This window comes from Streptomyces sp. NPDC005281, from assembly GCF_040607495.1.
Lineage (GTDB): Bacteria > Actinomycetota > Actinomycetes > Streptomycetales > Streptomycetaceae > Streptomyces.
The window spans coordinates 1-56,049 of the sequence record NZ_JBEXGX010000028.1 but is presented as its reverse complement, the minus strand read 5'-3'; the positions used below and the strand labels follow the sequence as shown (position 1 = coordinate 56,049).

Below are 56,049 nucleotides of genomic sequence, written 5' to 3'. Positions count from 1 at the left end.
CGAAGGCCAATTCATGACCATGACTGATCCCATCGCAGACATGCTTACTCGTCTGCGTAACGCGAACTCGGCGTACCACGACGATGTCGCGATGCCGCACAGCAAGATCAAGTCGCACATCGCAGAGATCCTCCAGCAGGAGGGCTTCATCACCGGCTGGAAGGTCGAGGACGCCGAGGTCGGCAAGAAGCTCGTCCTCGAGCTGAAGTTCGGCCCGAACCGTGAGCGCTCCATCGCGGGCATCAAGCGGATCTCGAAGCCTGGTCTGCGTGTGTACGCGAAGTCCACCTCCCTGCCCAGGGTGCTCGGTGGCCTCGGCGTGGCGATCATCTCCACGTCTCACGGTCTCCTCACCGACAAGCAGGCCGGCAAGAAGGGCGTAGGCGGAGAAGTCCTCGCCTACGTCTGGTAGAAGGGAACGGAGGAAACAGCTATGTCGCGTATTGGCAAGCTCCCCATCACGGTTCCCGCCGGCGTGGACGTCACCATCGATGGCCGTACGGTCCAGGTGAAGGGTCCCAAGGGCGCCCTCTCCCACACCGTCGCGGCGCCGATCGAGGTCGCCAAGGGCGAGGACGGCATTCTCAATGTCACCCGCCCGAACGACGAGCGTCAGAACAAGGCCCTCCACGGCCTGTCCCGCACGCTGGTGGCGAACATGATCACCGGCGTGACCGCGGGTTACGTGAAGAAGCTCGAAATCAGCGGTGTCGGTTACCGCGTCCTGGCGAAGGGCTCCAACCTGGAGTTCTCGCTCGGCTACAGCCACTCGATCACGGTCGAGGCGCCCGAGGGCATCTCGTTCAAGGTCGAGAACCCGACGCACTTCTCGGTCGAGGGAATCGACAAGCAGAAGGTCGGCGAGGTTGCGGCCAACATCCGCAAGCTGCGCAAGCCCGACCCGTACAAGGCCAAGGGCGTCAAGTACGAGGGCGAAGTAGTCCGGCGCAAGGTCGGAAAGGCGGGTAAGTAAGCCATGGCATACGGTGTCAAGATTGCTAAGGGCGACGCTTACAAGCGTGCTGCCATCAAGCGTCGTCACATCCGGATCCGTAAGCACATCTCGGGTACGGCTGAGCGTCCGCGCCTGGTCGTGACGCGCTCCAACCGCCACATCGTGGCCCAGGTCATCGACGACGTTAAGGGTCACACCCTCGCGTCGGCGTCGACCCTGGACACCACGGTCCGCGGTGCCGAGGGCGACAAGTCCGCGCAGGCCAAGTCGGTCGGCGCCCTGGTCGCCGAGCGCGCCAAGGCCGCCGGTGTCGAGGCTGTCGTATTCGACCGTGGTGGAAACCAGTACGCCGGGCGCATCGCCGCCCTGGCGGACGCCGCCCGCGAAGCCGGACTCAAGTTCTGAGTCGCCCGTCGCGCAGTGACTTCATTGACGCTGCGTAGCTAGCGGAAAAAGAGAGAGGTAATCCAATGGCTGGACCCCAGCGCCGCGGAAGCGGTGCCGGTGGCGGCGAGCGGCGGGACCGGAAGGGCCGTGACGGCGGCGCAGCTGCTGCCGAGAAGACCGCGTACGTTGAGCGCGTCGTCGCGATCAACCGCGTCGCCAAGGTTGTGAAGGGTGGTCGTCGCTTCAGCTTCACCGCGCTGGTCGTGGTAGGCGATGGCGATGGCACCGTCGGTGTCGGTTACGGCAAGGCCAAGGAGGTGCCGGCCGCGATCGCCAAGGGTGTTGAAGAGGCCAAGAAGCACTTCTTCAAGGTCCCCCGTATCCAGGGCACCATCCCGCACCCGATCACGGGCGAGAAGGCCGCGGGCGTCGTCCTGCTCAAGCCTGCTTCCCCCGGTACCGGCGTTATCGCCGGTGGCCCGGTGCGTGCAGTGCTCGAGTGCGCCGGCGTTCACGACATCCTGTCGAAGTCGCTCGGTTCTTCGAACGCGATCAACATCGTGCACGCGACCGTGGCGGCCCTCAAGGGTCTGCAGCGTCCCGAGGAGATCGCGGCTCGCCGTGGTCTGCCCCTCGAGGACGTCGCCCCCGCGGCTCTCCTTCGTGCACGTGCCGGGGCGGGTGCGTAATGGCTCGCCTCAAGGTCACGCAGACGAAGTCCTACATCGGCAGCAAGCAGAACCACCGTGACACCCTGCGTTCCCTTGGTCTCAAGGGCATCAACACGCAGGTCGTCAAGGAGGACCGCCCCGAGTTCCGCGGAATGGTTCACACCGTCCGCCACCTCGTGACGGTCGAGGAGGTCGACTGATCATGGCGGAAAACAACCCGCTCAAGATCCACAACCTCCGTCCCGCCCCGGGCGCCAAGACCGCCAAGACCCGTGTTGGTCGTGGTGAGGCGTCGAAGGGTAAGACGGCTGGTCGTGGTACCAAGGGCACGAAGGCCCGCTACCAGGTTCCGGCGCGCTTCGAGGGTGGCCAAATGCCCCTCCACATGCGTCTTCCGAAGCTGAAGGGCTTCCGGAACCCGTTCAAGACCGAGTTCCAGGTCGTGAACCTCGACAAGCTGGGCGCGCTGTACCCGGAGGGTGGCGAGGTCACCGTAGAGGGTCTCGTCGCCAAGGGTGCCGTTCGCAAGAACAGCCTCGTCAAGGTCCTCGGCCAGGGCGAGATCTCCGTGGCGCTGCAGGTGACGGTGGATGCCGTCTCCGGCTCCGCCAAGGAGAAGATCACCGCCGCCGGCGGTACTGTCACCGAGCTCGTCTGATTTCAGCAGGCGTCTCGATGACCTGAACGATCCCGACCGGGGGTGCCCACAAAAGGGGCATCCCCGGTTGGTCGTTTTCAAGGGGACTCGGCGGCGGTGCGGGATGGAGCGGGTGCATTCGGGCAAAAGGAACATTAATTTTGTCATGGGCATGACTTTTAAGTGGAATTAGTGCGGGCTCTTTGGGTGTGTATTGAGGAAACGGGTGCGTGAGAGGTTGCCGCGAATCTTCCTTGACAACATGATCGATTTAATACTAGTTTCATCATATCGTCGGTTTGGCCGGACCAGCCATGGACCGATGGTGAAATTTCAGGGGGAGGGTATGTCGTCATGCCCATTGACCAAGTATGACGGCATCCAATTTTGCCTTCTTCCCTGTTCAACTGATCCAGGCAGCTTGCTGCCTCTATCGGAAGGAAGGGAATCCGAATGCGAAAGACTCGATTCTTCGGTGCGACCGCAGTGGCAGTTGCCGCGGGAGTCGTCGCGGTTCTTGGTACTGCGACGTCCGCGAGTGCGGCGGGTTCAGGGGATGGCACATGTGTCAGCACCGAGCTGTGTGTGTACCGTCTTTACGACCGGCATGCCAGCGACGGATACTTCGACCTCGGATCGCCGGACAAAGATTTCAGCAACGGCAACAATAATTGGTTCAACCACAGCGGAAACATCAACGACGCCATTTCTTCTTACACGGCGGGCACTGGTACATCCTGCGACGGGTACAGCCTCTTCTGGAACAAGGACATGAGCGGGATCCAGATGGACATCCCGAAGGGCTGGGGCGGTAATCTCGCGGGCGCTTACGCCAACTTCAACGACGAGTTCTCGTCGTACTCGAAGTTCGGCTGCCCCTGAGTAACCCATCGAGCGGCCGGCCCCCCAAGGGCTGGCCGCTCCGGCGTATGTGGAAGTAGAAAATGCGCAAGCATATTGTGATCCTCCTTTCGCTCGTTGCCGCTGCAGGCTGCTCGAGCGGCCCCGGGGCTCGGTCTGGCACTGACGCTGACGCCCCGAGCCCGCGCGTCGCCGCCCTTGATGCCGGCTCCGTGTCCACGCCGCTGGATTCCTATGCTCCCCCGCCGGGGCTCACTCTGACCCTGCGTCGTGCAGAAGTGATACTCACCAATCAGTGCCTCGAGCGGTTCGGGTACACGGAACATCCGATGCCGACTCCCGAAGAGACGTCAAGCACGCGTAAGCATTCTGAGTTTCTCGTGTTTTCGATAGCTCAAGCAAGTGAACTCGGGTACAACTCCCCCAAGGGAACCACTGCTGCGAGTGACTCCGATTGGGACAGGAAGTCGTCCCGAGTGCAGCGGGGATTGCTCGATGGGACCCTCAGGAAGTACAAGGGCGAATCGGTGCCCAAGGGTGGGTGTGTCGGTGTTGCGGCTGACGGTCTGACAAAAAACTCAAGGGTTCCCAAAAGGCTTGAAGGGGGAGGGGTTCAGCTCAGACAGCTCCAAAAGGCCAGCCCCACTTCCTTGGGTGACGCGGAGGTAGGGATCATTCGACTTGATGCCATTTCCGCGACAAGGAGGGATCATCGCTATATCGAGCTGATAAGGTCCTGGTCCTCCTGCATGCGGCAAAAGGGGTATGAATATGAATCTCCTGAGCGCGCCCTGGATGATGGCCGCTGGAACGGAAGCGTGCCCAGTGAGAGCGAAAAGAAGACCGCAGTTGCGGATATGACCTGCAAGAAGGCAGTGAACTATCTTGAAGTCGCTTCCGAGGTTCAGTCCACCTACGAGAAGAAGGTGATCGGCAAGAGAATAGGGGAGCTTGCTCAGCTGCGCCGTAATTTGAAAGCATGGAAAATGAACGCAGACAAGGCGATCAAGGATGCGGTCTGAAGCAACTCTGTCTGGAGAGGTGCGAGGCAACCGCCGGGTCGCAAGTCGCCCTATTGTGGAATTAGCCCGGATCGTTCCGGTTGGAACGGCGGTCCGGATCGACTCTGTCTCGCTTCGGGGAAGCGGAGGCTCTCGCCGCCGATGTGGGCTCGCCCGTGACTGCGGCAGGTGATGGGAGGGGGTGTGGACCGGGTCAGCGAAGGATTCCCCCCTTGTCCGCCCAGGACCCTCGCCCGCTCTTCGTGCGGGTGACGAGGCGCTCACATAAGAGCCGTGGTCTCGAACCGAGGTGCCCGGGTACAGTCCAGCCCGCTGTCGTGTGCTCGGCTGCCACCGCATCGGCGATGCCTGATCGGAGAGTCGGGCTGTGATCCAGTGGGGGATGGACGGGGCATAACGCCCACACAGGGTGACGTAAACACGATCGGTCGATCCCCGGGAGGTGTCTGTCTCCGGTCGGTCGTTCCAAGGGGGGCGGTGTCGCCGGTAAGGTGGCCTGCACTGTTGATTTTCGTCCGGCGTGCCTCACGGGAACTCCGGGCGGTCTTTGACTGTTGGTTAGCTGTCAGTCATCCGTCGAACCTCAAGACTCACCCTCGGACGCGGTAGCGCGGGGGTCGCAGGAGGCACCGTGCTCACCGCGTTCGCCCGGGCGTTCAGGACGCCCGACCTGCGCAAGAAACTGCTGTTCACCCTGGGCATCATCGTGGTCTATCGGGTCGGTACCCACATCCCGATCCCCGGCATCGACTACAAGAACGTCCAGACGTGCATGAACGCGGCCGACACGAACCGTGGGCTGTTCAGCCTGATCAACATGTTCAGTGGCGGCGCGCTGCTCCAGATCACGATCTTCGCGCTCGGGATCATGCCGTACATCACGGCGAGCATCATTCTCCAGCTGCTCACCGTGGTGATCCCGCGACTGGAAGCCCTCAAGAAGGAGGGCTCGGCCGGTACCGCGAAGATCACGCAGTACACCCGCTACCTGACAGTCGCTCTGGCCATTCTCCAGGGCACCGGGTTGGTCGCGACTGCTCGTAGCGGTGCGCTGTTCGGTACCTGCCCGGTCGGTAACCAGATCGTCCCGGACCAGTCGATCTTCACGACCATCACGATGGTCATCACGATGGTCGCCGGTACGTGTGTCGTCATGTGGCTGGGTGAGCTCATCACCGACCGCGGCATCGGCAACGGCATGTCGATCCTCATGTTCATCTCGATCGCCGCGACCTTCCCGAGCGCCCTGTGGACCGTCAAGATCCAGGGCAAGCTGGCCGGTGGCTGGATCGAGTTCGGCACGGTCATCGCGGTGGGTCTGTGCATGGTCGGCCTGGTGGTCTTCGTCGAGCAGGCGCAGCGCCGGATTCCGGTCCAGTACGCGAAGCGCATGATCGGCCGCCGTTCCTACGGCGGTACCTCGACCTACATTCCGCTGAAGGTCAACCAGGCGGGTGTGATTCCTGTCATCTTCGCCTCGTCGCTGCTCTACATTCCGAGCCTGATCGCCCAGTTCTCGAAGGGCGACTCCGGGTGGAAAACGTGGGTCACGCAGAACCTGACCAAGGGTGACCACCCGATTTACATCGCTCTGTACTTCCTTCTGATCGTTTTCTTCGCGTTCTTCTACGTGGCGATCTCGTTCAACCCCGAGGAAGTCGCCGACAACATGAAGAAGTATGGTGGCTTCATCCCGGGCATCCGGGCTGGCCGGCCGACCGCTGAGTACCTCAGCTACGTACTCAACCGGATCACCTGGCCGGGTTCGCTGTATCTGGGGCTGATCGCTCTCGTGCCGACGGTGGCGTTGGTTGGTTTCAATGCAAACCAGAACTTCCCGTTCGGTGGCACCAGCATCCTGATCATCGTGGGTGTCGGACTCGAGACGGTGAAGCAGATCGAGAGCCAGCTTCAGCAGCGCAATTACGAAGGGTTCCTCCGCTGATGCGAATCGTCCTCGTCGGGCCGCCCGGTGCCGGGAAGGGAACGCAGGCCGCGTTTCTCGCCAAGAACCTGGCGATCCCGCACATCTCAACGGGCGACCTGTTCCGCGCCAACATCTCTCAGCAGACGGGGCTCGGCAAGCTGGCGAAGTCCTACATGGACAAGGGCGAACTGGTACCGGACGAGGTCACCATCGCCATGGCCAAGGACCGCATGGAGCAGCCCGACGCGGAGAACGGTTTCCTGCTCGACGGCTTCCCGCGCAACGTCTCGCAGGCCGAGGCGCTCGACGAGATGCTGAGCACCGAGGGCATGAAGCTGGACGCGGTGTTGGACCTGGAGGTCCCCGAGGACGAGGTGGTCCGCCGTATCGCGGGCCGTCGCATCTGTCGCAACGACTCGGCGCACGTCTTCCACGTGTCGTACAAGGCGCCGAAGCAGGAAGGCGTCTGTGACGTCTGCGGCGGCGAGCTGTACCAGCGTGACGACGACTCCGAGGACACCGTGCGCACGCGGCTGGAGGTCTACCACACCCAGACCGAGCCGATCATCGACTACTACAAGGCCCAGGGCCTGGTCGTCACGATCCCGGCGCTCGGCAAGGTGGAGGACGTCACGGCGCGCTCGATGGAGGCGCTCGCCCGCGAGGACGCCTAGTCCGCGCGGGGTCCGCTCCGCGGTACACGTACCGCGAAGGGGCGTGAAGCAGTACGTCGCATCGGCCGCGGCACCCTCACCGGGTGCCGCGGCCGACGTGCGAGACGGGCAGGGCGAAGGCCCTGTGCGAGACGGGGTCCCATGATCCCGGGCGGGGTGCGAGCAGTCCCCCGTATCGTTGGAGTAGTCCGCAGTTCCGGTCCAGAAAGGCCGCAGCCACCATGGTGCAGATCAAGACCCCCGAGCAGATCGCCAAGATGCGTGAGGCGGGGCTGGTCGTCGCGGCGATCCACGCGGCCACGAGGGAAGCCGCGGTGCCGGGTGCGACGACCCGGGATCTGGACGAGGTCGCGCGCAAGGTGCTCGAAGAGCACGGCGCCAAGTCGAACTTCCTCGGGTACGGCGGTTTCCCCGCGACGATCTGCACCTCGGTCAACGAGGTCGTCGTCCACGGCATCCCGGACGACAAGACCGTCCTGAAGGACGGCGACATCATCTCCATCGACTGCGGCGCGATCGTGGACGGCTGGCACGGCGACGCCGCGTACACCGCGTTCGTGGGCTCCGGACACGCTCCGGAACTGGTCGAGCTCTCCCGGGTGACCGAGGAGTCGATGTGGGCGGGCATCGCGGCCATGAAGCCGGGCAACCGGCTCGTGGACATCTCGCGGGCCATCGAGACCTACATCCGCCGGCAGCCCAAGCCGGGCGGCGGCAAGTACGGCATCGTCGAGGACTACGGCGGCCACGGCATCGGCACCGAGATGCACATGGACCCGCACCTGCTGAACTACGTCGAGCGCAAGCGGGGGAAGGGACCGAAGCTGGTTCCCGGCTTCTGCCTGGCGATCGAGCCGATGGTGTCGCTCGGCACACCGCGGACCGAGGTCCTCGAGGACGACTGGACCGTGATCACCACGGACGGGACCTGGTCCTCGCACTGGGAGCACTCCGTGGCGCTGACGGCGGAGGGGCCGCTGGTCCTCACCGCTCCCGACTGCGGCCGCGCGAAGCTCGCCGAGTACGGGGTCACGGCGGCGCCTGATCCCCTCGCGAGCTGAAGCTCACGCGCTGAAGGCGCGCGGGAGTACCGTCCGCGAGGATGTTCGCGAGATCTCTCGATATCGATCTTGCGTTCGATATTTTTCCTCGCCTTTTCCCGCTCTCTTTCTCCGCCGACCGTGCGATCGGTCAGCCCCGCCCCTCGCGCATACCGCGCCGACGGGTGGGGCATCGTCATGAGTGGCGGAGGAAGCCGGGGACGAATTCGTCTTTCCGGGAGCCCTGACGTAGACTGACTCGTCGGCTCTCGTGCACCCGCATGTCTGCATGCGCTCGCGCGAAGTCGATCAAGGTAGTCGATTCGAAGGGCGAAGCGTGGCCAAGAAGCAAGGTGCCATCGAGATCGAGGGCACTGTCGTCGAGTCTCTTCCGAACGCCATGTTCAAGGTTGAGCTCCAGAACGGCCACCAGGTCCTGGCACATATCAGCGGCAAGATGCGTATGCACTACATCCGCATCCTCCCTGACGACCGGGTCGTGGTGGAGTTGTCTCCGTACGACCTGACGCGTGGCCGGATCGTCTACCGCTACAAGTAGATCTTGCCTTGCTCCGTGTTCCCGGTTCCGGGGGCGCGGGGGGTGGCACTGACCCGGAGAACCTCACCTAATGAAGGTCAAGCCGAGCGTCAAGAAGATCTGCGACAAGTGCAGGGTGATCCGCCGTCACGGTCGGGTCATGGTCATCTGCGAAAACCCGCGCCACAAGCAGCGCCAGGGCTGACGCACGACCGCACCTTCTGCACCCGCAGATCTCGCGCGACGCAAGCAGTACATGTTCATACGCAGAGTCCAGGGCTGATCACGGTCAGGCCTGACACCCCCGGTCGGAGGCCGGGGACCCGGTTCGTACCGAATGCTCGATCCACTGGATCAGAGGACGACGGCGGGCGGGATCCGGTTCTGCGGAAGACCTCCGAACGACAACTGGAGCCATTGAATGGCACGCGTTTCCGGTGTCGACATCCCGCGCGAAAAGCGTGTGGAGGTCGCCCTCACCTACGTGTTCGGCATTGGCCGGACGCTTTCCCAGCTGACGCTGGCCGAGACTGGCGTGAACCCCGACACGCGCGTTCGTGACCTCTCCGAGGAGGAGCTGGTCAAGATCCGCGAGTACGTGGACGCCAACATCAAGACCGAGGGTGACCTCCGTCGCGAGATCCAGGGCGACATTCGCCGGAAGATCGAGATCGGCTGCTACCAGGGCATCCGCCACCGTCGTGGCCTGCCTGTGCACGGTCAGCGCACCAGCACGAACGCTCGTACCCGCAAGGGCCCGCGTCGCGCGATCGCCGGCAAGAAGAAGCCGGGCAAGAAGTAGTCCTCAGCGGACAACGCTTCATCAGCGGTCTTCGCTGTAGGACCGACCACCTCCCCGTAGGAGTAACAGATGCCCCCCAAGGGTCGTCAGGGCGCTGCCAAGAAGGTGCGCCGCAAGGAAAAGAAGAACGTCGCTCACGGCCACGCGCACATCAAGAGCACGTTCAACAACACGATCGTCTCGATCACGGACCCCTCGGGCAACGTGATCTCCTGGGCCTCCGCCGGCCACGTCGGCTTCAAGGGCTCGCGCAAGTCCACCCCCTTCGCCGCGCAGATGGCCGCCGAGTCGGCTGCCCGTCGCGCGCAGGAGCACGGCATGCGCAAGGTTGACGTCTTCGTGAAGGGCCCGGGCTCCGGTCGCGAGACCGCGATCCGCTCCCTCCAGGCCACTGGCCTCGAGGTCGGCTCCATCCAGGACGTCACCCCCACTCCGCACAACGGCTGCCGTCCGCCGAAGCGCCGCCGCGTCTGACGCACGGCTGCTCGGTCGTCGATCTCGACGGCTAGTGCTGGTTCGAGGTTTCCGGGCGGTACGGCTCCGTAAAAGGGCCGTATCGCCCGTACCCTTGCTGTACCCGGCCTCTTCGGAGGCCCGATTTTGTCGGGCGTCAAATAGCGGGCGTCCACGAATGAAGGATCTGATCACCACATGCTGATCGCTCAGCGCCCCTCGTTGACCGAAGAGGTCGTAGACGAATTCCGCTCCCGGTTCGTGATCGAGCCGCTGGAGCCGGGCTTCGGCTACACCCTCGGCAACTCCCTGCGCCGGACCCTCCTCTCGTCGATCCCCGGCGCTGCTGTCACCAGCATCCGCATCGACGGTGTCCTGCACGAGTTCACCACCGTGCCGGGCGTCAAGGAGGACGTCACCGACCTGATCCTCAACATCAAGCAGCTGGTCGTCTCCTCGGAGCACGACGAGCCGGTCGTGATGTACCTGCGCAAGCAGGGCCCGGGTCTGGTCACCGCCGCCGACATCGCGCCCCCGGCCGGTGTCGAGGTCCACAACCCCGACCTCGTCCTCGCCACGCTCAACGGCAAGGGCAAGCTGGAGATGGAGCTGACCGTCGAGCGCGGTCGCGGCTACGTCTCCGCCGTTCAGAACAAGCAGGTCGGTCAGGAGATCGGGCGCATCCCGGTCGACTCGATCTACTCGCCGGTGTTGAAGGTCACGTACAAGGTCGAGGCGACCCGTGTCGAGCAGCGCACCGACTTCGACAAGCTGATTGTCGACGTCGAGACCAAGCAGGCCATGCGTCCCCGTGACGCCATGGCGTCGGCCGGTAAGACCCTGGTCGAGCTGTTCGGTCTGGCCCGCGAGCTCAACATCGACGCCGAGGGCATCGACATGGGCCCGTCCCCCACGGACGCCGCCCTCGCCGCTGATCTCGCCCTGCCGATCGAGGAGCTCGAGCTCACCGTTCGGTCGTACAACTGCCTCAAGCGTGAGGGCATCCACTCCGTGGGTGAGCTCGTCGCCCGCTCCGAGGCCGACCTCCTGGACATCCGTAACTTCGGTGCGAAGTCCATCGACGAGGTCAAGGCGAAGCTGGCCGGCATGGGCCTGGCCCTCAAGGACAGCCCGCCCGGATTCGACCCGACCGCCGCCGCCGACGCCTTCGGCGCCGACGACGACGCGGACGCGGGTTTCGTGGAGACCGAGCAGTACTGATCGGTACTGGGACGGCTTCCGTCCTCCGGGGTCCTTCGGGACCCCGGATCTTCGACGGGCGATCGCCCGCTCGGACACTGACTCCGGTACCTGATACGGCCGGGGCAGACACCAAGGAGAAACACCATGCCGAAGCCCGCCAAGGGTGCCCGTCTGGGCGGCAGTGCCGCGCACGAGAAGCTGCTCCTCGCGAACCTCGCGAAGTCGCTCTTCGAGCACGGCCGCATCACCACCACCGAGGCCAAGGCCCGTCGCCTGCGTCCCTACGCGGAGCGTCTGGTCACCAAGGCGAAGAAGGGTGACCTTCACAACCGCCGTCAGGTGCTCTCGGTGATCACGGACAAGAGCATCGTGCACACGCTCTTCACCGAGATCGGCCCGCGTTACGAGAACCGCCCGGGTGGCTACACCCGTATCACCAAGATCGGTAACCGTCGTGGCGACAACGCGCCCATGGCTGTCATCGAGCTGGTCGAGGCCCTGACCGTGGCCCAGCAGGCCACCGGTGAGGCCGAGGCGGCCACCAAGCGTGCCGTCAAGGAGACCGAGGCCCCGGCCAAGGTCGAGGACACCAAGGTCGAGGACGCCGTCGAGGCTCCCGCCGAGGAGTCGAAGGACGCCTGAGGCACTGCCTTGCTGTGAGCGGGTCCGTCCCTTTCGGGGGGCGGGCCCGCTTTCGCGTTTCCGGGGAGGAACCCGGGCTTGAGAGGATCTAGGTGTGAGTGACGAAGCGGAGCCCGGGTTCGTACGGGTGCGGTTGGATCTGTCGTACGACGGGACCGAGTTCTCCGGGTGGGCCAAGCAGGCCGGGGGACGCAGAACCGTGCAGGGCGAGATCGAGGACGCGCTGCGGACCGTGACGCGGACGAGGGACACCACGTACGAGCTGACCGTGGCCGGGCGGACCGACGCCGGGGTGCACGCGCGCGGCCAGGTGGCCCATGTCGACCTGCCTGGGGAGCTGTGGACCGAGCACCGGGAGAAGCTGCTCAAGCGGCTGGCGGGGAGGCTGCCCAAGGACGTGCGGGTGTGGTCGCTCGCCGAGGCGCCGCCCGGATTCAACGCGCGGTTCTCGGCGATCTGGCGGCGCTACGCCTATCGCGTGACCGACGAGCCCGGCGGGGTCGACCCGCTGTTGCGCAGTCATGTCCTGTGGCACGACTGGCCGTTGGACGTGGACGCCATGAACCAGGCGGCCCGGCGGCTGCTCGGGGAGCACGATTTCGCCGCCTACTGCAAGAAGCGCGAGGGCGCGACGACCATCCGTACGCTCCAGGAGCTGAGCCTGGTGCGTGGCGAGGACGGGGTCGTCACCGCCACCGTGCGGGCCGACGCCTTCTGCCACAACATGGTGCGGTCGCTGATCGGTGCCCTGCTGTTCGTGGGGGACGGCCATCGCGGGCCCGAGTGGCCGGGAAGGGTGCTGGCCGCCGCGGTCCGGGACTCGGCCGTTCATGTCGTACGGCCGCACGGGCTGACGCTCGAGGAAGTCGGCTATCCCGCCGATGAGTTGCTGGCCGCGCGGAACAAGGAGGCGCGGAACAAGCGCACGTTGCCGGGTGCGGCCGGTTGCGAGACCTGCTGACGTCTGATCATTTGGCGGGGCGGCGGCCGGAGTTGTCCGGTCGCCGCCCCGCAGCCGCTACTGGCCTGCCGCGGCCGCGGCCGCGGCCGACGCCTGGGCCTGGCCCCGCCGGCTGATCTGGAGGAACGCGAACTGCGCGAGGTCGTCGCCGGTGGTGAACACCGCGGTGTCCTTGGTCTTCACGTCCTTGCCGTCGGTGAAGCCGGCGAGGGTGAAGTAGGCGTAACGGCCGTAGGCGTTGGTGGTCGAACGGCAGACGGCCGAGTCGCAGAACGCCTTGATGCCGTTGCCCGGGAGCGAGGCGATGATGCTCTTGCCGTCCGCGTCGGCCTTGGCCTTGCTCGCCTCGGCCTCGGTGTCGAAGACCGCGACGCCCACCGTCACCGCCACCCCGTCCTTGACGTAGGTGACCCGCATGAAGCGGGTGCAGCCGTCCTTGGTGAGGACCGGCGGCAGCGTGCCCTTCGCGGCCGAGGCGCAGTTCTTCGTGTCGGCCGTCGGACCCTTGCGGTACACGCGGTTGCCCATGGTGAGCTGCGTACCGGGGAAGAGGATGTCCGGGCTCAGCGGCGCGGTGTCCTTCTGCGCGCTGGCTATGAACTGCTTCGGATCCAGCGGCGGCGGAGCCGAGGTCGGCTCGAAGGACGGCGCCGGTGTCGTGGCGCCGGGTATGTCCGCGCTGGCGGGCAGTTTGGACGGCTGGCCGGCGGAGTCGTTGCTCCCGTTCGCGTTGGCGACGGCCATGGCCACGGCAGCACCGATCGCGACGGTGGCCACGGCCCCGCCCACGATGAACAGCACTTTGCGGCGCTTGTTGCGCGTCTCTGAAGCCTCCGCCATCGCCGCCCAGTCGGGATTCCCGCTGGAGCGCTGGTTGTTCCACTGAGGCGTTTGCTGAGACCCCGGCTTCCAGGGGTCCCACGGGGGCTGCCCCTGCCCACCTTGCCCATAACTCATGCGCCGCATCTTAGACGGGGGTTGGGGGGTGCCGGTCAGCTCCACCGGGCACTTGAGCCCCTAGCGTGATCTGAATGCGCAAGGGCAAAAGTGACATCTCCGGGTGGTTGGTGCGTAGGGCCTCCTGGCACGCGTGGGCGGCCTCGGCCGTGGTGCTGTGCGCGCATGCCGTGGGCGTCGCGCTGCGCAGCTCGGACGGGGGGATGGACAACGCGATCGTCGTACGGGCGGCGCGCACCTGGCTGGACGGCGGTTCGCCCTACGCCGACCGCCATTTCCTCTATCTCCCGAGCGCGGTGCTCGCGGCCGTGCCGCAGACGCTGCTCCCTCCCGGCGTGCCGCGGGTGCTGGTCCCGCTGACGGTGACCGCTCTGCTGGTGGCGGGCTGGGTCTGCGCGCTGCGGGTCCACGGGGTCCCCCGGCGCAGCCGGCTCGCGGTGCTCGGACCTGCCGGGCTCGCGCTCGGCTTCGCGCCCTTCGGTCACCTGGTCTCGCTCGGCAACTGGACCGTGACCGCCGCCGCGGCTCTGCCCCTCGCCCTGCTGCTGGCCGCGCGGGAGCGGTGGGTGTGGGCGGGTGTCGTCATCGGGGCCGCCCTCGCCCTGAAGCCGCTGCTCGCGCCGGTGGCGCTCCTCTTCGTCTTCGCGCGCCGGTGGCGGGGGCTGGCGGCGGTGATTCTGGTGCCGGCCCTGGCGTCCGGCGGAGCGGCGCTGCTGATGCCCGATCCTGCGGCGTTCGTCACACGGACGCTGCCGTTCCTGCTGCGCGGCCACGACGGTTTCGTACGCCTCTACGAGGCTTCTCCGGTGGCCGTGCTGCCGCGCCTCGGAGTGCCGTCGTGGGTCGCGGTCCCGCTGGCCTTCGCCGCCGCGGGTGGCGGGGTCCTCGCCGCGTACCGCCGCTGGTCGCGAGGTGTTCCGGGGCCGTTGCGGCTGGTGGAGACCGCGGTGCTGCTGATGCTGGCGGCGTTCCTGGTGTCCCGGCCGTCCTACGACCACTATCTGCTCGTCGTGGTGCCGCTGCTGCTCGCGGGGCTGCCGTATCCGGGTTCGGCGGCCCGTGGGCCCTGGTTCTGGCTGGCGCTGGTGCCGCAGGTGCCCGGCGCTGACTGGCCCTGGCTGGAAGCGGTGACCCGGCGTTCGTTCCGGGACTGCTTTACCCTGTGTGTAATGACTGCATCGGTGGCGCTTTGGCACCACCGTCATCTGCCGCTCGCAGGACCGGTCGGCTTCGTCGCTCAGCGACGGGGGCGACGGGCCGCGAGGGTGTGAGCGCTCGCGTTTTGACCCTTCCGGGGCACCGCGGGTAAGCTTGCATTTCGTTATGTGTATTGGCTTGCTCATTCTCACGTGAGGGGCCCTTACACCGGTCCACCGGGGCCGATGACCAGCGACCTGCACGCGGTATGCGTCACCGCAGTGCGGTCAGGGCTGTCGTGATCGTCCGTGGTGGCCATGTCAGGACCCACTCACTGAAGAAGCGAAGGCTACGACCGTGCGTACGTACAGCCCCAAGCCCGGCGACATCACTCGCCAGTGGTACGTCATCGACGCCCAGGATGTCGTCCTGGGTCGTCTGGCGACCACTGCAGCGAACATCCTGCGGGGCAAGCACAAGCCGATCTACGCCCCCCACGTCGACGCTGGTGACTTCGTCATCATCATCAACGCGGACAAGGTGCACCTCTCCGGCAACAAGAAGACCCAGAAGCTGGCGTACCGCCACTCCGGTTACCCGGGTGGTCTGCGCTCCGTCCGTTACGACGAGCTGCTGGCGAAGAACCCCGAGAAGGCCGTCGAGAAGGCCATCAGGGGCATGGTTCCCAAGAACACCCTGGGCCGTCAGGTGCTCTCGAAGCTGAAGGTCTACGCGGGCGAGAACCACCCGCACGCTGCGCAGCAGCCGGTCCCGTTCGAGATCACCCAGGTCGCGCAGTAGTTCCGGCCACCCCCTAAGACATAAAGAAATCTGAGGAGAATCGTGGCCGAGACCACCGTTGAGCAGCCGGTCGAAGAGACTGAGCTCGTCGACATCGAGAACTACACCACCGAGTCCGAGGTGCCCGTCGAGGGCGAGTACACCTCGGAGTCGCTCGCGGGCCGCTTCGGCGACCCGCAGCCGGCCGCCGGCCTGGGCCGTCGCAAGAACGCCATCGCCCGCGTCCGGATCGTCCCGGGCACCGGCAAGTGGAAGGTCAACGGGCGCACGCTCGAGGACTACTTCCCGAACAAGGTCCACCAGCAGGAAGTCAACGAGCCCTTCAAGGTGCTCGAGCTCGACGGCCGCTACGACGTCATCGCCCGCATCTCGGGTGGCGGCGTCTCCGGTCAGGCCGGTGCCCTGCGCCTCGGCGTGGCCCGCGCGCTGAACGAGGCCGACGTGGACAACAACCGCGGCGCCCTCAAGAAGGCCGGTTACCTCAAGCGTGACGACCGTGCGGTCGAGCGCAAGAAGGCCGGTCTCAAGAAGGCCCGTAAGGCTCCGCAGTACAGCAAGCGTTAATCTTCGCTGCTTGCTTCTGCGCGTACATACGCGTAGCTCCGAACGCCCCGGCTGCACCCAACAGTGCCGCCGGGGCGTTCGTTTATCACAGTGGTTGGGCGTATAACGGCACAAGGTGCTCAAAGGCTCATGTGATCGGATGACTCCGTATCCTCGGGGGACTTCCGTACTTTGCAGCTTTCTCAGGAGGACAAGTGGGACGACTCTTCGGCACGGACGGCGTGCGTGGTGTCGCCAACGCGGATCTGACGGCCGAGCTCGCGCTCGGGCTCTCGGTGGCAGCGGCGCACGTACTCGCCGAAGCGGGCACGTTCGCAGGCCACCGGCCCGTGGCCGTGGTCGGGCGGGATCCGCGCGCGTCCGGGGAGTTCCTGGAGGCCGCCGTGGTCGCCGGCCTCGCCAGCGCCGGTGTGGACGTCCTGCGCGTCGGCGTGCTGCCCACCCCGGCCGTGGCCCATCTCACCGGGGCGCTGGGCGCCGACCTCGGCGTGATGCTCTCCGCCAGCCACAACGCCATGCCGGACAACGGCATCAAGTTCTTCGCCCGCGGCGGGCACAAGCTCGCCGACGAGCTCGAGGACCGGATCGAGGGCGTCTACGAGGAGCACCGCACCGGCGCCCCCTGGGACCGCCCGACCGGCTCCGGCGTCGGCCGGGTGAACTCCTACGACCAGGGCCTCGACCAGTACGTCGCCCACCTCATCGGAGTTCTCCCCAACCGCCTCGACGGTCTGAAGGTCGTCCTCGACGAGGCGCACGGCGCCGCCGCCCGGGTCTCCCCCGAGGCCTTCGCGCTGGCCGGTGCCGAGATCGTCACGATCGGCGCGGAGCCCGACGGGCTGAACATCAACGACGGCTGCGGCTCCACCCACCTGGAGCTCCTGAAGGCCGCCGTCGTCGAGCACGGCGCCGACCTCGGCATCGCGCACGACGGCGACGCCGACCGCTGCCTCGCCGTGGACCACACGGGCGAGGAGATCGACGGCGACCAGATCCTGGCCGTACTCGCGCTGGCGATGCGGGAGCGTTCCGCACTGCGCTCCGACACCGTTGTCGCGACGGTCATGTCCAATCTGGGCTTCAAGCTCGCCATGGAGCGCGAGGGCGTCGCCTTCGTCCGGACGGGCGTCGGGGACCGTTACGTCCTGGAAGAGATGAAGCGGCACGGCTACGCGCTGGGCGGCGAGCAGTCCGGACACGTCATCATCCTCGACCACGCCACCACCGGCGACGGCACGCTCACCGGCCTGCTGCTCGCGGCCCGGGTCGCCCAGACCGGCCGTACGCTCCAGGACCTCGCCTCGGTCATGGAGCGGCTGCCGCAGGTCCTCGTCAACGTGCCCGACGTCGACCGCTCGCGGGTCGGCACCTCCGCCGAGCTCGCCGCCGCGGTGGCCGACGCGGAGCAGGAACTCGGCACCACCGGACGGGTGCTGCTGCGTCCCTCCGGCACCGAGCCGCTCGTGCGCGTCATGGTCGAGGCCGCCGACATCGACCACGCCCGCTCGGTGGCCGCGCGCCTCGCCGACGTGGTGAAGTCGGCGCTCGGCTAGGACGCTCGTCACGCACGCGTGAGGCCCGGCACCCTGGGGTGCCGGGCCTCACGCATGCGTGGGACTACAGCTTGCGCAGGCTCAGGCGCTGCACCTTGTGGTCCGGGCCCTTGCGCACGACGAGGGTCGCCCGGCCGCGGGTGGGGGCCACGTTCTCCAGCAGGTTCGGCCTGTTGATGGTGCGCCAGGTCGTACGGGCGTAGTCCAGGGCCTCCTCCTCGGAGACCTGGGTGTACCTGCGGAAGTACGAGTCGGTCTTCTGGAAGGCCGTCGCGCGCAGCTTGCGGAAGCGGTTGAGGTACCAGCGCTCGATGTCCTCGGGGCGGGCGTCGACGTACACGCTGAAGTCGAAGTAGTCCGCGAGGCCGACCCGGGTGCGCCCGTCCTTGCCCGGCAGCGCGGGCTGGAGGACGTTCAGGCCCTCGACGATGAGGATGTCGGGGCGGCGGACCGTGAGCCGCTCGCCGGGGACGATGTCGTAGATCAGATGCGAGTAGACGGGCGCCGTGACCTCGTCCTTGCCCGCCTTGATGTCCGCGACGAACCGGGTCAGGGCCCGCCGGTCGTACGACTCGGGGAAACCTTTCCGCGACATCATGCCGCGGGCCTCCAGCTCCTTCGTCGGGAGCAGGAAGCCGTCCGTGGTGACCAGTTCGACGCGCGGGTGCTCGGGCCAGCGGGAGAGCAGGGCCTGGAGCAGGCGGGCCACGGTGGACTTGCCGACGGCCACGGAACCCGCGACGCCTATGACGAACGGGGTGCCCGACTGCGAGCCCTTCTCGCCGAGGAAGGTGTTCAGAGCGCCTCTGAGCCCGTCCGTGGCGCCGACGTACAGGTTCAGCAGCCGTGACAGCGGCAGATAGATGTCCCGCACCTCGTCGAGGTCGATGACATCGCCCAGACCGCGCAGCTTCTCGACCTCCTCGGCGTTCAGCGGGAGCGGCGTCTTTTCGCGCAGCGCGCTCCACTCGGCACGGGTGAGGTCGACGTAGGGAGTCGCCTCCGGCTTGGACCGGTGGGCGCTCCGCGGCAACGGGGAGACCGGAGAGATCACAGTCCATTGTTAACGGAGTTTGAACGGGGTGGGAGGTGGGGTGCGTCACGCCGGGTGACACCGGCGGGGTCCCCGGAGCGTCCGGCCACCTCCGGAAGGCGGCCGGAATCTCCGATATCGGGCACGGTGAGCCTGATTCGGGGCGGCGGTGGACCGTACGCTGCCGCCATGTGCGGAATCGTGGGTTATGTGGGGTCGCAGTCGGCGCTCGACGTAGTGATGGCCGGACTGAAGAGACTCGAGTACCGGGGATACGACTCGGCGGGTGTCGCCGTCCTCGCGGACGGAGGACTCGCCGTCGCGAAGAAGGCCGGGAAACTGGTCAACCTGGAGAAGGAGCTGGGCGGCAGGCCCCTGCCGGCCGGAACGACGGGCATCGGGCACACTCGCTGGGCCACCCACGGAGGCCCCACGGACGCCAACGCCCATCCGCACCTCGACAACGCGGGCCGGGTCGCCGTCGTCCACAACGGCATCATCGAGAATTTCGCCCTGCTCCGCGCCGAACTGGCCGAGCGGGGGCACGACCTGGCCTCCGAGACGGACACCGAGGTGGTCGCCCATCTGCTCGCCGAGGAGTACTCCTCGTGCACGGACCTGGCGGAGGCGATGCGGCTGGTGTGCCGACGCCTGGAGGGCGCGTTCACCCTGGTCGCGGTGGACGCCGACGAACCGGACGTGGTCGTCGGCGCCCGCCGGAACTCGCCGCTGGTGGTCGGTGTCGGGGAGGGCGAGGCCTTCCTCGCCTCGGACGTCGCCGCGTTCATCGCCCACACCCGGTCGGCGATCGAGCTGGGGCAGGACCAGGTGGTCGAACTGCGCCGCGACGGAGTGACCGTCACCGGGTTCGACGGCAGCCCCGCCGAGGTCCGCTCGTACCACGTCGACTGGGACGCGTCGGCGGCGGAGAAGGGCGGCTACGACTACTTCATGCTCAAGGAGATCGCCGAGCAGCCCAAGGCGGTCGCCGACACCCTGCTGGGACGGATCGACGCGGCCGGTTCGCTGACGCTCGACGAGGTGCGCATCCCGGTACGGGCGCTGCGCGAGGCCGACAAGGTCGTCATCGTCGCCTGCGGGACCGCCTTCCACGCCGGGCTGATCGCCAAGTACGCCATCGAGCACTGGACGCGCATCCCGTGCGAGGTGGAGCTGGCCAGCGAGTTCCGCTACCGGGACCCGATCCTGGACCGGCAGACGCTCGTCATCGCGATCTCGCAGTCCGGCGAGACCATGGACACGCTGATGGCCCTGCGGCACGCCCGCGAGCAGGGTGCCAGGGTGCTGGCGATCTGCAACACCAACGGCTCGACGATCCCGCGCGAGTCCGACGCGGTGCTGTACACGCACGCGGGCCCCGAGGTCGCCGTCGCCTCCACCAAGGCGTTCCTGACCCAGCTCGTGGCCTGCTACCTGGTGGCGCTGTACCTGGGCCAGGTGCGCGGCACCAAGTGGGGCGACGAGATCCAGGCCGTCATCCGGGAGCTGTCCCGCATCTCCCGCGAGGTCGAGCGGGTCCTGGAGACCATGGAGCCCGTACGGGAGCTCGCGCGCTCCCTCGCAGGCAAGGACACCGTGCTGTTCCTCGGCCGGCACGTGGGCTACCCGGTCGCGCTGGAAGGCGCCCTGAAGCTCAAGGAGCTGGCGTACATGCACGCCGAGGGCTTCGCCGCGGGGGAGCTCAAGCACGGCCCGATCGCGCTGATCGAGGAGGACATGCCCGTCGTGGTCGTGGCCCCGTCGCCGCGCGGCCGCTCGGTCCTGCACGACAAGATCGTCTCCAACATCCAGGAGATCCGGGCCAGGGGCGCCCGCACGATCGTCATCGCGGAGGAGGGCGACGAGGCGGTCGTCCCGTATGCCGACCACCTCATCCGCATCCCGGCCACCCCCACTCTGCTCCAGCCGCTCGTGTCGACGGTCCCGCTCCAGGTGTTCGCCTGCGAACTGGCGACGGCCCGGGGCAACGAGGTGGACCAGCCGCGCAACCTGGCGAAGTCGGTGACGGTGGAGTGAGCGGCGCGGCCGTGCGAGGCCCCGCGGTGGGCCCGGCCCGACAGGCCCTAGGGTGCGGACATGAGCATCATCGGGGTCGGTATCGACGTGGCCGAGATCGACCGGTTCCGGGCGTCGCTTGAGCGGACGCCCGGACTGGCCCAACGTCTCTTCGTGGAGAGCGAGTTGCTGCTGCCCAGCGGTGAACGGCGGGGCGTCGCCTCGCTCGCGGCCCGCTTCGCGGCGAAGGAGGCGCTGGCCAAGGCGCTGGGCGCGCCGGCGGGCCTGTACTGGACGGACGCCGAGGTCTACGTGGAGGACAGCGGGCAGCCCCGGCTGCGCGTGAAGGGAACGGTGGCGGCCCGGGCGGCCGAACTGGGCGTCTGCTCCTGGCACGTGTCGCTCAGTCACGACGCCGGGGTGGCCTCGGCGGTGGTGGTGGCGGAGGGCTAGCCCTGGCCGACCTCTCCGGGCGGAGCGGTACGGGAGCCGTGCGGGCCCGCATCGGACAGGGGTCCACGGCGCCCGGCCCATCTGGCGTGCGGGCTCCGGAGCGGGTTCACGGGTCCGCCCGGTGCGGGGGCTACGGACCGGGTTCACGGGTCCCCCCCGGCCGGGAGCGCGCACCGGGCGGGCCGGTGCGGGAGACTCGGCGTCATGCGTACTGCGTACTGCGTGGAGACCGTGAGAGCCGCCGAACGGGAGCTGATGGCACGGCTCCCCGAGGGGGCGTTGATGCAGCGGGCGGCCGCCGGACTCGCCGCCGCCTGCGCCGACCTGCTGGGCCGGGTGTACGGCCGCCGGGTGGTGCTGCTGGTGGGCAGCGGGGACAACGGCGGCGACGCCCTGTACGCCGGGGCGCGCCTCGCCCGGCGCGGGGCCGGCGTCACCGCGGTGCTGCTCGCCCCCGGCAGGACCCACCCGGGGGGCCTGGCGGCGCTGCTGCGCGCCGGCGGCACCTCGGCCGCGCCCGCAGCCGCCGAACCGCTCCTGCGGCGGGCCGACCTCGTGGTCGACGGCATCGTCGGGATCGGCGGCAAGGGCGGCCTGCGGCCCGAGGCCGCGCGCCTCGCCGCCCTCGCGGACGCCTCCCGTGCCGCCGTCGTCGCCGTCGACCTCCCGAGCGGGGTCGAGGCGGACACCGGTGAGGTGCTCGGCCCGGCCGTGCGCGCCGATCTCACCGTCACCTTCGGCACCCACAAGCCGGGGCTGCTCGTCGACCCGGCGCGCGGGTACGCCGGTTCCGTACGCCTCGTCGACATCGGCCTCGACCTGCCGGACCCGGCCGATCTGGAGGCGCTCCAGCACAGCGATGTCGCGGCCCGGCTGCCCCTTCCTGGCGCGGCGAGCGACAAGTACCGGCGCGGTGTCGTCGGGATCGCCGCCGGGTCCGCCCGCTACCCCGGGGCCGCCGTGCTGGCCGTGGCCGGGGCGCTGCGCGGCGGGGCCGGGGCGGTGCGGTACGTCGGGGCCGCGGCGGACGCCGTCATCGCTCGGTTCCCGGAGACGCTGGTCTCCGACACAGGTCCGGCGAAGGCGGGCCGGGTCCAGGCGTGGGTGGTGGGCCCCGGTGCCGGGGACGACGCCTCGGCGGTCGCGGAGGTGCTGGCCGCGGACGTGCCGGTGCTGGTGGACGCGGACGGGCTGCGGCTCGCCGACCGCGGGGCCGTACGGGCCCGCAGCGCGCCGACGCTGCTGACCCCGCACGCGGGGGAGGCCGCCGCGCTGCTCGGGGTCGCCCGGGAGGCGGTCGAGGCGGCCCGGCTGGCCGCCGTGCGGGAACTGGCGGGGCTGTACGGCGCGACGGTCCTCCTCAAGGGCGCGACGACGCTGGTCGCCGGTCCCACGGGCGGCGCCGTGCGGGTGAACGCCACCGGGACGGCTTGGCTCGCGACCGCCGGGAGCGGGGACGTTCTGTCGGGGCTGGCGGGGTCGCTGCTCGCGGCGGGACTCTCCGCGCTCGACGCGGGCAGCGTCGCCGCGTACCTGCACGGCCTCGCGGGCCGCTTCGCGGCCGACGGCGCCCCCGCGGGCGCCCACGACGTGGCCGAAGCGGTCCCAGCCGCCTGGCGGGACACCCTCGACTGACCCCACGTCACGCCACGTCACGCGGCTGGGCGCTGCTCGGCCTGGGTCGGCCCGATCTGGGTCGGTCCGGCTCGGCTCGGTCCAGCCCGGCTCGGTCCGGCCGAGCCCGGCCCGGACCAGGACCCGGTCGGATCGGGCTGTGCCGGGTCTCGGGTTCCGGGTCGAGGGACGGGGCCGCCGGTGCCCGACCGGCCGCGAAGCGGGTGACGGAGGGTTGCACACATCGGGGGACCCCTTGCGCGCGGCGCGGGCAGGGGACGTGTGATGTTGCGTATGTCTGTTCGCGTGATGAGCAGACGAAGGGCTTGCCGGGGGATCGCGGTGCTGCTGGCGGCGGTGACGGCCGTGCCCGTCGGGACGGTGGCGGCCGCGGCCGTTCCGCTGCCGCCCGCCTCCGGGCGGGCCGTCGAACCGTGGCCCGGTGCGGCGAGAGGACTCCGTCCGTCCTGGCCGGGTGACATCCCGGGCGGCCGGATACTGCCGGCGGCCTCGACGCCCTTGGGCATGCCCGCCGCGGGGCGGGGCCTGCGGGGCGACGCGCCGGGGGGCATGGACGCGCCGGTCGCGTTCACGCCGGAGACAGCCGCGCCCGTCGGGTCCGGGCCGGCCGGGTCGATGCCGGCCGGGTCCGGGTCGAACGGGTCCGGGCCTGTTGGGTCGCCGCACGGGTCGACGCCGGGCCGGTCCAGGCCGATCGGTTCCAGGCCGGTCGGGTCCGGGCCGGTCGAGTTCGGAGCGTCCGGGGCGGGTGCGTCCGGGCCGGCTGCTTCGGGTGGCGTTCGGGGTGACCGGTCCGGGGTGGTGTGCGACGGGCGTGGGGGCCCGTATCAGCGGCAGGCCGAGCGGTGGCTGAAGCTGAGGGCGGACGGGAAGCAGTCGGCGGCCGACTGCCGGGCCGTCCGCGCCTTCCAGCGCAAGCACGGCGTCGAGCCCGCCACCGGGACCGCCGGAGCCACGACCTGGGCCCGCATGCGGTCACTCTCGGCCGGTGGCGCCCCACGCACCCTCCGCGGCTGCCCGGAACGCTCGTACCGGATCGCCTGCGTCGACCTCACCCACAAGCGCACCTGGGTGCAGCAGCGGGGCCGGATCCTGTTCGGCCCGGTGCCGATGCGCAGCGGCGGGGTCCGGCACCCCACCCGCACCGGCTGGTTCCGGATCTTCTGGAGACACCTTCACCACTGGTCGACCCTCTACAACAGCCCCATGCCGTACGCCCAGTTCTTCAGCGGCGGGCAGGCCTTCCACGCCGTGCGCGGCAGCATCCGCACGGTCGGCGGCTCGATGGGCTGCGTGAATCTGCGGCTCGCCGACGCCCGCGGGCTCTGGAAGGTGCTCAGGAAGGGCGACCACGTCTATGTGTGGGGCCGACGGCCCCGGGGCTAGTGCCGCGACAGGCGACGTTCGCCCCGTCGCGACTCCCGGCACGCACTCTCGCCGCACCGGCCGAAAGCTCAAGTACATCCAGTACGAGGGCTTCCGGCCGGCGCACCGAGAGCACGCACCGGGCGCCGCTCCTTGACGGGCAAACGTTGCCTGCCGCGGCACTAGCTAGGTGCGCGAGCGTCCGCCCAGGTCCCCGGGCCGGCCCCCGGGTCCGTCCCGGGGACCGGTGCCGGAAGGCCGCCGTGCGCCTCTGAGAGACTGGGGCGCGATGACAGAGACAGCACACCCGCGGACGGCGCCCCTGCGCGCCCGCGCCGAGATCGATCTGGCCGCCCTGCGAGCCAACGTACGGGCCCTGCGTGCCCACGCGCCGACCGCGGCCCTGATGGCCGTGGTCAAGTCCGACGCGTACGGCCACGGCGCGGTCGAGTGCGCCCGCGCCGCGCGCGAGGCGGGCGCCACCTGGCTCGGCACGGCCACCCCGGAGGAGGCGCTCGCCCTGCGGGCGGCCGGACTGCCGGGACGCGTCATGTGCTGGCTCTGGACCCCGGGCGGTCCCTGGGCCGAGGCCATCGAGGCCGATATCGACGTGTCGGTCAGCGGGACGTGGGCGCTCAGGGAGGCCGTGGCGGCCGCCGGGACCGTCGGAGTGCGCGCCAGGGTGCAGCTCAAGGCCGACACCGGCCTCGGGCGCGCCGGCTGCCAGCCCGCCGACTGGCCTGAGCTCGTCGCCGAGGCCCTGGCCGCCGAGGCGCGCGGGCTGATCACCGTCACCGGACTCTGGTCCCACTTCGCCTGTGCCGACGAGCCCGGCCACCCCTCGATCCAGGCCCAGCTCGCGCTCTTCCGCGAGATGGTGTCGTACGCCGAGGCGCAGGGGGTGCGCCCCGAGGTGCGGCACATCGCCAACTCGCCCGCGACCCTGACCCTCCCCGAGAGCCACTTCGACCTCGTAAGGACCGGGATCGCGGTCTACGGGATCTCGCCGAGCCCCGAGGTCGGCACCCCCGCCGACTTCGGACTGCGCCCCGTGATGACGCTCAGCGCCTCGCTCGCGCTGGTCAAGCACGTGCCGGCCGGGCACGGTGTGAGCTACGGCCATCACTACGTCACCCCGGGCGAGACCACCCTCGGTCTCGTCCCCGTCGGCTACGCGGACGGCGTCCCGCGGCACGCCTCGGGCACCGGCCCGGTCCTGGTCGGCGGCAAGTGGCGTACCGTCGCGGGCCGGGTCGCCATGGACCAGTTCGTCGTCGACCTCGGCGGCGACGAGCCGGAGCCCGGCGCCCGCGCGGTCCTGTTCGGGCCGGGCGACGGCGGCGAGCCCACCGCCGAGGACTGGGCGCGCGCGGCGGGGACGATCGCGTACGAGATCGTGACACGCATCGGAACCCGCGTTCCGCGCGTCTACGTGAAGGTGAAAGAGGAACAAGGCGGGTAACACCCCTTAGCCGAACAGGCGCGCGGGACCGGCGAGCGAACGGCGCCGGGCGGCACACGGCGGGCGGAAGCCGCGCCGGAGCGCGCACAGCCCAGAGCCGACAACCGACAGCGGACAGCCGAGAGCCGGAGCGAAGAGGAGCGGGACGTGAGCGAGACCAGTGCGGAGGCCGTCGTGAGCGCGGCCTCGGCCGCCGCCTCCTCCGCCGGGAACTGGCGCAAGGCCGGCGTCGCCGGGGCCGCGATAGGCGTGATCGCGGCGGGCGCCGCGGCCGGGGTCGCGATCGAGCGGCTCACGGTCGGACGCGGCATGCGCAGCAAGGCGCGCCTGGCCCTCGACTCGACCGGCCCGTACGGCGCGCTGCGCGGCACGCCGGGCAAGGCGTACTCGGACGACGGCACCGAGCTCTACTACGAGGTCGACGAGACCGGTCCTGAGTCCTCGCTCGCCCCGCGTCGGCTCCGGCTCTTCGGCCGCAAGGCCCCCGCCCCCGTCACGGTCGTCTTCAGCCACGGCTACTGCCTCAACCAGGACTCGTGGCACTTCCAGCGCGCCGCGCTGCGCGGTGTCGTGCGCACGGTCCACTGGGACCAGCGCAGCCACGGGCGGTCCGGGCGGGGTGCGGCCCAGCTGGAGGACCGCAAGCCGGTCACCATCGACCAGCTCGGCCGCGACCTGCTCGCCGTCATAGAGGCGGCGGTGCCCGAGGGCCCGATCGTGCTCGTCGGGCACTCCATGGGCGGTATGACCGTCATGGCGCTCGCCGAGCAGTTCCCCGAGCTGATCCGCGACCGGGTCGTCGGCGTCGCCCTGGTCGGTACGTCCTCGGGGAGGCTCGGAGAGGTCAACTTCGGGCTGCCCGTCGCGGGCGTCGCCGCCGTGCGGCGCGTGCTCCCCGGTGTGCTCAAGGCGCTCGGGCAGCAGGCGGCCCTGGTGGAGAAGGGACGGCGGGTCACGGCCGATCTGTTCGCCGGGGTCATCAAGCGGTACTCGTTCGCGAGCCGGGACGTCGATCCGGCCGTCGTGCGGTTCGCCGAGCGGATGATCGAGGGCACGCCGATCGACGTGGTCGCCGAGTTCTACCCGGCGTTCACCGAGCACGACAAGACCGCCGCGCTGGCCCGTTTCGCCGACCTGCCCGTCCTCGTCCTCGCCGGGGTCAAGGACCTGGTGACGCCGAGCGAGCACAGCGAGGCCATCGCCGACCTGCTGCCGGATGCGGAACTGGTCCTCGTCCCCGACGCGGGACATCTGGTGATGCTGGAACATCCCGAGGTCGTCATAGACCGCCTCGCCGACCTTCTCGCCCGCACGGGAGCGGTGCCGATCACCGCTACCGTGGGTGGCTGCGACTCCGCCTCCTCCTGACGGAGCCGGCTTCCAGCCCTCGGCTGCGGTCCAGCCCGGACCCTCCCTCACGGGATGTGGCACGTGTACTACGCTAAGTGAGTGACGATGGAAGACATCTCGACATCGCGCGCCTCGGCTCCGGACGGCGTCGCCGCCCGGCTCACCGTCAACTCGCCCGAGCAGATGCGGGAGTTGGGCCTGCGCCTGGCCAAGCTGCTGCGCGCGGGCGATCTCGTGATGCTGAACGGCGAGCTCGGCGCGGGCAAGACCACGCTGACCCGCGGACTCGGTGAGGGGCTCGGCGTCCGCGGCGCGGTCACCTCGCCCACCTTCGTCATCGCCCGCGTACACCCCTCGCTCGGCGACGGTCCGCCGCTCGTGCACGTGGACGCGTACCGCCTCGGCGGCGGGCTCGACGAGATGGAGGACCTCGATCTCGACGTCTCCCTGTCCGACTCCGTGATCGTCGTGGAATGGGGCGAGGGCAAGGTCGAGGAGCTGACCGACGACCGGCTGAACGTGGTCATCCACCGGGCGGTCGGTGACACCACCGACGAGGTGCGGCACGTGACGGTCACGGGACTCGGGCGGCGCTGGGCCGCCGCCGATCTGACGGTGCTCGCGGCCTGAGCGGCGCGGGCGCCCTCGCTCGTGCATCGCGGGCGTCGTCGCTCGTACATTCGGCCAACGATTCCGACAGGACGTCGGCAAAATATTGCGTTCGGCGTCCCGGCCGTGGTCACATGGACATCGGTACGTGGTTAGGTCTACCTAACCACGTCTGCCCCCGAAGCCCGAGGAGGCGTCCATGTCGGCAGCAGAGTCGGCTGAAGTGCCGGCTTCAGAACATGACGTGCCTGCCGCGCCGCGCGCGACGGCCGGGGTGTCGATGCGGGATCTGCTGGCGGCGTGCGCCGCGGCGGAGGCGGTGTCCAGGCCGCCACTCGCGCCCCTGAGCGAACCCGGCACCGCGGAGCGCCCCCGCAGGGCCGCCTGACACCGAAGCGTGGCCTTCCACCGCCGGGTGGGGCGGGGTGCCGCGGCGGATCGGCGCGAGGCCGGAACGCCAGGACGCCGGATGCCGCTTTCGCGGTTACTTGACGACGACGACCTTGGCACCCACGGTCGCGAAGCCCCACATCGCGTCGCCGTCGGCGCGGGCGGAGCGGATGCCGCCGAGCTTCTTCTCGGGGTCCGGCGCGTCCGTGGAGCCGTTCACCGCGGCGCTGAAGCCGATGGCGACATTGTTGACCAGGGCGAACCGCACGATGTGCTCGATCTGTGTCCCGTCGGACCCGGGGGAGGCGCCCGTCCGCGACGTGACGGCGTAGGTGCCAGCGGCCGGTTCGACGGTGCCCGGCGTGACCTGGAACGTGCGCCGCACCTTGTTCCCCGCGCCGACGAGCCACACCCGGTCGGCGCCGAGCGAGTAGACGACCCGCACACCGGCGCCGGACGGGGCCGGCAGCGCGGCGGGGTCCTTCTTGGCCCGGGGGGTCTTGGGGGCGGAGGACTTGGCCGTCACGGTCCGGCTCGGCTCGCCCAGGGCGTTCGGAACGTTCGCGGATGCCTGGAAGGCGAGGAAGCCGACCGCTACGAGCGCTGCCACGGTGAGCCCGGCCACGATTCCCGAGCTGCCCTTAGCCACCTTGTGTGCCCACCTCTCGACCTTCGTACGTACTTGCTGTGACGGTAGCAGCCGAGGGACGGGAGTCCCGGGCGGCCTTGCGTCGGGCTCAGGCGCCGTACGCTGTTTGCGTGCTCTTGCTCGCTCTGGATACCGCCACCCCCGCTGTGACCGTCGCCCTGCACGACGGCACGTCCGTCATCGCTTCGTCGAGCCAGGTGGACGCGCGCCGGCACGGAGAGCTGCTGCTGCCGGCCGTCGACCGGGTGCTCACCGAGGCAGGCCTCAGGCTGGACGCCGTCACCGGCATCGTCGTGGGCGTAGGCCCCGGCCCGTACACGGGGCTGCGCGTCGGCCTCATGACCGCCGACACCTTCGGGCTCGCCCTCGGCGTGCCCGTGCACGGCGTGTGCACCCTCGACGGGCTCGCCTACGCGGCCGACGACACCGCCTTCGACGGCCCGTTCGTCGTCGCCACGGACGCCCGGCGCAAGGAGGTCTACTGGGCCCGCTACGCCGACCGCCGTACGCGGCTGTCGGAGCCCGCCGTGGACCGCCCCGCCGAGATCGACGAGGCGATCGCCGCGCTGCCCGCCGTCGGCGCGGGCGCCCTCCTGTACCCCGACACCTTCAGGGACCCCCGCGCGCCGGAGTACGTGTCGGCCGCGGCCCTCGCCTCCCTGGCCGCCGAGAGGCTGGCCGCCGGCGAGGAACCGGAGCCGCCCCGGCCGCTGTATCTGCGCCGCCCGGACGCCCAGGTGCCCAAGAACTACAAGGTGGTCACCCCCAAGTGACCCTCATGCTGCGCGAGATGCGCTGGTGGGACATCGATCCCGTACTGGAGCTCGAGAAGGAACTCTTCCCCGTGGACGCCTGGTCCCGGGGCATGTTCTGGTCCGAGCTGGCCCACTCCCGCGGGCCGGAGGCTACCCGGCGCTATCTGGTCGCCTGCGAGGGCGAGGTGCTCGTCGGCTACGCCGGGCTCGCCGCCTCGGGAGACCTGGGTGACGTGCAGACGATCGCCGTGCGGCAGGACCAGTGGGGCACCGGCCTCGGGGGCCGGCTGCTCACCGAACTGCTGCGGGCCGCGAGCGAATTCGACTGCGCCGAGGTGATGCTCGAGTGCCGCGTGGACAACGTGCGCGCGCAGAAGCTCTACGAGCGCTTCGGCTTCGAGGCCATCGGCTTCCGCCGCGGCTACTACCAGCCGGGGAACGTGGACGCCCTCGTGATGCGCCTGCACGACCCGTCGACCTCCGTACAAGGAACAGAGACCCATGGCTGACGAACCGCTCGTCCTCGGCATCGAGACCTCCTGCGACGAGACCGGCGTCGGCATCGTCCGCGGCACCACCCTGCTCGCCGACGCCATCGCGTCGAGCGTCGACGAGCACGCGCGCTTCGGCGGGGTCGTTCCCGAGGTCGCGTCCCGGGCGCACCTGGAGGCCATGGTTCCGACCATCGAGCGGGCGCTGAAGGAGGCGGGGGTGTCGGCCAGGGACCTGGACGGCATCGCGGTCACCGCCGGGCCCGGGCTAGCCGGGGCGCTGCTCGTCGGGGTCTCGGCCGCGAAGGCGTACGCGTACGCGCTGGGCAAGCCGCTGTACGGCGTCAACCACCTCGCCTCCCACATCTGCGTGGACCAGCTGGAGCACGGCGCGCTGCCGGAGCCGACCATGGCCCTGCTGGTGTCCGGCGGCCACTCCTCGCTGCTGCTGTCCACCGACATCACCTCCGACGTAAGGCCGTTGGGCGCGACCATCGACGACGCGGCCGGCGAGGCCTTCGACAAGATCGCGCGCGTGCTGAACCTCGGCTTCCCGGGCGGCCCGGTCATCGACCGCTACGCCAAGGAGGGCGACCCGAAGGCCATCTCCTTCCCGCGCGGTCTCACCGGGCCGCGCGATCCGGCCTACGACTTCTCCTTCTCCGGTCTGAAGACCGCCGTGGCCCGCTGGATCGAGGCCAAGCGGGCGGCGGGGGAGGAGGTGCCGGTGCGCGATGTGGCCGCGTCCTTCCAGGAGGCCGTGGTGGACGTGCTCACCCGCAAGGCCGTCCGCGCGTGCAAGGACGAGGGCGTCGACCACCTCATGATCGGCGGTGGCGTGGCCGCGAACTCGCGGCTGCGGGTGCTCGCCCAGGAGCGCTGCGAGGCCGCCGGTATCCGGCTGCGGGTGCCGCGCCCCAAGCTGTGCACGGACAACGGCGCGATGGTCGCCGCGCTGGGCGCCGAGATGGTCGCCCGCAACCGGGCCGCCTCCGACTGGGACCTGTCGGCGGACTCCTCGCTGCCGGTGACGGACCCGCACGTGCCGGGGCGCGGGCGGACGCACGCGCACTCGCACGATCACGTGCACGAGGTCGCGAAGGAGAACCTGTACCCGTGACCGTCGCGCTGATGTGGGAGGCACGGGCCGTCCCCGGCCGGGGCGACGACCTGCTGGCCTGGGTGCGGGGGCAGGAGGTCCCCGGGGACCCGGTGCGGCGGGAGATCCTGCGGGCCCCCCAGGACCGGGTGCTCGTCATCACCTGGTGGGACGCGGAGTACGACGCGGAGCTGCCCGAACTGAGCGAACCCGACGGGGAGTTGGTGTCCCGTCCGGTGCACAGGTGGCGCTTCGAGTCGGTGGACTGACGGCGGCGGCCGGGGTTTCCTCCCGGTGGCCCGGTGGCCCGGTGGCCCGGTGGCCCGGTGATGCGGTGGCCCGGTGGCCCCGCCGACGTGGTGTCCCGGGTGGCCCCGGTGGCTCGGGTCCCGTGCTGGATGCACAGGGTCCGGGGCACCACCGGGGGCCGGGCCCACCCCTCCGGATCAGGACACCTGCTCGATCTCCGTCTCGCAGCGCATGCGCCGGTCCGTGCCGAGCCGCCGTACCGGACCCGTCAGCTTCAGCCGGGCCGTGTGGCGTACGTCCGCGCTGGAGGCGGCGAGCCGCAGCTCCAGGGCGCCCGGTTCGACGATCCGGGTGCCGGCGCGGTCGGTGAACGCCGAGAGGTCCGCGTGGAAGCGGAAGGTCACCCGGCGGGCCTCGCCCGGAGCCAGGTCCAGGCGCCGGTAGCCGATCAGCCGTACGTCCGGGCGGGTCACCGAGGCCACCGGGTCGTGCAGGTACAGCTGGACGACCTCGGCGCCCGCGCGCTCGCCGGTGTTGCGGACGGTCACCGACACGTCGTACGAACCGTCGGTGCCGATCTCGGTCTCGGGCACCTCGACCGGCTCCCAGTCGAACGACGTGTACGAGAGGCCGTGGCCGAACGGGTACAGCGGCGTCGGGTCCAGGTTGCTGACCTCGCCCGCCAGGCCCAGCGGCGGCTGGAGGTAGGTCCACGGCTGGCCGCCCGGGTCGCGCGGCACGCTCACCGGAAGCCTGCCCGACGGCCCGACCCGGCCGGACAGCACGCCCGCCACCGCGGGGCCGCCCTCCTCGCCCGGGAAGAACGCCTGGACCACGCCGCCGAGACGGTTCTGCCAGCGGCCCAGCGCGTAGGGGCGACCGGTGAGCAGTACCAGGACCACCGGGACGCCCGTGGCGACCAGCGCGTCCAGCAACTCACCCTGCACACCCGGCAGGCCGAGGTCGGCCACGTCGCAGCCCTCGCCTGAGGTGCCCTGCCCGAACAGCCCGGCACGGTCGCCGAGCACCGCCACGCACACGTCGGCCTCGGCGGCCCGTGCCACCGCCTCCTCGAAACCGGACCGGTCCGGTTCGGAGACCCCGCAGCCCTGCGCGAACGTCACCTTGGCGTCCGGCAGTTCGGCGCGCAGCGAGTCGAGCACGGTCGGTATGTCCACGCCGGTCGGCACCTCGGGGTGGTGCGTGAGCACGTGTGACGGGAACGAGTAGCAGCCGAGCATCGCCAGGGAGTCCGCCGCGCGCGGACCGACCACCGCGATCCTGGTGTCCGGGGCCAGCGGGAGCACGCCGTCCGCGTGGTCCAGCAGGATCACCGACTCCTCGGCGAGCCTGCGGGCGAGCGCCCGGTTGCCCGCGGAGTCCAGGTCGACGGGGCGGCCGGTCTCCGGCCGCCAGTCCTCGTCCAGCAGGCCGAGCTCGCACTTCTGGAGCAGCACCCGGCGGGCCGCCCGGTCGATCAGCGACTCGGGGACGGTGCCCGCGCGGACGGCGGCGACCAGCGGCTCGCCGTAGCACTTGAGCGTGGGCAGCTCGACGTCGATGCCCGCCTCCAGCGCCTTGTGCGCCGCCTCGGCCTCGCTGCCCGCCACCCGGTGCAGGGTCTGGAGGAAGCCGACACCGAAGTAGTCCGAGACGACCGTGCCGGTGAAACCCCACTCGTCGCGCAGCAGCTCGGTCAGCAGGTGCGGGTCGGCCGACGCCGGGACGCCGTCCGTGTCGTTGTAGGCGGCCATCACCGAACGCGCGCCGCCCTCGCGCAGAGCCATCTCGAACGGCGGCAGCGTGATGTCGGAGAGCTCGCGCACTCCCGCCCGCACCGGCGCCAGGTTCCGGGCACCGGCCGAGGCGGCGTACCCGGCGAAGTGCTTGAGCGTGGCCACGATCCCGGCCGACTCCAGGCCCCGCACATAGGCGGTGGCGACGGTGCCGACCAGGTACGGGTCCTCGCCGATCGTCTCCTCCACCCGGCCCCAGCGCAGATCGCGGACCACGTCCAGGACCGGGGCGAGGCCCTGGTGGACGCCGACCGAGCGCAGGTCGTCGCCGATGCGCCGGCCCAGCTCCTCCACCAGCGCCGGGTCGAAGGTGGCGCCCCAGGACAGCGGGACCGGGTAGGCCGTCGCCTGCCAGGCCGTGAAGCCCGCCAGGCACTCCTCATGGGCGACCGCGGGGATGCCGAAGCGGCCCGCTTCGACGATCCGGCGCTGGGCGCGGGCCAGGGCCTGCGCGCCCAGCGCCGGGTCCACGGGGGCGGTGCCGAAGGAGCGGGTCAGCTGGCCGAGACCGGCGGTGATCAGCTCGTCCCAGTCGTACGCGGAGGACATCTCGCTCTGGAGCGGGGCGACTCCGCCGCCGTCCGTGGCGGCTCCCACCCACACGCCGTACAGCTGGGCGGTCTTCTCCTCCAGGGTCATCCTGGAGAGCAGGTCGTCGACGCGGGTCGCGGCGGGCAGGGCGGGGTCGCGCCAGGGAGCGGTGGTCATGGAACTCCTGTCGGGGAAAGGGGGGTTCGCCGACCGCCCCTGGTCGTACACGTTCACTTGCCGCCCACACCCATGAGGCCGCCGACCAGCGCGCGGCGGGCGACCAGGTACACGATGAAGATCGGGGCACCGGAGAGGACGACGGAGGCGAGGATCGCGGGAATGTTCACGCCGAACTCGCTCACGTAGTCGAACAGGCCGAGGGTCAGCACCCGGGGCCCGTCGGACTGGGTGAAGATCAGCGGGAAGAGGAAGCCGTTCCACGCCTGTAGCGCCGCGTAGATGACGACGGTGCTGATCCCGCCCTTGGCCATCGGGATGACGAGCTGGAACAGCATCCGGGTGGTGGACGCGCCGTCCAGCGCCATCGCCTCGTACATCTCCTCCGAGATGTCCCGCAGCGTGCCGGTGAGGATCAGCACCGACACCGGCATGGCGAACGCGGCCGTCGGCAGGACGATCGCGAGCAGGCTGTCGTAGAGGTTCAGCTTGGCGATCATCAGGTAGAGGGGCACCACGACGGCCTGCGCCGGGATCGCCACGCCCAGCAGGAACAGCCGGAACGCGGCCCCCGACCAGACACTGCGGGTCCGCACGGCCACGTAGGACAGCGGGACGCACAGCACCAGGACGATCAGGACGACCCCGGCCGCCGCCAGCACCGTGTTCCACAGCAGATGGCCGAAGCCGTTGTGCAGGACGGTGTCGTAGTTGTCCAGGGTCGGATGGGACGGCGGCTTCAGGGCGCTGTGGCCCAGTGCCTCGTCCTGGTGGGTGAGCGAGGCCGAGATCATCGCGTAGATCGGGATGATCACGACGGCCAGCCAGATCAGCGTCCCGGCGCCAGCGAGCGGGTTGGCGCGCCTGGACCAGCGCCCGCGGCGGCGCACGGGCCGCTCGGCGGCCGGGGCGGAGTCCGCCTTCACGGGACGGGGCAATGTGTCGTGTGACATGTCGTCACATCCCTTCCCTGGTGCTGCGCATCGCGCCGAAGCCGGACAGTCTCACCATCAGCAGGGACAACGCGGTCGCGGCGAGCACCAGGAAGGAGGCGACGGCGCTCGCGTAGCCGAAGTCGTAGCTCTTGAAGCCGGCCTCGTACATCAGGTACGGCAGGATCGCCGTGTCGGTGCCCGGACCGCCCTGGGTGAGGATGAGGACCGTCTCGAAGTATGTGAGCGAACCGACGACCATCAGCACGCCGGACGTCGTCGCCGTGTTGCGCAGCTGCGGCAGCGTGATCGAGAAGAACTGCCGCAGGCGTCCGGCCCCGTCGATCGACGCGGCCTGGTAGAGCACCTCGGGGATCTGCCGTGCCCCGCCCTGGTAGATCAGGGTGTGGAAGGGGATGAACTGCCAGCCGCCGACGAACACGATCGCGAGGAACGCGCCGCTGGTCGTGCCGAGGGTGTCCTTGTGGATGATGCCGAAGTTCGGGTCGAGCAGCGCGTAGAAGAGCAGGGAGATCGCCGTCGACGACAGCAGGAACGGCACGAAGAAGATCGCAGAGAGCACCGCGCGGTTGCGCTGTCTGCCCGCCGCCCACACGCCCAGCAGAAGCGAGATCACCGTCTGGAACGCCCAGCTCACCACGGTCAGTCCGACGGTGACCGTCAGCGACTGGGTCAGCCGGTCGTCGCTCAGCAGCTTGCGCCAGTTGTCCAGACCGGTCGGCTTCGGGTCACCCAGGCCGTTCCACTTGGTGAACGACAGGTAGAAGGCCAGGAGCATCGGGACGATGGCGAAGAACGCGAAGAACAGGACGCCGGGAAGGGCTAGTGCCGCGCTCGGCCGGCCGGCCCTGTTGCGCCTGGTGGAGCGGGGACGGCCCGCGTCGTTCCGCGGGCCGTCCTTGACCTGCGGCACGCTCACTTCAGCCCCTCGAGCGCCGACACGAACTGCGCCGGCGAGGACTTGCCCACGAACAGCTTGTTGACCTCGGTGAGCATCGGAGTCGCCACGTTCGGGTCGACCGCCTGGTCCCAGCTCAGCGTGAACGCCGGGGCCTGCTGCACCATCTGGTACTGGAACTTGGCGAACTCCGGGTTCGGCGAGGCGTCCAGGAGGGTCGCCGCGTTCGAGGTGGCCGGGACGTCACCGTTGGCTATGAGTTCCTTGGTGTACGCCAGGGAGGCGGAGTCCCGCAGGAAGGCGATCGCCGCGTCCTTGTTGGAGGTGTGGGCGTTCACCGACCAGTAGTTGGTCGGGTTGCCGACCACGTTGCGGATGTCGCCGGCGCCGCCGTCGATCTGCGGGAAGGCGCACCAGCCCAGGTTGTTCTTGGCGAAGGCGGGGAACTTGCCGAGCTGCGTGGAGTACTCCCACGAACCCATCAGATGCATCGCCGCCTTGCCCTTGGCGAAGACCGCGGGAGCGCCGCCGTTGCCGTAACCCACCGAGCTGTAGCCCTTGCCGAAGGCGCCGTCGTCGATCAGCTGCTTGACCGTCTGGGCGGCCTTGAGGACGGCCGGGTCACCCCAGGCGGAGGCGTCACCGTTCTTGATCTTCTCGAAGACCTGGGGGCCGCCGATCCGGTCGACCAGGTACTCCAGCCACATCAGCTCGGGCCAGATGTCCGCTCCGCCCAGCGCGAACGGGGTGATGTTCGCCTTCTTCAGCTTGGTGTTGATGTCCAGCAGCTGGTCCCAGGTGGTGGGCGGCTGGAGCTGGTGCTCCTGGAAGACCGTCTTGTTGTAGAAGAGGATCACGGGCTGCATGCCACGCATCGGCACGCCGTAGTTCTTGCCGTCCAGTCCGCCCGACGCCAGCACCGACGGCAGGAAGCCGCTCTTGAGCACCGGGTCGGACGTGATGACGTCGGTCAGGTCGACCAGCTGGCCGGCCTCCCGGTAGGCCTTGATGGAGCCGCCGCCCCAGTTGAAGAAGACGTCGGGCGCGTTGGGCGAGCCCATCGCCGTGCGCAGCTTGGCCGGGTAGTCGGTGGCGGGCACCTTCTGGAGCTTGATCGTGCCCTTGGCCTTCTTCGCGGCGGCCGACGCGTTGAACCGGTTGACGGACTTGACCTGGATCTTCGCCGCGTCGTCTCCGTAGACGAACGCGGTGAGTGTCCCGTCGGCGCCGGAGCCGCCGCCGGAGCCGCAGGCGGTGAGCCCGCCGACAGAGGCCAGGGCGGCCGTGCCCGCGCCGAGGAACCAACGTCTGCTGTGGGACTCCATGGGACGGCACCTCTCGGTAAGCGCGAAGGATCGCCGATGATCCACCGCGAATGTTTCGAGTTATTTTTCGAATGTTCCGGGAACGTAGGACGATCCGGGGGGCCCGTCAAGAGGTTGCGCAGATATACGATCGCCGCATGAAGCCTGGGAAGTCCGCAGAAGCACAGACGGCGACGCTGGCCGAGATCGCCCGGGAAGCCGGTGTTTCGGCTCCGACTGTTTCGAAGGTCCTCAACGGCCGCGCCGACGTCGCTCCCGCGACCCGGTCCCGCGTCGAGGAGCTGCTGCGCGCGTACGGCTACCGCCGCCGGCGGGCCGAGGGTTCCCGCTCACCGCTGATCGACCTGGTCTTCCACGAACTGGAGAGCGCCTGGGCGATGGAGGTCATCCGGGGCGTGGAGAACGTCGCCCGGGACGCAGGCCTCAGCGTGGTGCTCTCCGAGTCCGCCGGGCGGCTCACCCCCGGCCGCACCTGGGCCGACCAGGTCGCCGCCCGCCGCCCGCACGGCGTGGTGCTCGTCCTCTCGGGCCTCGACGACTCCCAGCGCGCCCTGCTGACCAGCAGATCCATTCCCTTCGTGGTGATGGACCCGGCGGGCGACCCGGGCGTCGACGTGCCCTCCATCGGGGCCACCAACTGGCAGGGCGGCCTCGCCGCCACACGTCACCTCGTCGAACTCGGGCACACCCGGATCGGAGCCATCAGCGGGCCGTCCCGGATGATGTGCAGCAGGGCGCGGGTCGACGGCTACCGCGCGGCGCTCGAGACGGCCGGACTGCCTGTCGATCCCTCGCTGATCGCCGCCGGGGACTTCCACCACGAGGCCGGCTACCGGATCGGCCTCGACCTGCTGCGCCGCCCCGACCGGCCCACGGCCGTCTTCGCCGGCAACGACCTCCAGGCGCTCGGCCTCTACGAGGCGGCCCGTGAGCTGGGGCTGCGCATTCCCGAGGATCTGAGCGTCGTCGGCTTCGACGATCTGCCGGTGGCGCGCTGGGTGGGGCCGCCGCTGACGACCGTACGGCAGCCGCTGACGGAGATGGCCGAGGCGGCGGCGAAGCTGGTGCTCGACCTGAGCCGCCAGGAAAGGCCCTCGGCCGGGACGAGGATGGAACTGGCGACGAGCCTGGTCGTCCGCAGCAGTACGGGAGCGCCTCCGGCGTGACTCCGGCGCGAGTCCGGCGCGAGTCCGGCGTGACTCCGGCGTGAGTCCGGGCGGCCGTCCGGACCGGAGTGCGCCGTGGGGCCAGGGTGGCGGGAAGGGCTCGAAGTCGGCCGGGGGACCGTATTGACGGGTGATGCATCCGCCTCCACACTCCTCCGATGTCAATCGGTTGTACGGCCGAAACTTTCGGAGGCACCCGCCATGAGAACCTCCAGAACCCGTCTTTCCGGAACCCGTCCCTTACGCCGCTCCTCGCGCCACCCCTTACGCCGCCGTGTCGCCGCCCTGTTCGCCGGGGCCGTGACGGTGGCCGCCCTGCTCGCGGCCGGCACGACGGCGCACGCCGCCGACGCCCCGCTGCGTGACCTCGCCGCCGCCAAGGGCAAGGTCATCGGCACCGCCGTCACCGGCTCCAAGCTGACCGGGACGTACGGCGACATCGCCGGGGCCCAGTTCAACTCGCTGACCCCGGGCAACGCCATGAAGTGGGGCACCGTCGAGCCCACCCGTGGCAGCTTCGACTGGGCCGAGGCCGATCAGATCGTCGCGTTCGCGCAGGCCCACAACCAGCAGGTGCGCGGTCACACCCTCGTCTGGCACAGCCAGAACCCGAGTTGGCTGACCAACGGCACCTGGACGACCGCGGAGCTGAGCGGTCTGCTCCAGGACCACATCACCACCGAAGTCACCCGCTACAAGGGGAAGCTGGCCGCCTGGGACGTGGTCAACGAACCCTTCAACGAGGACGGCACCTACCGCTCGACCCTCTGGTACAACGGCCTCGGCGCCGACTACATCGCCCAGGCGCTGACCTGGGCGCACGCCGCCGACCCGAGCGCCAAGCTCTACATCAACGACTACAACGTCGAGGGCGTCAACGCCAAGAGCACCGCCCTCTACAACCTGGTCAAGTCCCTCAAGGCGCGCGGTGTCCCGATCGACGGCGTCGGGCTCCAGGCGCATCTCATCCTCGGCCAGGTCCCCGGCACCCTCCAGCAGAACATCCAGCGCTTCGCCGACCTCGGGGTCGACGTCGCGGTCACGGAGCTGGACATCCGGATGCAACTCCCCTCCGACAGCACGAAACTGGCGCAGCAGGCCGCCGACTACAAGGCGGTCTTCGACGCCTGCGTCGCCGTGACCCGCTGCTACGGCGTGACCGTCTGGGGCTTCACCGACTCCGACTCCTGGATCCCGGACGTCTTCTCGGGCTACGGCGCGGCGACCCCGTACGACGAGAACTACGTGCCCAAACCGGCGTACAACGCCATCGCGACCTCGCTCGGCGGAGGGACCACGACACCGCCGCCCACGGGCGCCTGCACGGCGACGTACAGCGTCCAGAGCCAGTGGAACACCGGGTTCACCGGGCAGGTGCGCATCGCGTGCTCCGGGGCCGCCCTGTCCTCGTGGAAGGTGAACTGGACGTACGGCGCGGGCCAGCGGATCACCCAGGCCTGGAACGCGACCTGCACCCAGACCGGCGTGGCGGTCAGCTGCGCCAACGCCTCCTACAACGGGACGGTCCCGGACGGCGGTTCGGTGACGTTCGGGTTCAACGCCTCCTGGAGCGGGAGCAATCCCGTCCCCACGGTGACGCTGGGCTGAGGCCGCACTGAGAAGGATGAGATTCTCCGAAGAAAAACGTCGCGCGCCTCTGTCCCTAACAGTCCCCTAATAATTCGGACCTACGTTCCTGTCCGTGACCGGACATGACGAGAACGGCGACGAGCGCAGACGGTGGGGCCGGCGGGCGCGGGTGCTGAAGGCCGCCGGCCTCACCCTGACGGGACTGCTGGTGCTGGGCGCCGGTACCGCGGGCTGGGCCTACTGGCATCTGAACCGGAACATCAAAAGCGTCGACATCAACAGCGCCCTCGGTGACGACCGTCCGGCGAAGGCGATGGTGACCCCCTCGGCCCCGGCGTCCGCCTCCGCCTCGGCCACCGCCTCCCCGCTGCCGACCGAGGCCCTCAACATCCTGGTCCTGGGGTCGGACTCGCGCAGCGGCAAGGCGAACGCGAAGCTCGGCGGCGGGAGCAGTTCGGGCGCGCGCTCCGACACGGCGATGGTCGTGCACATCGACGCGGGCCGCACCAAGGCCACGGTCGTCAGCATTCCGCGTGACACGCTGGTCACCCGCCCGTCCTGTCCGCTGCCGTCCGGGGGCTCGACGGCGGTGGCGTACGACGCGATGTTCAACAGCGCCTACTCGGTGGGCGGTCCGGTGTGCGCCGTGAAGACGGCCGAGTCGGTCACGGGCGTCCGGATGGACCACTACATCGAGATCGACTTCGCGGGCTTCTCGAAGCTCGTGAACGCGCTCGGCGGTGTCACGGTCACCACGGACGAGAACATCGACGACGACAAGAGCCATCTGCACCTCGCCTCGGGCACCCACCATCTGAACGGCACGCAGGCCCTGGCCCTGGCCCGCACCCGGCACGGCATAGGCGACGGCAGCGACCTGGGCCGCATAGGTCTCCAGCAGAAGCTGGTGAAGGCCCTGCTGAAGCAGATCTCCTCGGCCGACCTGCTCTCCGACCCGGCCAAGCTCTACGACGTCGCGAACGCGGTGACCGGCAGCCTGACGACGGACACGGGGCTCGACTCGCTCGGCGAACTGACGAAGCTCGGCCAGAGCCTGAAGTCCCTCTCCTCCGACGAGGTCAGGACGGTGATGATGCCGGTGGTGGCGGCGCCCTCGGACCCCAACAGAGTGATCGCGAACGAGCCGGAGGCGAGCGATCTTTGGCATTCGCTCAAATGAACGTCTCCGTGATCCACGGGACTTGAGCTTCGGGGCTCGGGATTCGAGCCTCTTTTGTATGGATTGGGCGGGAGGTTCAACCCACCCTCCCTCCCTTGCCGACGGCCGAAGTGCCGTCCGGGCCAGGGGATATGACTTTTCGTGATCGGGTCGCGGCGGAGCGTGGCAGCGGTGTAGCGTGCGCCGCGAAAGCGCCGACCCCCGTGGGTGCAGGAACACCACGCGGGGGTCTGACCACAAAGACCGAATGAGGCTCGATCCATGGCTGTCGCCCAGCTTAGTGCTGCCCCGCGCCCGTCCGCCCATCCCCTCGCCAATCCTGGCTACGGAAAAAGGTCGGCGCCCGGCCAAACCCCTCGTACGGGTCGGGACTTCGATCACCTGCCCCTGCGCGAGGCATCGATCGCGACGTACATCGACCGGCTGGCCGACGAGTCGGACCTCTCGATCAAGACCCTGGCCAAGCACCTCCCGTACGGCCAGTGCGCCCTGTCCACCGCCCTGAACCACCTTTCCGCGGCGGGGCATCTGCGCCGGGTGCGCCGCCCCGTCACCGTCGACGGCTGCCCCCGCTGGGTCTGGCACACCTTCTTCTCACGCACCGCCCGCGACGACGCCTGGTGGAACGCCCTGCTCGCAGGGGAGACGCCGGTGACCGAGCGGCCCGTCGCGGCGGCGGCCCGTTCGACGGCCTACGGCGTGCTGGCCAGGCTCGGCCGGATCGACGCCCGGCTGACGCTGTCGGCGGGGGAGTGCGCGGCCCTGGAGGGGGAGGCCGCCGAGTGGTTCGCGCGGGGCGCGGGTGAGGCCCAGCTCGTCCAGGCGACGACGGCCGGGCTTCCGGAGCGCGTGGCACACCCGTACGCCTTCGTCCGCACCCGGCTCCTCGCCAAGCTGCCGCCGGAACCCGAGCCACAGCCACCGGCCCCTCGCTACGAACTCGTGTGCACGGCGTGCGGGGAGCCGGGCGGGGACGGCCGCGCCCTGCGGGGCGGGCTGTGCGAGGGGTGCCGTGGCGGACGCCCCGCCCTCGCGGCCTACGAGGTACGCGCCCACGCCGAACGCCTGCGCACCGCCCTGCGGACCGGGACCGGCCCGGACGGTACGGCCGGCGAACCGTCGGCCCCGTCGGTCCCATCCCAGAGACCGTGGAGCTCAAGGACTTCGCCGACCGATTCACCCGGCCTGACCACCTGACCTGCGGAAACGGCTCCCGTGGAAGAAACTTCGAAGAAATCCGGGGAGCGTGTCGAAACGGGCGTCTCCCGATCGACGCATGGGTGAGAGGCGGGAACGAAGCCCGTCTCCGGCAGTCAAGACATACGAGGAGTCACCATGCCCCGCTACCTCTCTCTCGTCCAGATCGACGAGCGCACCGCGCCCGCCGAGGGCCCCAGCCCCGAACTGATGCAGCGGATGGGCGAGCTCATCGAGGAGATCACCAAGGCCGGCGTCATGCTCCAGACCGAGGGCCTGACGCCCAGCGCGCAGGGCAAGCGCGTCCACTACTCGGGCGGGGAGCTGTCCGTCACCGACGGGCCCTTCACCGAGTCCAAGGAGGTCGTCGGCGGCTACGCGATCATGCAGTGCAAGGACATGGCCGAGGCCGTGGAGTGGACCAAGCGGTTCCTGAAGGTGCACGAGGAGCACTGGACGGTCACCTGCGAGGTGCGGCAGATCGCCGAGGGCTGAGGGATCTCCTTGGCCTGGGCGGTCTCCCGGGCCTGAGCGGCTCCCTGGTCCGAGCGGTCTCCCGGGCCTGAGCGGTCTCCCTGGTCCGAGCGGTCTCCTTGGTCTGACGCCGCCGCGGGTGTCTGATGGTGAACTGTGGAACAGCAGCCCACCCCGGCCCTCACGGGCCCAGCCCCCGCCGGCGGTGTCGACACCGCCCTCGAGACCATCTTCCGTATCGAGTCCCCGCGCATCATCGCGGGCGTGGCCCGGATCGTCCGCGACGTCGGTATCGCCGAGGAACTCGCACAGGACGCCCTGGTCGCGGCGCTGGAGCAGTGGCCGCGCGACGGCGTGCCGGACAACCCGGGCGCCTGGCTGACGGCCACGGCCAAGCACCGGGCGATCGACCTCGTACGCCGCAAGGAGCGCTACGCGCGCAAGCTGGAGGAGGTCGGGCGGGACCTCTCGCTGTCCGCGCCGCATCACGTCGACGAACCCTCCGACCCGGACGACATCGACGACGACCTGCTCCGGCTGGTCTTCACCGCCTGCCATCCCGTCCTGTCCGCCGAGGCCCGGATCGCGCTCACGCTGCGGCTTCTCGGCGGCCTGACGGCGTCCGAGATCGCCCGCGCCTTCCTCGTCCCCGAGGCGACGGTCGCCCAGCGCATCGTGCGGGCCAAGCGGACGCTGGCGGCGAAGGGGGTCGCCTTCGAGGTCCCGTACGGACCCGAGCGCGAAGCCCGGCTCGGGTCCGTGCTGGAGGTCATCTACCTCGTCTTCAACGAGGGGTACGCGGCCACGGCGGGCGACGACCTGCTGCGCCCCGCGCTGTGCGAGGACGCGCTGCGGCTGGCCCGGGTGCTCGCCGAGCTGATGCCCAAGGAGAGCGAGGTGCACGCTCTCGCCGCCCTGCTGGAACTCCAGGAGTCCCGGGCGGCCGCCCGCACCGGGCCCGACGGCGAACCTGTCCTCCTCAAGGACCAGCAGCGCCGCCGCTGGAACCGCCTGCTGATCGGCCGCGGCTTCACCGCGCTCGGCCGCGCCAACGCCGTCGCCACCGGCAGCCCGGGGCCGTACGCCCTCCAGGCCGCCATCGCCGCCTGCCACGCGCGGGCCTACACCTACGAGGACACCGACTGGTACCGGATCACCGCCCTGTACGGCCTGCTGGCGGCCCGCTCCCCGTCCCCCGTGGTCGAGCTGAACCGTGCCGTGGCCGTCTCGATGGCCGAGGGCCCGGGCCCCGCCCTGGAGATCGTCGAGGCCCTCGCGGCGGAACCGGCCCTGCGCGGCTACCACTTGCTGCCGAGCGTGCACGGCGACCTGCTGGCCCGGCTCGGACGTACGCAGGAGGCACGCGCGGAGTTCGAGCGGGCCGCCGGTCTGGCGCGCAACGGGCGGGAGCGGGGGCTGCTGGAGGCACGGGCCCGTGAGCTGCGGGATTCATGAGTGCGGGGGCATGAGATCCCGTCCGGCAAACTCCGTTCCCAAGGTGATCGGCAAGGGCTTACAGTGGCGCCGCTGCCGTACACGGGAATGGCGTGTTCCGTTCATCCCGTAGGCCCCTGCACGTGGTCCGGCAGCCCATCGCGCCTACCTGTGGGGGGTACACCCATGAAAATCTTCGCGCGCCACAGACTCGTGGCGCTCACCGCGGCGACGGCCCTGGCCGCCGGCACCGCGACAGCCCTGGCACCGGGGGCGTCGGCCGATGCCACCGGGTGGCCGGCGGCCGACGGCAGGATCGCCGTGGTCGACGACGGCGTCATGTCGGTCGACGTCAACGGCAACGACATGAAGCGTGTCTCGAACGGCTCCGACGACGAGTCGCCCGCGTGGTCGCCCGACGGCAGCCGCGTGGTCCTCGAGTCGGCCGGATCACTGGACACCGTCGGCGTCACCGGCGCCGGCAGGACGCAGGTCTACGACGGGACGTACAGCGGCCGCTCGCCGTCGCACCCGACGTACTGGACCTACGGCCGCACCATCGTCTTCTCCGCGGCCAAGAAGCTCTACTCCGTCCCGGCCGACGGCGGCGCCGCGGTGCGGCTGCTGGCCACCGGCGGATGCGACCTCGTGCCGAGCGGCGACGCGACCGGCAAGCTGCTGGCCTTCCAGCGCAACGGCACCGGCTGCACCACGACCACGCCCTCGGTCGTGCTGTACAACGCCACCACCAAGGCGGAGACCAAGCTCGCCGCGGGCAGCTCGCCCGCCATCTCGCCCGACGGCACCAAGGTCGCCTTCATCCGCACCGTCGACGGCCGCGGCCAGGTGTTCTCGATCAACACCGACGGCACCGACGAGCGCCGTCTCACCGACGACAGCGGCGACTACGCGTCCCCCTCCTGGGCGCCCGCGAGCGACCGGCTGGTCGTCGCCGACGGCTACGCCATGCGGGTCCTGACGGTCGCCGCGGACTCCGTGACCGTGGGCAGCCCGTTCCCGTTCGGCGGCCGTTCGCCCGCCTGGCAGCCGCTGCGCAAGAACACCGCCGCCCGGGTCTGGGGCGCCGACGTCTACAGCAGCAACATCGCCGCGTCCCGCTGGACCTGGAACACGGTGGGCAAGAGCGAGCCGGGGCTGATGAACGCCTCGTCCGCCGTGCTGGTCCCCAAGGACAGCCAGTCGTACGCGCTGACCGCCCCCGCCCTCGCGGGCAAGAAGCACGGGCCGGTCCTGCTGACCTCGGGCACCTCGCTGTCGACGTCCGTGCAGAACGAGCTGAAGCGGACCCTCAAGCCGGCGCGAGCGTCTACCTCGTCGGCGGCACGTCGGTCCTCGGCAGCGCCCTCTCGACCAAGATCACCTCGCTCGGCTTCGTTCCCAGGAGGCTGGCGGGCACCTCCCGCTACTCGACCTCGGTCGCCGTCGCCAAGTCGATCACCAGCGCGCCGGACTACGTGTTCCTCGCGACCGGCACCGACTACCACTCGGCCCTCGCCGCCGCGTCGGCCGCGGGTGCGGAAGGCACGAGCGGCAAGGCGGTCGTCGTGCTCAACGACGGCAACACGCTGACCTCGTCCGTGAAGTCGTACCTCAACGGCCTCGACCCGCGCGACACCTACATGATCCCCGTCGGCGCCTCGGCGAAGTACGCGCTCACGCACACGTCGTTCTCCCACTGGCCGTCGACTTACACCTACTACCCGGTCACGGGGAGCGGCAACGCGGCCACCGCGGTCGCCCTCGCGCGCTTCTGGTGGGACGCCCCGGGCAGCGTGTCCCTGGCCTCCATCGACAGCTGGCGCGGTGGCACCTCGGCCGCGGCGGCGATGAACGTCTTCGGCCCGCTGCTGTGGACGGACGTCGCCACCCTGACCGCGGACACCAAGTCCTACCTGGTCAAGGACTCCGCGAACATCAACGGCCTGGCCGTCTTCGGCGGCACCGGCTCGGTGTCCACGGCGGCGCTGACCTCCGCGGGCACCGCGATCAGCGCGAGCGCCGGCCAGTGGACGTACGCGCCGTACTACAACGGCGTTGCGCCGATGGCGAGTTCGTCCTCCCCGGCCGGTCCGGCCGCGGGAGCCTCGGCGGTGCGGACGGGTACGGCGCCGCGGCCCGTCACCGGGCCGGACCTCGCCTCGCTCAGCACCCGCCACCAGCAGTAGGCGGCTTGGCGGGTGCCCCCACCAGCATGGTCGGGGCGCCCGCCACCCGGGTGAGGAACACGGTCGCGGACGCGGGACCGTGCGCCTTGGGCAGGGCCTTGCGCCGCAGCTCCTCCGGCTCGACGGCCGACCCGCGCTTCTTCACGGTCAGGATCCCGACTCCCCGCTCCCGCAGCAGTGCCTTCAACTTCTTCACGTTGAAGGGGAGTTGATCGGTGATCTCGTACGCGGTGGCGTACGGCGTCGGGCGCAGTTCGTCCGCGGTCACGTAGGCGATCGTCTCGTCGACCAGCCCGCCGTCCAGGTCCTCGGCCACCTCGGCGACGAGGTGCGCGCGGATGACGGCACCGTCCGGCTCGTACAGATAGCGCCCGACCGCTCGTACCGCCGGATCGGGCAGCCCGCGCCCGCGCAGCTCGCGCGGGCCCGGCAGCAGGGTGGCGCGCACCAGGCCGGGCTCGGTGCCGAACCACAGCACCGCCTCCTTCACGTCCCCGCCGTCCGAGATCCACTCGGCCTCCGCCTCGGCGGGGACCGCCTCGTGCGGGATGCCGGGGGCGATCTTCAGGGCGGCGACCGGAGCCCGCAGGGCCGCCCCGACGGCCCAGGACAGCGGCGGCGAGTACGCCTCCGGGTCGAAGATCCGGCCCCGGCCGCCCCGGCGCCCCGGGTCCACGAAGACCGCGTCGTACGACGTGGTGTCGACCTGCGTCACATCCGTCTCGCGCACCTCGATCAGATCCGTGAGTCCCAGCGCGTCGGCGTTCGCGCGGGCGGCGGCGGCCGTCAGCGGGTCCCGGTCGACGGCCAGGACGCGGATCCCGGCGCGGGCCAGCGCGACGGCGTCGCCGCCGATGCCGCAGCACAGGTCGGCGACGGAGCGGACCCCCAGCGCGCGCAGCCGCTCGGCGCGGTGGGCCGCCACGCTCGTGCGGGTGGACTGCTCGACCCCGTTGGGGGTGAAGAACATCCGTCCGGCGTCCTCGGCGCCGAACTTCGCCACCGCCCGCTGCCGCAGCCGCGCCTGTCCGAGGGCCGCCGAGACCAGCTCGGCGGGGTGCTCGCGGCGCAGCCGGGTGGCGACGGCCAGTTCCTGTGCCGGTTCGGTGGCACGGACCTCGTCGAGCAGGGCGCGGCCCTCGGCGGTGAGGAGGGGGGCGAAAGAGACGTCGTTCACCCGGCCATTGTGGGCCAGTCGGTGGACGGTGCGCTTCCGGCGGCGGTGTCGGGTCCGCGCGAGGGCGGTGACCTGGGAGGATCCGGCCCCATGCGACCCGTACGACAAAATGATAAAACCGGTGCAAACGGGGCCGGTGCGCGCTGGGGAGTCGGCGTGCTCGCCCTCGCCGTGCTCGCCTCCGGCTGCGCCGGGACCGGCTCCACCCCGGGAGCGGGCGGCGCCCGACCGGCCCACGCCCCGGGAGCCGGCGGCGCGAAACCGGCCCACGCCCCGCAGGCCGGGCTCCACGCGGACCCCGCCCGCGCCCTGGCCGCGTACGCCGCCCGGCTCCGGCTGGCCCAGGCCAGGCGCGCCGCGGTCGCCAGGCGCTGGGGGCTGCGCGAGGTGCCCCTGACGCCCCCCGTGCCACCCGCCAGGAAGCCGGTCATCAGGGCCCGCAAGGGGTTCGAGGTCGACGATCAGAAGGAACTGGGGCTGCCGCCGGTCTTCACGACCGTCCCCACCAAGGACAAGGTCGTCTTCCTCACCGTCGACGACGGCTCCGAGAAGGACCCCGCCTTCCTGCGGATGATGAGCGACCTGAAGATCCCGTACACCGCCTTCCTCAGCGACTTCCTCGTCAAGGACGACTACGGGTACTTCCGGAAGATGCGCGACCGAGGCATCACCCTCAACAACCACACGCTGCACCACCCCTATCTGCCCGCACTCTCCTACGAGCGGCAGAAGCACGAGATCTGCGGCATGCAGGACGTGATGGAGAAGGAGTTCGGCAGACGCCCGGCCGTCTTCCGCCCGCCGTACGGCAATTACGACCAGGACACCCTGCGCGCCGCCAAGTCCTGCGGCATCAGATACGCGCCCATCTGGAACGAGGAGGTCTTCGTCGACCACTGGGAGTACCGCGAGGAGGACCAGGACCTGCACCCCGGCGACATCGTCCTCACCCACTTCCAGGGCCGCAAGGAGTGGAACGGCACCATGCCCGACATGGTCCGCCGCTTCCTGAGGACGGTCACGGCCAAGGGGTACGCGGTCGCGCGCCTGGAGGACTACCTGTGAGGGTGCGGGTGCCGGTCGCCGGGCTGCTCGTGGCGGCGCTGCTCAGCGGCTGCGCGCAGTCCGTCGACCCCATCGAGCGGCTGGGCAAGAAGGCGGCCCAGCGCGTCCACCCGACGGAGTCGGCGTACCGCCGCTGGGGACTGGCCACCCCGCTCGCCCCGGCGCCCAAGGTGTCCGTCCGGACCACCGCGCGCACCGCGGACACCGGACTGCCACCCGTCGTGAACCAGGTGCGCACCCGCGACAAGGTGGTCTTCCTGACGTACGACGACGGAGTCGAGCGCGATCCGCGGTTCGCCGACATGGTCCGCGAACTGCGCCTGCCGGTCAGCGTGTTCCTCACGGACCGGGTCGCCGGGCCCGGGTACGGTCACTTCGCCCGGCTGCGCGCGGTCGGCGCCGGCGTCCAGAACCACACCCTCGACCACGTCGTCCTGAGCGGTCTGCCCTACGCCGGCCAGCGCGCCGAGATCTGCGGACAACAGGACAAGCTCACCCGCCGCTTCGGCGTCCGGCCCCGGCTGCTGCGGCCCCCGTACGGCAGATACGACGACACCACCCTGCGCGCCGCCGCCGACTGCGGGGTCGCGGCGATCGTCCTCGGCAGGACGGCAGACGCGCACCGGCTCCGCCCCGGCGACATCCTCTCCGGCCCCGGCGAACCCGATCTCACGGACGCCACGCTCCGGCTGCTCAGGCGGATCCAGCGGGAGGGCTTCACACCGGCGCGGCTGGAGAACTACCTCTAGGAGCGCCCCGGGCGGACAGGAGCACCCCGGGCGGACACCGGTCCCCGGGGGCTGTCGCGCGGCGGACCGCGGCCGGGCGCACCTGCCGGGGAACCGGTCTCCGGGAGGCGCCCATTCGGCGCGGTCCGGCCTCTTCCGGCCCGCGCCACGCCGACGCCTTTGGCACTCCGCTTGACCGAGTGCTAATCGCAGTCATAGTCTCAGGTCTGGCACTCCCCCCTGGAGAGTGCCAATAGCGACAGGGTAGGTCCGGCACCCGCGACGACGGATCGACCTGGTCGCCACCTCAGACAGTTAACCCCGTGAGATCTCCGAAGGGGGAGGTCGGATCGTGACGACCACCAGCTCCAAGGTTGCCATCAAGCCGCTCGAGGACCGCATTGTGGTCCAGCCGCTCGACGCTGAGCAGACCACGGCCTCTGGCCTGGTCATCCCGGACACCGCCAAGGAGAAGCCCCAGGAGGGCGTCGTCCTTGCCGTGGGTCCGGGTCGCTTCGAGGACGGTAACCGTCTTCCGCTCGACGTCACCGTCGGCGACGTCGTGCTGTACAGCAAGTACGGCGGCACCGAAGTGAAGTACAACGGCGAGGAATACCTCGTCCTCTCGGCTCGCGACGTACTCGCGATCATCGAGAAGTAATACACCCGGTAAGGGCGTTCGGGGTCATTCCCCGGACAACCCCGCACCAAGCATTGCAGTGAACTGCGCCCCTGGCCCCCGCTACCTTTGATGAAACCGGGCGCTGGGGGCGCCGTTCGTTTCTCCCAAGTTTTCCGAGAGGGCTGAACCGCTCCCATGGCGAAGATCCTGAAGTTCGACGAGGACGCCCGTCGCGCCCTCGAGCGCGGCGTCAACAAGCTTGCCGACACGGTGAAGGTGACGATCGGCCCCAAGGGCCGCAACGTCGTCATCGACAAGAAGTTCGGCGCCCCCACCATCACCAACGACGGCGTGACCATCGCCCGTGAGGTCGAGCTCGACGACCCGTTCGAGAACCTCGGCGCGCAGCTGGTGAAGGAGGTGGCGACCAAGACCAACGACATCGCGGGTGACGGTACGACCACCGCCACCGTGCTCGCCCAGGCGCTCGTCCGCGAGGGCCTGCGCAACGTCGCCGCCGGCGCGTCGCCCGCCCTCCTGAAGAAGGGCATCGACGCCGCGGTCAAGGCCGTTTCCGAGGAGCTCCTCGCGACGGCCCGCCCGATCGAGGACAAGTCCGACATCGCCGCCGTGGCCGGGCTCTCCGCGCAGGACAGCCAGGTCGGCGAGCTCATCGCCGAGGCGATGGACAAGGTCGGCAAGGACGGTGTCATCACCGTCGAGGAGTCCAACACCTTCGGTCTGGAGCTGGACTTCACCGAGGGCATGGCCTTCGACAAGGGCTACCTGTCCCCGTACATGGTGTCCGACCAGGAGCGTATGGAGGCCGTCCTCGACGACCCGTACATCCTCATCCACCAGGGCAAGATCAGCTCCATCCAGGACCTGCTGCCGCTGCTGGAGAAGGTCATCCAGTCGAACGCCTCCAAGCCGCTGCTGATCATCGCCGAGGACGTCGAGGGCGAGGCCCTGTCGACCCTGGTCGTGAACAAGATCCGCGGCACGTTCAACGCCGTCGCCGTGAAGGCTCCCGGCTTCGGTGACCGCCGCAAGGCCATGCTCGGCGACATCGCCACCCTCACCGGTGGTCAGGTCATCGCCGAGGAGGTCGGCCTCAAGCTCGACCAGATCGGCCTGGACGTGCTCGGCAGCGCCCGCCGCGTGACGATCACCAAGGACGACACCGTCATCGTCGACGGTGCCGGCAGCTCCGACGAGGTCGTCGGCCGCGTCAACCAGATCAAGGCCGAGATCGAGAACACCGACTCCGACTGGGACCGCGAGAAGCTCCAGGAGCGACTCGCGAAGCTGGCCGGCGGCGTGTGCGTGATCAAGGTCGGCGCCGCCACCGAGGTGGAGCTCAAGGAGAAGAAGCACCGTCTGGAGGACGCCATCTCCGCGACCCGCGCCGCGGTCGAGGAGGGCATCGTCTCCGGTGGTGGCTCCGCGCTCGTCCACGCCGTGAAGGTCCTCGAGGGCAACCTCGGCAAGACCGGCGACGAGGCCACGGGTGTCGCGGTCGTCCGCAAGGCCGCCGTCGAGCCGCTGCGCTGGATCGCCGAGAACTCCGGCCTGGAGGGTTACGTCATCACCTCCAAGGTCGCCGAGCTCGACAAGGGCCAGGGCTTCAACGCCGCCACCGGCGAGTACGGCGACCTGGTCAAGGCCGGCGTCATCGACCCGGTCAAGGTCACCCGCTCCGCCCTGGAGAACGCCGCCTCCATCGCCTCCCTGCTCCTCACGACCGAGACCCTGGTCGTCGAGAAGCCGGCCGAGGACGAGGGCGACGCCGGTCACGGCGGCCACGGCCACTCCCACTGACGTCCGACACCCGACGTCATCAGCGCGGCCACGCCCACCGAGGCGTGACGACGTGAAGAGGTCCCCGTTCCATCCGGAACGGGGACCTCTTCGGCGTTCGCTCCGCGAGAGGGCGCTGCCCGTTCGCTCCGCGAGAGGGCGCTGCCCGTTCGCTCCGCGAGAGGGCGCTGCCTTCTCAGGTGTTGGGTTCGCGGCGGGTGCTGTCTGCAAGGGTGTCGGTTCCGCGGCGGGTGCTTTCTCCTGCCTCGGTGTCCGCCACCGCCGCTCGCCATGTCGAACCCGACCGGTCAGTCGCGGCGGATCAGCTCCGGATCGATCCGGCGGCCGGCCAGTGGCAGTGAGCCCGCTGCCGCTGCCGCCACCACTCCGGCCACCGCCACGGACAGCAGGGGCATGCCGGCGACGTCCCAGCGGATCGCCCCGCCACCGGTGATCAGGTAGCTGGATTCGGCGAGTTTCCCGGTGACGACCGCCAGGACGAGACCGAGACCGAGCGGCAGCACCACCTGGAGGCACTGCGCGGCCCGCAGGGTCCGTGCCCGGGCACCGATCAGGGTGATGGCGGTGACCTGTGCACGGCGTTCGACCGCGCGGTCGGTCACGGACACCAGGAACGCGGCCACGCCGATGACCAGCCCCATGATCATGCCGAGGGCCAGCAGGGTTTCGACGACGGATATCTGTTCGAGCCCTTGGACGTTCAGTCCGACCAGCTCCACCTCGGCGATCGGGGCGATCGCCCCGATGCCGTCGAGGACCTCGCGGACCTGGCCCGGTTCCGAGCTGCTGGTGAGTACGAGCTCGGCGTCACGGGGTCGAGCGTGTTCGGGCAGCGTCGACGGAGGAACGAGGAGCACGGCGTTGCCCACGGCAGACGCGGAGTACCCGCTGTAGACGATCCCGTCGGCCGGAAAGCCGATGTCCAGGTGCCCGGTCCCGCTCCCCGAGAGGCGGAACCGGAAGGGCGTGCCCGGCTTCACGTCGGATCCGACGCTGGAGTTGGGGTCCACGAGCCGCATCACCTTGCCGTCCACGCAGCCTCGGGAGTGCTGGACCATGCGGTCCAGCTGCCCACAGGTGGCGATCAGGGCAGTGGCCGACGACGCGAACGCGGCCTCGGGGCTCTTCCTCTCCAAGTCGACCCAGGAGTTCATCATGACGGCGTGGGAGCGCACACCGGTGAGGTCGCCGAGTTCCGTCTGCCGGCCCGGGGTGAGAGCGGACAGGGAGAGGGAGTAGTCCTGCACCGGGCCGGACGGCCGGCTGACCTGTTCCAGCTGGATGAGAACACCCTGGGCGAGCGAGGCGGCGTAGACGAGGAGTACGAGCCCGGTGACGACCCGCATCGTGCTTCCGGGCTCGGCCTCGTTGCGCCGCATCGCCAGGTTGAGCGTGAGGGACTGGGTCGACGCCGCCACGCGGCGGGCGAGCACGTACGAGATCAACGGGAGTGTGAGCACGAGCCCGACTCCGGTCAGCACGACGCCGCCGACCACGAGCAGCGCGTTCACGCCCACACTCGACGCGGGGTGCCCGGACAGACCGCTGACGCAGAAACCGGACACGATGCCCATGCCGGCGACAAGGAGGAGACCGCCCCACTTGGACGGCGGTCGCGGGAGTGCGGTGCGGCGTACCGCCAGCGGGTTGGCGGCGGCTTCCCGCGCGCTCTTGCGGCCGACGAACCAGGCCAGCGCCGGGCAGCCGATCAGACACACGGCGACGGTGGTCGCGGACAGGGCACCGTCGCCCGGATACCACCGCAGCGCGGGCAGCCCCGTCCTGGCCATCACCTGATTGAGAACCCAGTACTCACCGAGGCCGAGCACCGCTCCGAGCAGTGCGGCCATCACGGTCTCCGCGGCGTTCACACGCTGGGTGCCCTTGACGCTGAGGCCCAGCAGGCGCAGCGCCGCCAGGCGCCGCATGCGGCTGGCGGCGGAGAGACGCGCACAGACGGTGAGGAAGATCCCCAGGGGCAGCAGAACCAGGGTGGCCAGAGCGAACCGTACGTCCGTCAACGTGGACGGTTCCACGGCGGGGGACGGGGCGTAGTCGTACCCGAACCCTTTCAGGGTCCGGCCCTCGTGGGCGATCCGGCCGCGCGTGGTGCCGATGTACGCGTACAGCTCGTCCGGGTGCGCGAGTCCGGCCGCCGCGATGGTTCCCTTCTCACGTCCTGGCAGCAGCCCCTTGACGGCGGGTGCCTCGCGCAGGAGGTCATGGACCCGCGGAGAGACGAACACCTCGCCGGGGCCCGGGAGTCGGGCCAGACCAGGTGGGGCCGACCGCGCTCCCTCGGTGCCCTCGGCGATGAACACGCGGGTGAACGGCCTGGATCCGTACGCGTCGGAGCGCTGGACGACGAGCGTGCCGTCCGCCGGACCTTTGGGGGAGGTGACGGGCTGTCGTGCCGCGGCCCGGCCGTCGTGGGCGTGCAGGATCGCCGGAACGGTGAGAACGAGGGCCAGGCAGCAGACACCGATGGAGCCGCCGGCCGCCATCAGGAAGAAGCGCGTGCGGTTGCCTCGCCCCGCGCCGAAGAGCAGTCGCAGACCGAGCAGGAATTCCGTCACGCCGCACCTCGCGGCGTGAGTATTCCGTCCGCCATCGTGTAGCGGGTGTCGGCCTGTGCGGCCACCCCGTGATCGTGCGTCACCAGAATGACCGCGGTGCCCTGGGAACGGGCCAGTCCGAGGAACTCCTTGAGTACGGCGGCGGCGTTGGCGCTGTCCAGGGAGCCCGTCGGCTCGTCCGCGAAGACGACCGCGGGCCGGTGGACCAGGGCGCGTGCCACCGCGACGCGCTGACTCTGTCCGCCCGATACCTGTGAGGGCCGGCGGTGACGCAGGTCGCCGAGGCCGAGCCGCTCCAGCACTTCGCCCGCTCTGGCGAGAGCGGGCCGCTTGCGTTGTCCGGTCAGGCGCAGTGGCAGCGCGGTGTTCTCCTCGATGGTCAGTTCCGGGAGCAGTTCGCCGTACTGGAAGACGAACCCGAATCGTTCCCGGCGCAGGGCGCTGATCTCGTCGTCGGAGAGGTCACCGAGCGAGCGCCCTTCGAAGCGCACTTGACCGCGGGTGGTGGGCAGCACCCCGGCCAGGCAGTAGAGAAGTGAGGACTTACCGGAGCCGCTCTGCCCTGTGATGGCCACGACCTCACCCGGGGCGACCGAGAGATGGGCTTCGCGGACAGCCGGCTGGTTGCCGTAGGAGAGGTCGACTCCCGTGGCTGAGATGATGTCTGACGTGCTGATGGCTTCCCCCAAAGAAGCGAGCGGGCCCAGGGGCATGCGTCCCTGGGCCCGCGGTGCTGCCGAAGCGCCGACTACCTCTGGTAGTGCTTCGTCGACGAACAGTTGTCAGGGTTGAGCGAGCCCTTGTCGCGGCAGACGCGGATGTAGGCGTCGTCGGTGTGCAGAGCGGCGCCGTCCCAGTTCAGCTTGTCGAGAGGGACGCTGTGCTTCTGCGTGCCGTTGTAGCGGCTCCAGTCGTAGCCCTCGACGCGGACCTGTATGTAGACGTTGTGACCGTCACCGTTGTCGGTGTCGTTCAGGTTGCCCGCCCACTCGAAGGCGCCGTGATTCTGGTTCGAGGGCCAGAAGGTGTACTGACCGCTGGTGAACGAACCGCCTCCGGTGGTCAGCGGCGGAATGGTGTGCCATGAGACGGCGGCCGCCGTCCCCGCACTAACGGCGAACAGGCCTGCGGCGATCGCGCCGACTGCCAACTTGCGCATATTTTCCCCCCGTTGTTGTGCAAAACCCCAGATGGTCAGGTCCGGAGCCGTCGTGAACCTAACAGCCGGGAAGGAGGGTGAATAGCATGATCAATTCAATTCTGTCCACTTTCGATCACGTTTCCGGACGGTGCGTTTTGCCTCTGCTTGGTCTGTGCTCGGCTTTGACTTGTCCTTCAATTGAGCTTTCTCCAGCGGTCGGTGACGATTCGTCAGTGGCGAACGCCCGGGAATTCGATGCCGCCGCTCCACTGGTCACGGCCGCCCGGACGATCTTGCCGGGAGTGCCTGGAGTGCCGGGCCGCGGTGTCGTGCCCCGCTCCTTGGCGGGCGAGGCGAGGAGGACGAGCCCTCGGCCGCCGTCCTCGCGGGGTTTATGGGGGCTGTGAGGGTCGTCGGCCCGCAGAGCCGAGTGTCCGGGCCGCAGCCCCCGGAGATGGTCCAGCCCCTCCTGCTCCCACTTGAACCCGGACCGCTGCGGCTGGAACCAGCGCTTCCGCCGGGTGAGAGCGGTCGGCTTGGGAGCAGCGGACACCGAGTACATCCCGAGCGGCAGTACTAGTGCTGGATTCCTCAAACTCGGTACACATATCGGCGTCGCAGTCGTCGGGTTGGGGGTGCCGGTCTGCCCCAGATCCATGGCTTCGCGTGGG

At 69.9% G+C, this 56,049-nt stretch carries 56 protein-coding genes and 1 pseudogene; 46 read left to right on the top strand and 11 right to left on the bottom strand.

All coding sequences use genetic code 11. The features are described from left to right. The first annotated feature begins 13 nt into the window (after positions 1–13). The 18 genes from rpsH (at position 14) to truA (ending at position 12,773) form a co-directional block, all read left to right on the top strand. Positions 14–412: a 30S ribosomal protein S8 gene (gene rpsH, locus ABZV42_RS31740; RefSeq protein ID WP_261705332.1), complete on the top strand. Its 399-nt coding sequence runs from the start codon at positions 14–16 to the stop codon at positions 410–412. 21 nt (positions 413–433) lie between these two features. Then, positions 434–973 carry a 50S ribosomal protein L6 gene (gene rplF, locus ABZV42_RS31735; protein WP_355987598.1) on the top strand — a complete coding sequence of 180 codons (540 nt, stop codon included), beginning with the start codon at positions 434–436 and terminating at the stop codon, positions 971–973. Positions 974–976: 3 nt separating this feature from the next. Beyond that, positions 977–1,360, top strand: a complete 384-nt coding sequence (rplR, locus tag ABZV42_RS31730) for a 50S ribosomal protein L18 (RefSeq protein ID WP_168510320.1) — start codon at positions 977–979, stop codon at positions 1,358–1,360. 65 nt (positions 1,361–1,425) lie between these two features. Next, positions 1,426–2,031, top strand: coding sequence for a 30S ribosomal protein S5 (rpsE, locus tag ABZV42_RS31725; RefSeq protein WP_006376045.1), 606 nt, complete (start codon positions 1,426–1,428; stop codon positions 2,029–2,031). Next, complete coding sequence (gene rpmD, locus ABZV42_RS31720) at positions 2,031–2,213, top strand: 50S ribosomal protein L30 (protein ID WP_055553514.1); 183 nt, start codon at positions 2,031–2,033, stop codon at positions 2,211–2,213. Before rpsE ends, rpmD begins: the two co-directional genes overlap by 1 nt. Positions 2,214–2,215: 2 nt before the next feature. Then, a complete protein-coding gene (gene rplO / locus ABZV42_RS31715; protein ID WP_355987600.1) occupies positions 2,216–2,671 on the top strand; it encodes a 50S ribosomal protein L15 in 456 nt (151 codons plus the stop codon). A gap of 432 nt (positions 2,672–3,103) precedes the next feature. Then, a complete protein-coding gene (locus tag ABZV42_RS31710; RefSeq protein WP_356054761.1) occupies positions 3,104–3,532 on the top strand; it encodes a hypothetical protein in 429 nt (142 codons plus the stop codon). Positions 3,533–3,840: 308 nt separating this feature from the next. Further along, positions 3,841–4,533 carry a hypothetical protein gene (locus ABZV42_RS31705; RefSeq protein WP_356054759.1) on the top strand — a complete coding sequence of 231 codons (693 nt, stop codon included), beginning with the start codon at positions 3,841–3,843 and terminating at the stop codon, positions 4,531–4,533. Positions 4,534–5,164: 631 nt separating this feature from the next. Beyond that, positions 5,165–6,478, top strand: coding sequence for a preprotein translocase subunit SecY (secY, locus tag ABZV42_RS31700; RefSeq protein WP_356054757.1), 1,314 nt, complete (start codon positions 5,165–5,167; stop codon positions 6,476–6,478). Then, positions 6,478–7,134 (top strand): adenylate kinase, encoded by a 657-nt coding sequence (locus tag ABZV42_RS31695; protein WP_356054755.1) that lies wholly within the window; start codon positions 6,478–6,480, stop codon positions 7,132–7,134. Before secY ends, ABZV42_RS31695 begins: the two co-directional genes overlap by 1 nt. 221 nt (positions 7,135–7,355) lie before the next feature. After that, the gene (gene map, locus ABZV42_RS31690) at positions 7,356–8,195 is read left to right on the top strand and encodes a type I methionyl aminopeptidase (RefSeq protein ID WP_355991346.1); all 840 of its coding nucleotides are present in this window, start codon (positions 7,356–7,358) and stop codon (positions 8,193–8,195) included. A gap of 316 nt (positions 8,196–8,511) precedes the next feature. After that, on the top strand, positions 8,512–8,733 hold the full coding sequence (gene infA, locus ABZV42_RS31685; RefSeq protein WP_003948620.1) for a translation initiation factor IF-1: 222 nt from the start codon (positions 8,512–8,514) through the stop codon (positions 8,731–8,733). Positions 8,734–8,803: 70 nt separating this feature from the next. Next, on the top strand, positions 8,804–8,917 hold the full coding sequence (gene rpmJ / locus ABZV42_RS31680) for a 50S ribosomal protein L36 (protein WP_003998809.1): 114 nt from the start codon (positions 8,804–8,806) through the stop codon (positions 8,915–8,917). Positions 8,918–9,133: 216 nt separating this feature from the next. Continuing rightward, the gene (gene rpsM / locus ABZV42_RS31675) at positions 9,134–9,514 is read left to right on the top strand and encodes a 30S ribosomal protein S13 (RefSeq protein ID WP_355991343.1); all 381 of its coding nucleotides are present in this window, start codon (positions 9,134–9,136) and stop codon (positions 9,512–9,514) included. A 69-nt stretch (positions 9,515–9,583) separates the two neighbouring features. Then, positions 9,584–9,988, top strand: a complete 405-nt coding sequence (rpsK, locus tag ABZV42_RS31670; protein WP_003956432.1) for a 30S ribosomal protein S11 — start codon at positions 9,584–9,586, stop codon at positions 9,986–9,988. A 177-nt stretch (positions 9,989–10,165) separates the two neighbouring features. After that, positions 10,166–11,188: a DNA-directed RNA polymerase subunit alpha gene (locus ABZV42_RS31665; RefSeq protein WP_003966937.1), complete on the top strand. Its 1,023-nt coding sequence runs from the start codon at positions 10,166–10,168 to the stop codon at positions 11,186–11,188. Positions 11,189–11,314: 126 nt separating this feature from the next. Continuing rightward, entirely contained in the window at positions 11,315–11,812 is a 498-nt protein-coding gene (rplQ, locus tag ABZV42_RS31660; protein WP_351555371.1) for a 50S ribosomal protein L17, read from the top strand. Between the two features lie 94 nt (positions 11,813–11,906). Next, entirely contained in the window at positions 11,907–12,773 is an 867-nt protein-coding gene (gene truA, locus ABZV42_RS31655; RefSeq protein ID WP_356054753.1) for a tRNA pseudouridine(38-40) synthase TruA, read from the top strand. Positions 12,774–12,830: 57 nt separating this feature from the next. Here the strand turns inward: truA and ABZV42_RS31650 are convergent, their stop codons facing one another. Continuing rightward, on the bottom strand, positions 12,831–13,730 hold the full coding sequence (locus ABZV42_RS31650; RefSeq protein WP_356054751.1) for a hypothetical protein: 900 nt from the start codon (positions 13,728–13,730) through the stop codon (positions 12,831–12,833). Positions 13,731–13,804: 74 nt separating this feature from the next. Here ABZV42_RS31650 and ABZV42_RS31645 point away from each other — a divergent pair, with 74 nt between their 5' ends. The 4 genes from ABZV42_RS31645 (at position 13,805) to glmM (ending at position 17,785) form a co-directional block, all read left to right on the top strand. After that, on the top strand, positions 13,805–15,001 hold the full coding sequence (locus ABZV42_RS31645) for a glycosyltransferase family 87 protein (RefSeq protein WP_356054749.1): 1,197 nt from the start codon (positions 13,805–13,807) through the stop codon (positions 14,999–15,001). A gap of 223 nt (positions 15,002–15,224) precedes the next feature. Then, positions 15,225–15,668: a 50S ribosomal protein L13 gene (gene rplM / locus ABZV42_RS31640; protein ID WP_037626954.1), complete on the top strand. Its 444-nt coding sequence runs from the start codon at positions 15,225–15,227 to the stop codon at positions 15,666–15,668. Between the two features lie 42 nt (positions 15,669–15,710). After that, on the top strand, positions 15,711–16,232 hold the full coding sequence (gene rpsI, locus ABZV42_RS31635) for a 30S ribosomal protein S9 (RefSeq protein WP_355991331.1): 522 nt from the start codon (positions 15,711–15,713) through the stop codon (positions 16,230–16,232). Between the two features lie 194 nt (positions 16,233–16,426). Then, the gene (gene glmM / locus ABZV42_RS31630) at positions 16,427–17,785 is read left to right on the top strand and encodes a phosphoglucosamine mutase (RefSeq protein ID WP_355991328.1); all 1,359 of its coding nucleotides are present in this window, start codon (positions 16,427–16,429) and stop codon (positions 17,783–17,785) included. A 64-nt stretch (positions 17,786–17,849) separates the two neighbouring features. On the opposite strand, the gene coaA is transcribed toward glmM, so the two are convergent. Next, positions 17,850–18,839, bottom strand: coding sequence for a type I pantothenate kinase (gene coaA, locus ABZV42_RS31625; RefSeq protein WP_355989209.1), 990 nt, complete (start codon positions 18,837–18,839; stop codon positions 17,850–17,852). A gap of 168 nt (positions 18,840–19,007) precedes the next feature. Between coaA and glmS the strand changes: the two genes are divergently transcribed. From glmS to ABZV42_RS31585, 8 genes are all read left to right on the top strand, one after another. After that, on the top strand, positions 19,008–20,855 hold the full coding sequence (glmS, locus tag ABZV42_RS31620) for a glutamine--fructose-6-phosphate transaminase (isomerizing) (RefSeq protein ID WP_355989211.1): 1,848 nt from the start codon (positions 19,008–19,010) through the stop codon (positions 20,853–20,855). 60 nt (positions 20,856–20,915) lie between these two features. Further along, positions 20,916–21,287: a holo-ACP synthase gene (locus ABZV42_RS31615; RefSeq protein ID WP_355989213.1), complete on the top strand. Its 372-nt coding sequence runs from the start codon at positions 20,916–20,918 to the stop codon at positions 21,285–21,287. Positions 21,288–21,491: 204 nt separating this feature from the next. Continuing rightward, complete coding sequence (locus ABZV42_RS31610) at positions 21,492–22,922, top strand: NAD(P)H-hydrate dehydratase (protein ID WP_356054746.1); 1,431 nt, start codon at positions 21,492–21,494, stop codon at positions 22,920–22,922. Positions 22,923–23,723: 801 nt separating this feature from the next. Further along, positions 23,724–24,308, top strand: coding sequence for a L,D-transpeptidase family protein (locus ABZV42_RS31605; RefSeq protein ID WP_355989217.1), 585 nt, complete (start codon positions 23,724–23,726; stop codon positions 24,306–24,308). A gap of 268 nt (positions 24,309–24,576) precedes the next feature. Beyond that, positions 24,577–25,749, top strand: a complete 1,173-nt coding sequence (gene alr / locus ABZV42_RS31600; RefSeq protein WP_356054744.1) for an alanine racemase — start codon at positions 24,577–24,579, stop codon at positions 25,747–25,749. A 147-nt stretch (positions 25,750–25,896) separates the two neighbouring features. Further along, complete coding sequence (locus ABZV42_RS31595; RefSeq protein ID WP_356054742.1) at positions 25,897–27,117, top strand: alpha/beta hydrolase; 1,221 nt, start codon at positions 25,897–25,899, stop codon at positions 27,115–27,117. Positions 27,118–27,204: 87 nt separating this feature from the next. Continuing rightward, positions 27,205–27,729: a tRNA (adenosine(37)-N6)-threonylcarbamoyltransferase complex ATPase subunit type 1 TsaE gene (gene tsaE, locus ABZV42_RS31590; protein WP_355989281.1), complete on the top strand. Its 525-nt coding sequence runs from the start codon at positions 27,205–27,207 to the stop codon at positions 27,727–27,729. Between the two features lie 178 nt (positions 27,730–27,907). After that, entirely contained in the window at positions 27,908–28,096 is a 189-nt protein-coding gene (locus tag ABZV42_RS31585; RefSeq protein ID WP_355989224.1) for a hypothetical protein, read from the top strand. A gap of 96 nt (positions 28,097–28,192) precedes the next feature. Here the strand turns inward: ABZV42_RS31585 and ABZV42_RS31580 are convergent, their stop codons facing one another. Further along, complete coding sequence (locus tag ABZV42_RS31580; RefSeq protein WP_355989226.1) at positions 28,193–28,747, bottom strand: hypothetical protein; 555 nt, start codon at positions 28,745–28,747, stop codon at positions 28,193–28,195. A gap of 110 nt (positions 28,748–28,857) precedes the next feature. Between ABZV42_RS31580 and tsaB the strand changes: the two genes are divergently transcribed. The 4 genes from tsaB to ABZV42_RS31560 are packed head-to-tail and all read left to right on the top strand — an operon-like array spanning position 28,858 to position 31,361. After that, positions 28,858–29,520: a tRNA (adenosine(37)-N6)-threonylcarbamoyltransferase complex dimerization subunit type 1 TsaB gene (gene tsaB / locus ABZV42_RS31575; RefSeq protein ID WP_355989228.1), complete on the top strand. Its 663-nt coding sequence runs from the start codon at positions 28,858–28,860 to the stop codon at positions 29,518–29,520. 5 nt (positions 29,521–29,525) lie between these two features. After that, a complete protein-coding gene (gene rimI, locus ABZV42_RS31570; protein ID WP_355989284.1) occupies positions 29,526–30,011 on the top strand; it encodes a ribosomal protein S18-alanine N-acetyltransferase in 486 nt (161 codons plus the stop codon). Beyond that, positions 30,004–31,113, top strand: a complete 1,110-nt coding sequence (gene tsaD / locus ABZV42_RS31565) for a tRNA (adenosine(37)-N6)-threonylcarbamoyltransferase complex transferase subunit TsaD (RefSeq protein WP_356054740.1) — start codon at positions 30,004–30,006, stop codon at positions 31,111–31,113. Before rimI ends, tsaD begins: the two co-directional genes overlap by 8 nt. Next, positions 31,110–31,361, top strand: coding sequence for a hypothetical protein (locus ABZV42_RS31560; RefSeq protein ID WP_355989232.1), 252 nt, complete (start codon positions 31,110–31,112; stop codon positions 31,359–31,361). Before tsaD ends, ABZV42_RS31560 begins: the two co-directional genes overlap by 4 nt. Before the next feature lie 177 nt (positions 31,362–31,538). Here ABZV42_RS31560 and ABZV42_RS31555 read toward each other — a convergent pair whose 3' ends face one another. The 4 genes from ABZV42_RS31555 to ABZV42_RS31540 all read right to left on the bottom strand — a co-directional run bounded on the left by ABZV42_RS31555 (position 31,539) and on the right by ABZV42_RS31540 (position 37,021). Continuing rightward, positions 31,539–33,845 (bottom strand): glycoside hydrolase family 3 N-terminal domain-containing protein, encoded by a 2,307-nt coding sequence (locus ABZV42_RS31555; protein ID WP_356054738.1) that lies wholly within the window; start codon positions 33,843–33,845, stop codon positions 31,539–31,541. Between the two features lie 53 nt (positions 33,846–33,898). Then, positions 33,899–34,798: a carbohydrate ABC transporter permease gene (locus tag ABZV42_RS31550; protein WP_356054735.1), complete on the bottom strand. Its 900-nt coding sequence runs from the start codon at positions 34,796–34,798 to the stop codon at positions 33,899–33,901. 4 nt (positions 34,799–34,802) lie between these two features. Continuing rightward, positions 34,803–35,606, bottom strand: coding sequence for a sugar ABC transporter permease (locus ABZV42_RS31545; RefSeq protein WP_356054826.1), 804 nt, complete (start codon positions 35,604–35,606; stop codon positions 34,803–34,805). Between the two features lie 107 nt (positions 35,607–35,713). Next, positions 35,714–37,021, bottom strand: a complete 1,308-nt coding sequence (locus ABZV42_RS31540; RefSeq protein ID WP_356054733.1) for an extracellular solute-binding protein — start codon at positions 37,019–37,021, stop codon at positions 35,714–35,716. 137 nt (positions 37,022–37,158) lie between these two features. Between ABZV42_RS31540 and ABZV42_RS31535 the strand changes: the two genes are divergently transcribed. The 8 genes and pseudogenes from ABZV42_RS31535 (at position 37,159) to ABZV42_RS31500 (ending at position 46,248) form a co-directional block, all read left to right on the top strand. After that, entirely contained in the window at positions 37,159–38,187 is a 1,029-nt protein-coding gene (locus ABZV42_RS31535) for a LacI family DNA-binding transcriptional regulator (RefSeq protein ID WP_355989242.1), read from the top strand. A 201-nt stretch (positions 38,188–38,388) separates the two neighbouring features. Then, positions 38,389–39,795: an endo-1,4-beta-xylanase gene (locus tag ABZV42_RS31530; protein ID WP_356054731.1), complete on the top strand. Its 1,407-nt coding sequence runs from the start codon at positions 38,389–38,391 to the stop codon at positions 39,793–39,795. Between the two features lie 94 nt (positions 39,796–39,889). Continuing rightward, the gene (locus ABZV42_RS31525) at positions 39,890–40,957 is read left to right on the top strand and encodes an LCP family protein (protein ID WP_356054729.1); all 1,068 of its coding nucleotides are present in this window, start codon (positions 39,890–39,892) and stop codon (positions 40,955–40,957) included. 261 nt (positions 40,958–41,218) lie between these two features. Next, positions 41,219–42,154 (top strand): hypothetical protein, encoded by a 936-nt coding sequence (locus ABZV42_RS31520; RefSeq protein WP_356054727.1) that lies wholly within the window; start codon positions 41,219–41,221, stop codon positions 42,152–42,154. A gap of 138 nt (positions 42,155–42,292) precedes the next feature. Further along, positions 42,293–42,649, top strand: a complete 357-nt coding sequence (locus ABZV42_RS31515; protein ID WP_355989253.1) for a YciI family protein — start codon at positions 42,293–42,295, stop codon at positions 42,647–42,649. A 135-nt stretch (positions 42,650–42,784) separates the two neighbouring features. Then, a complete protein-coding gene (locus ABZV42_RS31510) occupies positions 42,785–44,083 on the top strand; it encodes an RNA polymerase sigma factor (RefSeq protein ID WP_355989256.1) in 1,299 nt (432 codons plus the stop codon). 617 nt (positions 44,084–44,700) lie between these two features. After that, a pseudogene (locus ABZV42_RS31505) lies at positions 44,701–45,603 on the top strand (cell wall-binding repeat-containing protein); the annotation flags it as partial. Between the two features lie 24 nt (positions 45,604–45,627). Continuing rightward, positions 45,628–46,248: a hypothetical protein gene (locus tag ABZV42_RS31500; RefSeq protein ID WP_356054828.1), complete on the top strand. Its 621-nt coding sequence runs from the start codon at positions 45,628–45,630 to the stop codon at positions 46,246–46,248. Here ABZV42_RS31500 and ABZV42_RS31495 read toward each other — a convergent pair. Beyond that, complete coding sequence (locus ABZV42_RS31495) at positions 46,226–47,425, bottom strand: methyltransferase domain-containing protein (protein WP_355989262.1); 1,200 nt, start codon at positions 47,423–47,425, stop codon at positions 46,226–46,228. The two genes, ABZV42_RS31500 and ABZV42_RS31495, sit on opposite strands and share 23 nt — an antisense overlap. Positions 47,426–47,515: 90 nt before the next feature. On the opposite strand from ABZV42_RS31495, the gene ABZV42_RS31490 reads away from it, so the two are divergent. The 4 genes from ABZV42_RS31490 to groL all read left to right on the top strand — a co-directional run bounded on the left by ABZV42_RS31490 (position 47,516) and on the right by groL (position 51,661). Next, positions 47,516–48,490 carry a polysaccharide deacetylase family protein gene (locus ABZV42_RS31490; RefSeq protein ID WP_355989265.1) on the top strand — a complete coding sequence of 325 codons (975 nt, stop codon included), beginning with the start codon at positions 47,516–47,518 and terminating at the stop codon, positions 48,488–48,490. Then, positions 48,487–49,239, top strand: a complete 753-nt coding sequence (locus ABZV42_RS31485; protein WP_355989267.1) for a polysaccharide deacetylase family protein — start codon at positions 48,487–48,489, stop codon at positions 49,237–49,239. Before ABZV42_RS31490 ends, ABZV42_RS31485 begins: the two co-directional genes overlap by 4 nt. Before the next feature lie 331 nt (positions 49,240–49,570). Next, positions 49,571–49,879, top strand: a complete 309-nt coding sequence (groES, locus tag ABZV42_RS31480; RefSeq protein WP_261705370.1) for a co-chaperone GroES — start codon at positions 49,571–49,573, stop codon at positions 49,877–49,879. A 156-nt stretch (positions 49,880–50,035) separates the two neighbouring features. Beyond that, a complete protein-coding gene (gene groL, locus ABZV42_RS31475) occupies positions 50,036–51,661 on the top strand; it encodes a chaperonin GroEL (RefSeq protein ID WP_355989269.1) in 1,626 nt (541 codons plus the stop codon). A gap of 287 nt (positions 51,662–51,948) precedes the next feature. Here the strand turns inward: groL and ABZV42_RS31470 are convergent, their stop codons facing one another. The 3 genes from ABZV42_RS31470 to ABZV42_RS31460 are packed head-to-tail and all read right to left on the bottom strand — an operon-like array spanning position 51,949 to position 55,396. Continuing rightward, a complete protein-coding gene (locus ABZV42_RS31470) occupies positions 51,949–54,237 on the bottom strand; it encodes an ABC transporter permease (RefSeq protein ID WP_355989272.1) in 2,289 nt (762 codons plus the stop codon). After that, positions 54,234–54,950 (bottom strand): ABC transporter ATP-binding protein, encoded by a 717-nt coding sequence (locus ABZV42_RS31465; RefSeq protein ID WP_355989275.1) that lies wholly within the window; start codon positions 54,948–54,950, stop codon positions 54,234–54,236. Before ABZV42_RS31465 ends, ABZV42_RS31470 begins: the two co-directional genes overlap by 4 nt. A gap of 35 nt (positions 54,951–54,985) precedes the next feature. Then, positions 54,986–55,396 (bottom strand): hypothetical protein, encoded by a 411-nt coding sequence (locus ABZV42_RS31460; RefSeq protein ID WP_355989278.1) that lies wholly within the window; start codon positions 55,394–55,396, stop codon positions 54,986–54,988. Positions 55,397–56,049 lie beyond the last annotated feature (653 nt).

Excerpts from the sequence above, each read along its gene's own strand:
- rpsH (WP_261705332.1), top strand. The coding sequence starts at position 14 with ATGACCATGACTGATCCCATCGCAGACATGCTTACTCGTCTGCGTAAC.
- rplF (WP_355987598.1), top strand. The coding sequence starts at position 434 with ATGTCGCGTATTGGCAAGCTCCCCATCACGGTTCCCGCCGGCGTGGAC.
- rplR (WP_168510320.1), top strand. The coding sequence starts at position 977 with ATGGCATACGGTGTCAAGATTGCTAAGGGCGACGCTTACAAGCGTGCT.
- rpsE (WP_006376045.1), top strand. The coding sequence starts at position 1,426 with ATGGCTGGACCCCAGCGCCGCGGAAGCGGTGCCGGTGGCGGCGAGCGG.
- rpmD (WP_055553514.1), top strand. The coding sequence starts at position 2,031 with ATGGCTCGCCTCAAGGTCACGCAGACGAAGTCCTACATCGGCAGCAAG.
- rplO (WP_355987600.1), top strand. The coding sequence starts at position 2,216 with ATGGCGGAAAACAACCCGCTCAAGATCCACAACCTCCGTCCCGCCCCG.
- ABZV42_RS31710 (WP_356054761.1), top strand. The coding sequence starts at position 3,104 with ATGCGAAAGACTCGATTCTTCGGTGCGACCGCAGTGGCAGTTGCCGCG.
- ABZV42_RS31705 (WP_356054759.1), top strand. The coding sequence starts at position 3,841 with ATGCCGACTCCCGAAGAGACGTCAAGCACGCGTAAGCATTCTGAGTTT.
- ABZV42_RS31695 (WP_356054755.1), top strand. The coding sequence starts at position 6,478 with ATGCGAATCGTCCTCGTCGGGCCGCCCGGTGCCGGGAAGGGAACGCAG.
- map (WP_355991346.1), top strand. The coding sequence starts at position 7,356 with ATGGTGCAGATCAAGACCCCCGAGCAGATCGCCAAGATGCGTGAGGCG.
- rpmJ (WP_003998809.1), top strand. The coding sequence starts at position 8,804 with ATGAAGGTCAAGCCGAGCGTCAAGAAGATCTGCGACAAGTGCAGGGTG.
- rpsM (WP_355991343.1), top strand. The coding sequence starts at position 9,134 with ATGGCACGCGTTTCCGGTGTCGACATCCCGCGCGAAAAGCGTGTGGAG.
- rpsK (WP_003956432.1), top strand. The coding sequence starts at position 9,584 with ATGCCCCCCAAGGGTCGTCAGGGCGCTGCCAAGAAGGTGCGCCGCAAG.
- ABZV42_RS31665 (WP_003966937.1), top strand. The coding sequence starts at position 10,166 with ATGCTGATCGCTCAGCGCCCCTCGTTGACCGAAGAGGTCGTAGACGAA.
- rplQ (WP_351555371.1), top strand. The coding sequence starts at position 11,315 with ATGCCGAAGCCCGCCAAGGGTGCCCGTCTGGGCGGCAGTGCCGCGCAC.
- ABZV42_RS31650 (WP_356054751.1), bottom strand. The coding sequence starts at position 13,730 with ATGAGTTATGGGCAAGGTGGGCAGGGGCAGCCCCCGTGGGACCCCTGG.
- ABZV42_RS31645 (WP_356054749.1), top strand. The coding sequence starts at position 13,805 with ATGCGCAAGGGCAAAAGTGACATCTCCGGGTGGTTGGTGCGTAGGGCC.
- glmS (WP_355989211.1), top strand. The coding sequence starts at position 19,008 with ATGTGCGGAATCGTGGGTTATGTGGGGTCGCAGTCGGCGCTCGACGTA.
- ABZV42_RS31615 (WP_355989213.1), top strand. The coding sequence starts at position 20,916 with ATGAGCATCATCGGGGTCGGTATCGACGTGGCCGAGATCGACCGGTTC.
- ABZV42_RS31610 (WP_356054746.1), top strand. The coding sequence starts at position 21,492 with ATGCGTACTGCGTACTGCGTGGAGACCGTGAGAGCCGCCGAACGGGAG.
- alr (WP_356054744.1), top strand. The coding sequence starts at position 24,577 with ATGACAGAGACAGCACACCCGCGGACGGCGCCCCTGCGCGCCCGCGCC.
- tsaE (WP_355989281.1), top strand. The coding sequence starts at position 27,205 with ATGGAAGACATCTCGACATCGCGCGCCTCGGCTCCGGACGGCGTCGCC.
- ABZV42_RS31585 (WP_355989224.1), top strand. The coding sequence starts at position 27,908 with ATGTCGGCAGCAGAGTCGGCTGAAGTGCCGGCTTCAGAACATGACGTG.
- rimI (WP_355989284.1), top strand. The coding sequence starts at position 29,526 with ATGCTGCGCGAGATGCGCTGGTGGGACATCGATCCCGTACTGGAGCTC.
- tsaD (WP_356054740.1), top strand. The coding sequence starts at position 30,004 with ATGGCTGACGAACCGCTCGTCCTCGGCATCGAGACCTCCTGCGACGAG.
- ABZV42_RS31555 (WP_356054738.1), bottom strand. The coding sequence starts at position 33,845 with ATGACCACCGCTCCCTGGCGCGACCCCGCCCTGCCCGCCGCGACCCGC.
- ABZV42_RS31550 (WP_356054735.1), bottom strand. The coding sequence starts at position 34,798 with ATGTCACACGACACATTGCCCCGTCCCGTGAAGGCGGACTCCGCCCCG.
- ABZV42_RS31540 (WP_356054733.1), bottom strand. The coding sequence starts at position 37,021 with ATGGAGTCCCACAGCAGACGTTGGTTCCTCGGCGCGGGCACGGCCGCC.
- ABZV42_RS31535 (WP_355989242.1), top strand. The coding sequence starts at position 37,159 with ATGAAGCCTGGGAAGTCCGCAGAAGCACAGACGGCGACGCTGGCCGAG.
- ABZV42_RS31530 (WP_356054731.1), top strand. The coding sequence starts at position 38,389 with ATGAGAACCTCCAGAACCCGTCTTTCCGGAACCCGTCCCTTACGCCGC.
- ABZV42_RS31520 (WP_356054727.1), top strand. The coding sequence starts at position 41,219 with ATGGCTGTCGCCCAGCTTAGTGCTGCCCCGCGCCCGTCCGCCCATCCC.
- ABZV42_RS31515 (WP_355989253.1), top strand. The coding sequence starts at position 42,293 with ATGCCCCGCTACCTCTCTCTCGTCCAGATCGACGAGCGCACCGCGCCC.
- ABZV42_RS31490 (WP_355989265.1), top strand. The coding sequence starts at position 47,516 with ATGCGACCCGTACGACAAAATGATAAAACCGGTGCAAACGGGGCCGGT.
- groL (WP_355989269.1), top strand. The coding sequence starts at position 50,036 with ATGGCGAAGATCCTGAAGTTCGACGAGGACGCCCGTCGCGCCCTCGAG.
- ABZV42_RS31465 (WP_355989275.1), bottom strand. The coding sequence starts at position 54,950 with ATGCCCCTGGGCCCGCTCGCTTCTTTGGGGGAAGCCATCAGCACGTCA.
- ABZV42_RS31460 (WP_355989278.1), bottom strand. The coding sequence starts at position 55,396 with ATGCGCAAGTTGGCAGTCGGCGCGATCGCCGCAGGCCTGTTCGCCGTT.